The following is a 55188-nucleotide window of genomic DNA, read 5'->3' on the forward strand; positions in this document are numbered from 1 at the left end:
CCCGAAGAAGCCGAGCAACACGCCCAAGGACCAGGGTGGCACCACCGGCAACACCGGTGAGCGCGACAACGGTTCCGACTCGGAAGACGACACGAACACCTGGCACAGCCGCAGCCCGCAGAGCCCGGAGCCGTCGAACCAGGTCACGACCGGGCCGACGACGAACCCGCAGCCCTCGACCCAGCCGTCCACCGGCCCGACGGGCGGCGGTGGCGACAACAAGCCGAGCGCGAACCCGCCGACCCCCGACCCGGCCACCCAGGGCAACGCCGCCCAGGGCCCGACGGGCTGACCCCGGGCCGGGCCGTAGGGGCCCGGCTCAGTCGGTGAACGCGTCGCGTACGGACTCGTACGCGCGCGTCCACCACACCGACAGCGCGGCCGACGCCGGGAAGCCGGGGTCGGCGCGGTGGTCGCCGAGCTGGTAGCGCCAGCGCAGCATCCAGAAGTCGTTCAGCCGCTCCCACCACACCCGGTGCACGGCCGCGGCCAGCTCGGCCGCGTCCGCGCCCGTCGCCCGGCGGTAGGCGCGCGCGTACGGCCGTATCTTCGCCAGGTCCAGCGTGCCGTCGGGCTTCAGGAAGAAGATCACCGCGGCCCGTACGGCCTCCTCGGCGCGGGGCTGGACCCCGAGCCGGTCCCAGTCGACGATCGCGGCGGGCTCGCCGCCGCGGTAGAGCAGGTTCAGCGGGTGGAAGTCGCCGTGCACCCAGCCGCGGGCCGGTGTGGCGGCGGCGGGCGGCCTGCGGTGGGCGTGCCGCTCCAGCAGGGCGCGGCGCTCGACGAGGCGGTGTTCGGCCAGTTCGTCGAAGGAGTCGCGGGGGCGGACGCGGATCAGCCCCAGGAGCTCCTCGATGAGGGTGAAGGTCTCCTCCGGCCGGGCCGCGGTGTCCGAGGCCCCTGAGGGGCCCGCAGCGGCCTCCTCGGGGCCGTTCATGACCTGTTCCAGGCAGGTGTGCACATGACCCAGCAGCGCGCCCAGGCGGCGGGACTGGGCGGCGGTGAGCTCGCCGCCGTCGCGGTGGCGTCCCTCGATCCAGGGATGCAGGGCGTAGCAGCGGCCGCCCAGAACGGTGACGGTGTTGCCGTCGTCGTCCGCGACGGGCGGGGCGACGGGCAGGCCCAGGGCGTCCAGGCGGCGGGTCACCGCGTGCTGGCGGGCGATGGCCTCGCGGTCCCCGTCCAGGTGGTGTTTGAGGAAGAAGCGCCCACGGGTGGTGGAGAGGCGGTAGCCGCGGTTCAGCAGGCCCTCGGTGAGGGTCTCGCAGGCCACGGGCTCGCCGGCGCCGTCGTAGCGGCGCAGGAGCGTGCGCAGGGTGCCGGTGTCGGGGCCGGTGGCGGGTGGGGCATCGGTAACAAGTGAGCGCGGCACGCCCCAAATGTTAGTTCACGCTGAGTGCTCGACTCGTCGCGCGGGTACACCTTCGAGGTGGTGCAGGGAGATGAACTGGGGTTCTATGCACAGGTATTCGGGGATGAAGGGGGCGTCGTCCGCCGAGCGGGGGGCGCGGCCGAAGAGCCCGAGCTCCGTGGGGCCCGGGGTGAAGATCCGGGCGGTTCCGACGAACTGCACGGTCCAGACGGACTCGTCGCCCTCCTCGCGGCCGGCAAGGTTGTCGGCGCCGTAGGCCACCACGCTGCCGTCGCAGGCCTGCGCGTAGCCGAAGCCGCCGTGCAGCCGCAGCAACACCTGCTCGTCGACGACGACGTGCCGGGCGACGGTCACGAAGGGCAGTGCGCGCATGCTGACCGACACCCTGCCGTAGGGGGTGCGGGCGAGCAGCTCGAGTGCCCGGTAGTCGTCGGAAGGCCTGGAAGGCGCTGCAACCATGGGCACCACTGTGCACTGCCGCCACTCGGTCACCTAGAGCCACCCGCCCCTGCCCGGGAGGGACGTTGGTCCCGGAAATCCGCCCAGGACACGGAAATCCGCCCAGGACCCGTGCCGACCCGACGGAGCCGCCCCGGTGCTCAGCCCTAGCGCTTCTCCGCCTGCAGCCGGGCGACGTAGGCCGCCGCCTGGGAGCGGCGCTCCATGCCCAGCTTGGAGAGCAGGCTGGAGACGTAGTTCTTGATGGTCTTCTCGGCGAGGTGCAGCCGCTCGCCGATGACGCGGTTGGTTAGGCCCTCGCCGATCAGGTCCAGGATGCGGCGTTCCTGCTCGGTGAGGGAGGCGAGTCTCTCGTCGCCCCGCGAGGTCTTTCCGTCCCGGAGCCGCTCCAGGACCCGTGCGGTCGCCACCGGGTCGAGCAGGGATTTCCCGGCGGCCACGTCGCGTACGGCCGAGAGCAGTTCATTGCCCCGAATGGCCTTGAGGACATAGCCGGACGCGCCCGCCACGATGGCATCGAAGAGCGCTTCGTCATCGGCGTACGAGGTGAGCATCAGGCATTTGATGTTTTCGTCCTGCGAACGGATCTCACGACAAACTTCCACTCCGCTGCCATCCGGAAGGCGAACGTCCAGTACGGCCACGTCGGGCCGCGTGGCGGGAATGCGGACCAGGGCGTCGGCCGCGGTACCGGCCTCTCCCACCACTTCGATGTCCTCTTCACCGGAGAGCATCTCGTGGACGCCACGGCGTACGACCTCATGGTCGTCAAGCAGAAATACCGTGATTTTTCCTTGTTCGGGCACGCTGCCAGTCTCACACATCGACTCTTCCCCTGCTCTTGTCCTCCGGGATAACGTGCCCCCGTTCCGGCGGCTCGCAAGGCGCTGACCAGTGGATTGACCTCCGCTTTGGCCCGGCTTTCTCGATTTACTTGGAAATCCAAGCAAAATCGCAGGTCAGGTGGGGTTTCGCAGGAATGCCACACACTGGGTAACGTGCTTATTGCAGGCCATTGGCCGGGGCGACCTGTCACGCCCGGTTCCGGCCTCGGCACACCCACCCCGTGTGCCGTCGGGGATCGGGCGAGCCTCTCTCCGCCTCGCGGCGGAGGGACCCCCTCTGGCCGCCGGCGACCCCGGGGGCCGGACAGACGGAGGAGCACACGTGACCGTGGACAGCACTGCCGCGCGCAAGCCGCGACGCAGCAGCAAGCGCGCCGGCGCCAAGAAGGCGGCCGGCGAGCCCGAACTCGTCCAGCTGCTGACGCCGGAAGGCGAACGGGTCGAGCACCCGGACTACTCCATCGACCTGTCGCCCGAGGAACTGCGGGGTCTGTACCGCGACATGGTTCTGACCCGCCGCTTCGACGGCGAGGCGACGACACTCCAGCGCCAGGGCGAACTGGGTCTGTGGGCCTCGCTGCTCGGCCAGGAGGCCGCGCAGATCGGCTCCGGCCGGGCGACGCGCGACGACGACTACGTCTTCCCGACCTACCGCGAGCACGGCGTGGCCTGGTGCCGCGGGGTCGACCCCACGAACCTGCTGGGCATGTTCCGCGGCGTGAACCACGGCGGCTGGGACCCCAACGAGAACAACTTCCACCTCTACACGATCGTCATCGGCTCCCAGGCGCTGCACGCCACCGGCTACGCCATGGGCGTGGCCAAGGACGGCGCCGACTCGGCCGTCGTCGCCTACTTCGGCGACGGCGCCTCCAGCCAGGGCGACGTGGCCGAGGCCTTCACCTTCGCCGCCGTCTACAACGCCCCCGTCGTGTTCTTCTGCCAGAACAACCAGTGGGCGATCTCCGAGCCCACCGAGCGGCAGACCCGCGTCCCCCTCTACCAGCGCGCCCAGGGCTACGGCTTCCCCGGCGTCCGGGTGGACGGCAACGACGTGCTGGCCGTGCTGGCCGTGACCAAGGCCGCCCTGGACCGCGCCCGCACCGGCGAGGGCCCGATGCTGGTCGAGGCGTTCACCTACCGCATGGGCGCCCACACCACCTCCGACGACCCCACCCGCTACCGCCGCGACGAGGAGCGGGAGCTGTGGGAGGCGAAGGACCCGATCCTTCGCCTGCGGGCCTACCTGGAGAAGCAGGGGCTGGCGGACGAGGCGTTCTTCGCCGGGCTGGAGACGGAGAGCGACGCGCTCGCCAAGCGGGTACGGGAGACCGTGCGCTCCATGCCCGACCCCGACCACCTGGCGATGTTCGAGCACACCTATGCCGACGGGCACACCCTCGTCGACGAGGAGCGCGCGCAGTTCGCCGCGTACCAGGCTTCGTTCGCCGAGGAGAGCAAGTGACCATGAGCACCGAGAAGCTCACGATCGCCAAGGCGATCAACGCCTCCCTGCGCACCGCCCTGGAGACCGACCCCAAGGTCCTCGTCATGGGCGAGGACGTCGGCAAGCTGGGCGGCGTCTTCCGTGTCACCGACGGCCTGCAGAAGGACTTCGGCGAGGACCGTGTCATCGACACCCCGCTCGCCGAGTCCGGCATCGTCGGCACCGCCATCGGCCTGGCGCTGCGCGGCTACCGGCCGGTGGTGGAGATCCAGTTCGACGGGTTCGTCTTCCCCGCGTACGACCAGATCGTCACCCAGCTGGCGAAGATGCACGCCCGCGCGCTCGGCAAGATCAAGCTGCCGGTCGTCATCCGCATCCCCTACGGCGGCGCCATCGGCGCGGTCGAGCACCACAGCGAGTCGCCGGAGTCGCTGTTCGCGCACGTCGCGGGCCTGAAGGTGGTCTCGCCGTCGAACGCGGCCGACGCCTACTGGATGCTGCAGCAGGCCATCCAGAGCGACGACCCGGTCATCTACTTCGAGCCCAAGCGCCGCTACCACGACCGCTCCGAGGTCGACACGACCGCGATCCCGGGCCCGCTGCACGCCGCCCGCACGGTCCGCGAGGGCACGGACCTGACGCTCGCCGCGTACGGCCCGATGGTCAAGACCTGTCTGGAGGCCGCGGCGGCGGCCGCCGAGGAGGGCAAGTCGCTGGAGGTCCTGGACCTGCGGTCGATCTCGCCCATCGACTTCGACGCCATCCAGAAGTCCGTGGAGAAGACCGGCCGGCTGGTCGTCGTCCACGAGGCGCCCGTCTTCTTCGGCTCGGGCGCCGAGATCGCCGCCCGGATCACCGAGCGCTGCTTCTACCACCTCGAGGCCCCGGTCCTGCGGGTCGGCGGTTACCACGCGCCCTATCCGCCGTCCCGGCTCGAGGACGAGTACCTGCCCGGCCTGGACCGGGTTCTCGATTCCGTCGACCGCGCGCTCGCGTACCAGGGCTGAGGGAGGGCCGTGACCATGACTGCGAACAGCCAGCGTTTCCGTGAGTTCAAGATGCCGGACGTCGGTGAGGGACTCACCGAGGCCGAGATTCTCAAGTGGTACGTCGCCGTCGGCGACACCGTCACCGACGGGCAGGTCGTCTGCGAGGTCGAGACCGCCAAGGCGGCCGTCGAGCTGCCGATCCCCTTCGACGGCGTGGTGCACGAGCTGCGCTTCGGCGAGGGCACGACGGTGGACGTCGGCCAGGTGATCATCTCGGTGGACACCACGCCCGACGCGGGGCCCGCGGAGGAGGCCCCGGCCTCGACCGCCGCCCACGCGGAGCAGAGCGCCGCGGAGAGCCTGGAGGCCGAGCCGGAGCAGCCGCGCCGCCAGGCCGTGCTGGTCGGCTACGGTGCCGCCCCGTCGTCCACCAAGCGCCGCCCCCGCAAGGCGCGCCCCGGCGCCCCGGCGCGGCCGCCGGTCGCCGCCGCCGTCCAGGCGGAGCTCAACGGCCACGCGGCCGTACCCGCCCCGGCCCCGGCTCCGGTCGCCCCGGCTCCGGTCGCCCCGGCTCCGGTCGCGCCGGTGCCGGCCGTGGCCGCCGCCCCGGCCGTGCCCGTCGGCTCCCGGCCGCTGGCCAAGCCCCCGGTGCGCAAGCTCGCCAAGGACCTCGGCATCGACCTGACCGTGGTCGTCCCGACCGGGCGCGACGGCGTCGTCACCCGTGAGGACGTGCACGCGGCGGCGAGCGCCGCCGCCCTGGCCGCGACCCCCGAGGTTCCCGAGCAGGCCGTCGCCCCCGCGCCCGCGCCCGAGGGCGTGGCCGCCCTCGCCGCCCGCGAGACGCGGATCCCCGTCAAGGGCGTCCGCAAGGCCACCGCCCAGGCCATGGTGGCCAGCGCCTTCACCGCGCCGCACGTCACGGAGTTCGTCACCGTCGACGTCACCCGCACGATGAAGCTGGTGCAGAAGCTCAAGGACGACCCGGACATGGCGGGCCTGCGGGTCAACCCGCTGCTGCTCGTCGCCAAGGCGCTGCTGGTGGCGATCCGGCGCAACCCGGACGTCAACGCAGCCTGGGACGAGGAGAACCAGGAGATCGTCCGCAAGGACTACGTGAACCTGGGCATCGCCGCCGCCACCCCGCGCGGCCTGATCGTCCCGAACATCAAGGAGGCCCAGGCCAAGACGCTCCCCGAGCTGTCCCGGGCCCTGGGCGAGCTGGTCGCCACCGCGCGCGAGGGCAGGACCAGCCCCGCCGACATGTCCGGCGGCACCGTCACGATCACCAACGTGGGCGTCTTCGGCGTCGACACCGGCACGCCCATCATCAACCCGGGCGAGTCCGCGATCCTGGCGTTCGGCGCGATCAAGCTGCAGCCGTGGGTCCACAAGGGCAAGGTCAAGCCGCGCCACGTCACCACCCTGGCGCTGTCCTTCGACCACCGCCTCGTCGACGGTGAGCTGGGCTCCCGCTTCCTCGCGGACATCGCCGGCGTCCTGGAGAACCCCCAGCGTCTGATCACCTGGGGCTGACGGACGGCGGAAAAGGACACAGGGCCCGGACTCTCGCTCCTCACCCCCCTCCAGCGAGGAGAGAGCTGTGCGTCCGGGCCCTCTGTCTGCGTACGGAGCGGCCTCGGGCCATCCGTCGGCAACCGGGTGGAATGGCATCCCCCGGCAACCGGGTGGAATGGCCCGTGCTGGGCAATTTACTTAAGATTGACCGACACTTGCAGTGTCGGAATTGGAGGCTGCGGTGGACCGCGAGGACCGCGAGGACGGCGAATCCATCAGCCGCCTGCTCCGGGCCTGGCGCGGCCGGATCGACCCCAGGACCGTCCGCGAGCTGCGCGGAGTCCTGCCGCGTCCCGGCCGGCGGCTCTCCCAGAAGCATGTCGCCCGGATGACGGGCGTCAGCGAGGGCTGGTACCGGGCCCTGGAGGCGGGCCGCCGCCAGGACTTCTCCGAAAGCTTTCTGCTGAGGGTCGCCGAGGCGCTGCGGCTGAGCGAGGCGGAGACGCTCACGCTCTTCCTCGCGGTCTGCGGCCGACGGCCCCCCGAACGCGGCCATGCCGAGGAGGACTTGCCGCGCGGCGTGAAGTCCCTGCTCGAGCAGCAGGTCAGCTATCCGGCCTACCTCTCCGACGTGGCCTGGAACATCGTCGCGTCCAACGCCCTGATGGGCGAGTGGTTCCCCTGGGTCCACCGCCCCCGCCCCAACCTCATGCGCTGGGCCCTGCTGCACCCCGAGGCACGCGAACAGATGCTCGACTGGGAGGACAGCTGCGCCCGCGTCTACCTCGCCATGCTCCGCGTCGCCGCCAACAGCGACCCCGGCAACGAGGAACTGCGCGGCCTCGTCCACGAGATCCTCGACGCCGACGCCGACTGCCGCCGCATCTGGGCACAGGAGTACGACGTGGTCGAGCACCGCGACGGCCATGTCTTCCGGCTGCGCCTGCCGTACCACGGCAACGCCGAGATCCGGGTGACGAGCCATGTCCTGCTGCCCATACAGCGCACCGACCTGCGGTTCGTCTTCATCACCCCCGTCGACGGCTGGGCGGGCGTCTAGCGGGCGCGCCACGGCCCGTACGCCCAGGCCCTTCTGACGATCCGTCGATCGTCCGGATCGCGGACGCCCCCTCACCGGGCGTCCTTGTTGTATCTATGCTGTGCGCATGTCTCCCGCGCCCACCGTCCAGGACAGACAGCCCCCCGCCGCCGAGCGGGTGTACGCGCACGTCAAGGAGGCGGTACTGCAACGGCGCTACGAGGGCGGCACGCTGCTCACCGAAGGCGATCTGGCCGAGGCCGTGGGGGTCTCCCGCACGCCCGTCCGCGAGGCGCTGCTGCGGCTGGAGGGGGAAGGGCTGCTGAAGCTCTACCCCAAGAAGGGGGCGCTCGTGCTCGCGGTGTCCGCCCAGGAGATCGCGGACGTGGTGGAGACCCGGCTGCTGGTGGAGAAGCACGCCGTCGGCAAGGCCGTACCCGCCCCGCCCGCGCTCCTCCACCGGCTCGAGGAGCTCGTCGACGCCATGCGCCGGCAGGCGGCCGAGGGCGACCTGGCCGCCGTCTCGCTCAGCGACCGCGCCTTCCACGCCGAGATCGTCCGCAGCGGCGGCAACCGCATTCTCTCCGGGCTCTACGAACAGCTCCGCGACCGGCAGTTGCGCATGGGCGTGGCCGTGATGCACGCCCACCCCGACCGGATCGCCAAGAACATCGCCGAGCACACCGAGATCCTGGAGGCCCTGCGCTCCGGGGACGCCGCCGCGGCGACGGCCGTCGTCGACCGGCACATCAGCTGGGTCCGCAATCTCGCCCGGGGGGAGACCCGATGAGCTCAGGCCCGATAGCACTGCCCGGCGACCCACCCGGCGGCCGCCGGGCCGTGGCCGTATGGGGCATCGGCGTCGCCGTCTACTTCGTCGCGATCATCTTCCGCACCAGCCTGGGCGTCGCCGGCCTCGACGCCGCCGAACGCTTCCACATCAGCGCCTCCGCCCTGTCGACCTTCTCCATCCTCCAACTCCTCGTCTACGCCGGCATGCAGATACCCGTCGGCCTCATGGTCGACCGGCTGGGCACCCGCAAGGTGCTCGCCCTGGGCATCGTCCTGTTCACCGCCGGACAGCTCGGCTTCGCCCTCGCCCACTCCTACCCGGCGGCCCTGGCCTGCCGGGCGCTGCTGGGCTGCGGCGACGCCATGACGTTCATCAGCGTGCTGCGCCTGGGCGCCCGCTGGTTCCCCGCCCGCAACGGCCCGATGATCGCGCAGGTCGCGGCCCTCTTCGGGATGGCGGGCAACCTCGTCTCCACGCTCCTGCTGGCCCGGCTGCTGCACACCGCCGGCTGGACGGAGACCTTCGCCGGCAGCGCCGCCGCGGGCGTCGTCGTCCTCGTGCTGATGCTCGCCTTCCTCAAGGACCACCCCGAGGGCCACGAACCCGCCCCCGGCCCCCGCCCCGCCAAGGGCTACGTACGCCGGCAGATCCTGCGCGCCTGGCGCGAACCCGGCACCCGGCTGGGCCTGTGGGTGCACTTCAGCGCCCAGTTCCCCGCGATGGTCTTCCTGCTGCTGTGGGGCATGCCGTTCCTCATCGAGGCCCAGGGCCTGGACCGGGGCACGGCCGGCTCGCTGCTCACGCTGATCGTGCTGGTGAACATGGCGGTCGGGCTCGTCTACGGCCAGATCATCGGCCGCCACCACGCGGCCCGCCTGCCGCTGGTGCTGGGCACCCTGGCCGCCACCGCCCTGCTCTGGGCGGCCGTCGTCGGCTGGCCGGGGGAGCGCGCCCCGATGTGGTTGCTGATCACGCTGTGCGCCGTGCTCGGCGCCTGCGGCCCCGCCTCCATGATCGGCTTCGACTTCGCCCGCCCCGCCAACCCGCCCGAGCGCCAGGGCACCGCCTCCGGCATCGTCAACATGGGCGGCTTCGTCGCCTGCATGACCACGCTGCTGGCCGTGGGCGTCCTGCTGGACGCCACCGGCGGGAGCTACCGCGTGGCCTTCGCCTCCGTGTTCGTCCTCCAGGCCCTGGGGCTCTCCCAGATCCTGCGGCTGCGGGGCAGAGTCCGTCGGCGCGAACGGGAGCGGATCGTGGCCTCGCGCGTGACGACCGTCCACGTGCCCGTATGGGCGGACGGCGACGTCAGGGGGTGACCTGTCGGGGGGACCTGTGTCAGGGCGTGACCCGTCAGGGGGTGACCCATGTCAGGGGGTCACCGCGAACTCCCGCAGGATTGCCCCGGCCAGCCGCCGGTCCCCCTCGACCCCGATGCGGTCGGCCACCGCTTCCAGCCGCACCCGCCCGCACGCCAGCCGGACGTACGTCTCCCAGTCCAGCGAGAACGACACCGTCGGCCCCAGCGAGACGCTGCCGTCGATCGTCCCCTTGCCCTGCGGCCCCACCCGCACCGTCCGCAGGAACTCCAGCGGCCCGTGCACGTCGAACGCCGCCGTCACCCCCGGCCGCGCCCCCGCCTTCCGGGCGACCACGTCCGGCAGCGCCCGCAGCAGCATGTCCCGGGCGAGCTGCGCGGCCGGCGAGTCCAGGTTGCCCGGCACGCCCAGCGCCCGGCGCAGGTCCTGCTCATGGGCCCATACGTCGAAGGCCCGCACGTGCAGGGTGCGTTCGAGCGTGCGCTCGTCGCCGCCGCCCAGCGGCCAGCGGATCATCGTCTGCGGGGAGCGCGACTCGTTGCGCAGCTGCCGCGAGCGCCGGATGATCGTGTACTCCAGCTCGGAGGTCATCTCCAGCGCCGTGTGACAGCGCCGCACGTCGACCTGCACCTCGATGTAGCGCGAGAACTCGTCGGTGACATGGCGCAGATCGCGCGGCAGCGTATGGATCGGCCGCGGCTCGCCCAGCATTTCGCACTCGACCCCGATGACGTGCGAGACGACATCGCGCACCGACCACCCCGGGCACTCCGTGGCCCGGTTCCAGTCGCTCTCGGCGAGCGGTCTCACCAACTCGTTGACGGCTTCGACGGAGTGGGTCCAGGCGTCGATCGCGGGCTGAAGACTGGGATGGACTGTCACGGGCGGATCCCTCGGGCGGTGCTCGGCGATGGCTGCGTGCGCGCGGGTGGCAAGTGCGGTCTGGGTTCTACCCAGTTAAGTTACGCTGCGGACGGTCGCCCCGGCAGAGGTTTCGTGTGACGCATGCGGAGAGTGGTGGTACTGTGCGCGCTTCTTTGATCCAGCTCGGTGTCGATGACGACGAGCCCGTCGCCGCCCGCCGCGAGCGCGCCGCCGGCCTCGTCCGGGCGCAGAGCGGCAGCGACCTGGTGGTCCTCCCCGAGCTCTGGCCGGTCGGCGCCTTCGCCTACACGTCCTTCGCCGACGGGGCCGAGCCCCTGGACGGCCCCACGGCCGAGGCCATGTCGCGGGCCGCGCGCGACGCGCGGGTGTGGCTGCACGCCGGCTCGATCGTCGAGCGGACCGCCGACGGGCCGATGTACAACACCTCGCTCGTCTTCTCCCCCACCGGCGCCCTCGTCCGCACCTACCGCAAGATCCATCGCTTCGGCTTCGACCAGGGCGAGGCCGTCCTCATGGGCGCCGGCGACCGCCCCGTCACCGCCCGCCTCCCCGAGACCGTCGTCGGCCTGGCCACCTGCTACGACCTGCGCTTCCCCGAACTCTTCCGGGCCCTGACCGACGCCGGCGCCCAGACCTTCGTCATCCCCGCCGGCTGGCCCGAACGCCGCCGCGAGCACTGGAGCCTGCTCGCCCGCGCCCGCGCCGTGGAGAACCAGGCCTACGTCCTGGCCTGCGGCACCGCCGGCACCCACGCGGGCGTACGACAGGCGGGCCACAGCGTCGTCGTCGACCCCTGGGGCGAGGTCCTCGCCGAGGCGGGCCACGACGAGGAGGTGCTCACCGCCGACCTCGACACCGGCCGGGTGGCGAAGATCCGCGAGGAGTTCCCGGCACTGAAGGACCGGGTGCTCGGACGTTAAGTCCGTATGTCGTTCCGGGCCCGCGCCCGGCCGGTGGGAATGCGGACACCTCGCATGAGGTTGGATGTCCGCATGGCACATCGCGCACGCGTCCGCGCCCCCGAGCTCATCGGCAAGGGCGGCTGGCTCAACACCGGTGACACCGAACTCTCCCTCGCCGAGCTGCGCGGGAAGATCGTGATCTTGGATTTCTGGACGTTCTGCTGCGTGAACTGCCTGCACGTCCTCGACGAGCTGCGCGAGCTCGAGGAGGCGCACCGCGACACCGTGGTGATCATCGGCGTGCACTCGCCGAAGTTCGTCCACGAGGCCGAGCACCAGGCCGTCGTCGACGCCGTCGAGCGCTACGAGGTCCACCACCCCGTCCTCGACGATCCCGAGCTCGCCACCTGGAAGCAGTACGCCGTCCGCGCCTGGCCCACGCTGGTCGTCATCGACCCCGAGGGCTACATCGTGGCCCAGCACGCGGGCGAGGGCCATGCCCACGCGCTCGCGAAGCTGGTCGGCGAGCTGGAGGCCGCCCACGAGGCCAAGGGCACGCTGCGGCGCGGCGACGGGCCGTACGTCGCGCCCGAGGCCGTCGCCACCGACCTGCGCTTTCCCGGCAAGGCCGTGCTGCTGCCGAGCGGCAACTTCCTCGTGTCCGACTCCACCCGGCACCAGCTGGTGGAGCTGGAGGCCGACGGCGAGGGCGTCGTGCGGCGCGTCGGCACCGGCGAGCGCGGCTTCACCGACAGCCCCCCGAGCTTCAGCGAGCCCCAGGGCCTCGCCCTGCTCCCCGACGGCACGGTGATCGTCGCGGACACCGTCAACCACGCGCTGCGCACCTACGATCCCGGGACGCAGGCCGTCACGACCGTGGCGGGCACCGGGCGGCAGTGGTGGCAGGGTTCGGCCGCCTCGGGTGCGGCCCGCGAGGTGGACCTGTCGTCGCCGTGGGACGTGGCCTGGTTCGCGGACCGGGTGTGGATCGCCATGGCGGGCGTGCACCAGCTGTGGACGTACGACCCGGAGAAGGGGACCGTCGAGGTCGCGGCCGGCACGACCAACGAGGGCCTGGTCGACGGCCCGGCCGCCGAGGCGTGGTTCGCCCAGCCCTCCGGCCTCGCGGCGGCCGGGGAGCGGCTGTGGCTCGCCGACTCCGAGACGTCGGCGCTGCGCTATGTGGAGGCGGACGGCGAGGGCTTCGCGGTCCGTACGGCCGTGGGCGCGGGCCTGTTCGACTTCGGGCACCGCGACGGGGACGCCGGGCAGGCGCTGCTCCAGCACCCGCTCGGGGTGACCGCGCTGCCCGACGGCTCCGTCGCCGTCAGCGACACCTACAACCACGCGCTGCGCCGCTACGACCCGGCGACGGGCGAGGTGACGACGCTCGCCACCGATCTGCGGGAGCCCTCGGACGCGGTCCTCGTCGGGGAGGACATCGTGGTCGTGGAGTCGGCGCGGCACCGGCTGACGCGGCTGCGGCTGCCGGAGGAGGCGGTGCGGGTGGAGTCCGTGGCGCACCGGACGCGGCGGGAGGCGACGGAGGTCGCTCCCGGGAGGCTGGCGCTGGACGTGGTGTTCCAGGCGCCGGCCGGGCAGAAGCTCGACACCCGCTACGGTCCGTCGACGCGTCTGCTGGTCAGTTCGACCCCGCCCGGTCTGCTGGCGGAGGGTGCGGGCCAGGGCACGGACCTGAGCCGGGAGCTGGTGCTCGCGGACGGGGTGGGTGAAGGGGTGCTGCACGTCTCCGCGATGGCGGCGTCGTGCGACGACGACCCGGCCAACGAGTATCCGGCCTGCCATGTGCACCAGCAGGACTGGGGAGTTCCGGTGCGGGTCGTCGAGGGCGGTGCCGCGCGTCTGCCGCTGGTGCTGGCGGGTATGGACGGCTGAGCCGCCTGAGCCGCCTGAGCCGCCTGAGCCGCCCGGCCCGCCGGGTGGCCCGCCGGGTCGTTCGGCGGGCTCAGCGCGTGATCCGGTGGTCCTCCTCGATGACGCGGGCGGCCGGGGGCGGCGGCTGCATCCTGCGGCGCTTGAACACGCTCACGTAGGCGCTCAGCCCCAGCAGGCCGGCGGCCATGAGGATCAGGCCCACCAGCGTGATGTTCATGCCGTCGATCTGCCAGTCGACCGCGAAGGTGAGGATGCCGCCCGCCGCGATCAGACCAATGCACCATCCCATTCCCATGGGAAACGCCTCCAGACGTGGTCGGCCCCTACCGGCGTCGCCGGCCGGGCACAGGGCGGGTACCCCGGCCCGGCGGCGCGAACCACGTCCCGGTCACGCCGGGGCGGCCGTCGCCGGGGCTACCACTTCAGGGCGGTGGCCTCGTCGGACAGCCAGTACGAGGTACTGGCGGAGTCGTCGATGTGCAGCTTTCCGCCCGGCAGGGACGCCTGGGACGGGGTGCCCTCGACGGGGTCGCCCTTCGGCGTCTGGAAGGTGACGGAGATCTGCTGGGCGTCGCGGCCCTTGCCGCCCGAGCCGTCGGCCGCCGAGGCGCGGACCCCGGCGTAGGCGGATGCGCCGGGGGCGAGGCGGAGCGGGGTCTTCGGCTTGCTCTCCTCGACGACTCCGGCCGTGGCCTGGTCCTGGTCGAAGCGCAGGAACGGGAAGCCGTAGGCGGAGCAGGGCGACTTGGAGGTGTTCGTCACCACCAGCAGCACGTGGTTGACGGGCGACTTCACCGCCTTGACCTCGAGCTTGACGGCACCGGCGGCGCAGGCGTCGCCCTTGTCCTGGGGCTTGGCCGATTCGTCGCCCGAGCCGTCGTCGCCGCCGTCGCTGCCCTCGGCCCCGTCTCCCGGGGCCATGGAGGCCTGCTCCTCGCCCTGGGCCTTGTCCTCCTTGGCGGACGAGCCGCCGCAGGCGGTGAGGGTGAGGGCGGCCGCGGCCGTGAGCGCGGCGGCGGCGATCCGCAGGGTGCGAGTGGTCATGCTTCCCCCGGTGGGCTGTTCGAGTCGTCGGGCTGTGTATATCAGCCCTCGTGCGTCAGCCCTCGAGGAAGGCGGTGAGCGCGGCGGCGAGGAGGTACGGGTCGTCGGCACCGCACAGCTCGCGCGCGGAGTGCATCGACAGGATGGCCACGCCGATGTCGACCGTGGAGATGCCGTGGCGGGCGGCCGTGATGGGGCCGATGGTGGTGCCGCAGGGGACGGAGTTGTTCGACACGAAGTGCTGCATCGGCACGCCGGCCCGCTCGCAGGCGGCGGCGAAGACGGCCCGGCCGCTGCCGTCGGTGGCGTAGCGCTGGTTGACGTTGACCTTCAGCAGGGGGCCGCCGTTGGGCATGGGGTGGTGGCCCGGCTCGTGGCGCTCGGCGTAGTTGGGGTGGACGGCGTGGCCGGTGTCGGAGGACAGGCAGATGGTGCCGGCGAAGGCGCGGGCCTTGTCCTCGTAGCTGCCGCCGCGGGCGAAGACCGAGCGCTCCAGGACGTTGCCGAGCAGGGGGCCTTCGGCGCCGGTGTCGGACTGGCTGCCGTTCTCCTCGTGGTCGAACGCGGCCAGCACCGGGATGTACGGCAGTCCTTCGGAGCCGATGGCGGTGGTGAGCGCGGCCAGGCCGGCGTGCACGGACAGGAGGTTGTCCATGCGGGGGCCGGCCAGCAGCTCGTGGTCGCGGCCGAGGTAGGCGGGCGCCTCGACGCTGTGCGTCATCAGGTCCCAGCCGCTGATCTGCCCGGCCTCCAGGCCGGCTTCCTCGGCGACGAAGCGGATGAGGTCGCCCTCGGTGACGTGGCCCAGGCCCCAGATGGGCGTCATGTGGCGCTGCTTGTCGAGCTTGACGCCGTCCTGGTTGACGGTGCGGTCCAGGTGCACGGCGAGCTGGGGGACGCGCAGCAGGGGCCGGTCGATGTTGACGAGGTGGTCGCTGCCGTCGCGCAGTGTGACGCGGCCGGAGAGGCCGAGGTCGCGGTCGAGCCAGGTGTTGAGCAGCGTGCCGCCGTAGAGCTCGACGGCGACCTGTCGCCAGCCGTGGGTGCCGGTGTCCGGCAGCGGCTTGACGCGCAGGTTGGGGGAGTCGGTGTGGGCTCCGATGATGCGGAACGGGGTGGCGGCGGTGGCCCCTTCGGGGACGTACCAGGCGATGATGGCGCCGCCGCGTGTCACGTACTTGCCGCCGGCCTGTGCGTCCCAGGCGTCGGTCTCCGCGACCTGGCGGAAACCGGCCTTCTCCAGCCGCTCGGCGGTGTTGGCCACCGCGTGGTACGGCGACGGGCTGGCCGCGAGGAAGGTCATCAGGTCGTCGGTGTGGCCGCGGTCGAAGCGGTGCGCAGAGCTCATGGCCTCAGGATAGGGATCAGGGCAAGGGCCGGGCGCTCCTTTTGAGGCGCCCGGCCCTTGCCCTTCGTCACGGGATTCCGGTGGTCGGCAACCGCCTTAGAAGGCGGCCTCGTCCAGCTCCATCAGCGACTGGTCGACGGCCTCGGCGAGCGAGCGCTCGACGGCCACGGCCGGCAGGACCGTGTGGGCGAAGAACTTCGCCGCCGCGATCTTGCCCTCGTAGAAGGCCTTGTCCTTGGAGGAGGCGGTCGGCAGCTTCTCGGCGGCCACGGCCGCGCCCTTGAGGAGCAGGTAGCCGACGACGACGTCACCGGAGGCCATCAGCAGGCGGGTGGTGTTCAGGCCCACCTTGTAGATGGACTTGACGTCCTTCTCGGTGGCGGCGAGGTCGGTCAGCATGGCGCCGACGATGCCCTCGAGGTCCACGGCGGCCTTGGCGAGCTTCTCGCGGGCGTCGGCGAGGTCCTCGCCGCCGGCGGCCTCGGCGAGGAACTTCTTGATCTCCTCGGAGAGCGTGGTCAGGGCCTGGCCCTGGTCACGGACGATCTTCCGGAAGAAGAAGTCCTGGCCCTGGATGGCCGTGGTGCCCTCGTAGAGGGTGTCGATCTTCGAGTCGCGGATGTACTGCTCGATCGGGTACTCCTGCAGGTACCCGGAGCCGCCGAAGGTCTGCAGGGACTGCGCGAGCTGCTCGTAGGACTTCTCCGAGCCGTAGCCCTTGACGATCGGCAGGAGCAGGTCGTTCAGGCCGTGCAGGGCCTTGGCGTCCTCGCCCGCGGCCTCCTTGACCAGGATCTCGTCCTGGACCGAGGCGGTGTAGAGCACCAGGGCGCGCATGCCCTCCGCGTACGCCTTCTGCGTCATCAGCGAGCGGCGGACGTCGGGGTGGTGGGTGATGGTGACCTTGGGCGCGGCCTTGTCCATGAAGTTGGCCAGGTCCGGGCCCTGCACGCGCTCCTTGGCGTACTCCAGCGCGTTGAGGTAGCCGGTGGAGAGGGTGGCGATCGCCTTCGTGCCGACCATCATGCGGGCGAACTCGATGATCATGAACATCTGGCGGATGCCGTCGTGCTTCTCGCCGATGAGCCAGCCCTTGGCGGGGTGCTTGTCGCCGAAGGTCATCTCGCACGTGTTGGAGGCCTTGAGGCCCATCTTGTGCTCGACGTTGGTGGCGTAGACGCCGTTGCGGGCGCCCAGCTCGCCGGTCTCGAAGTCGAACTCGTACTTCGGGACGAGGAAGAGCGACAGGCCCTTGGTGCCCGGGCCGTGGCCCTCGGGGCGGGCGAGGACGTAGTGGAAGATGTTCTCCGCCATGTCGTGCTCACCGGAGGTGATGAAGCGCTTGACACCCTCGATGTGCCAGGTGCCGTCCTCCTGCTTGACGGCCTTGGTGCGGCCGGCGCCCACGTCCGAGCCGGCGTCCGGCTCGGTCAGCACCATGGTGGAGCCCCACTGCTTGTCCACCGAGAGCTTGGCGATCTTCTTCTGCTCCTCGGTGCCCTCGGCGTAGAGCACGCCGGCGAAGGCCGGGCCGGAGGAGTACATCCAGATCGCCGGGTTGGCGCCCAGGATCGTCTCGGCGAAGCCCCACAGCAGCGAGCGCGGCGTGGTCGTGCCGCCGATGCCCTCCGGGATGCCCAGGCGCCACCACTCGGCGTCCATGTAGGCCTGGTAGCTCTTCTTGAAGGACTCCGGGACCGGAGCGGTGTTGGTCTCCGGGTCGAAGACCGGCGGGTTGCGGTCGGCGTCGACGTAGGAGGCGGCCAGCTCGTTCTCCGAGAGGCGGGCGATCTCCGACAGCACGCTCTTCGCCGTCTCGACGTCCATTTCACCGAACGGGCCGGTGCCGTACAGCTTGTCGCGACCGAGAACCTCGAAGAGGTTGAACTCGATGTCGCGGAGATTCGACTTGTAGTGGCCCATGACAGACGGCTCCGTAAGGTGACGGGAGGGCGATCCTCTGTGCGTACCGGTCAGTAAGAAGCATGATGCTACCCAGCGGTAACAAGACGCAAGGCCTGATCGCCCAACTGTGACTCGTTACGCTTCGGTCCATGTACGGCTACGACCAGAACGCGGCACAGCAGGGCTACGCGCCTCCGCAGCAGCCCGGCGGCTACGGCGAACAGCCGCTCTACCCCGAGCCGTCGCCCCCGTCGCTCGCTGACGCGGTACGGGCCTTCACCACGGGTCAGATGTCCGCCGAGGACTTCCAGACGATCTTCTCCAACTCCAAGGTCTACTGCCCGCGCGGCGACAACCCCGGTTTCCTCGCGCTGCACAACACCCAGCAGCCGGTGATCCCGATGTTCACCTCGCTCAAGGAACTGCGCCGGTACGCGGGCAAGGAGTCCAAGTACTTCGTGATCACCGGCGCCGAGGTCCTGGACCTCCTGCCGACGGGCTACGGCTTCGTCCTGGACATGGAGGGCGACCACCGCATCGTCTTCGACGCGAAGTCGGTGGAGCAGATGGTCGACTTCGCCATGCGGCGGATGTACGGCTGATCGGCCCGAGGGCGCGGCGCCCGGGCGGCTACCGCGCGGCGCGCTCGTAGAGCTTCCTGGCCGCCTGGCCGAGGTAGGGGCTGTACGACGTCTCCTCGTCGCCGCCCTCGTCCTTGCCGCCCAGGACGCCGACGAGGGTGCCCAGGCCCGTCGAGGCGTCGACGTCGGTGAGGAAGGGGCTGCCGCTCGTGCCGTTCGGCAGCCGTTCGCAGTCGAAGCGCTGCTGTGTCCCGCTCTCGGCGGCCGTGGCGTTCTGGCAGGAGACGGGTCGCTCCGCCTCGTTGGGGTAGCCGAGAACGCGGGTGGGCCGCTCGCGGGGCGGATCGAAGCGGACGCGCTCGGCGCCGGTGACGCGCTCGAGGCGCGCGCTCCCCTCCACCGGTCGCATGCGCAGGAACGCCACGTCGTGGTCGGGGTCGCGGTCGTCGGCCCACTCGGGGGCGACGTCGACGGAGACGGGCACCCACACCCCGTAGGGCGCCGCCCCGTCCCGGTAGCCCGGCACGAAGGCGATGTCGGTGCGGAAGCCGCCGGTGTGCACGCAGTGCGCGGCGGTCGCGATCAGGTCGCCCCCGGGGCTGTGGACGACGCTCGCCGTGCAGCCGTGGGCGGGCACGCCTCCGGTGGTGTAGAACAGCGGGCCGATCGCGGGCGACGGCTCGGCCTCGGCGGCGGCCAGGGGGCTCGAGGCCGGCAGCGGGTCCTTGCGGCCGGCCGCGCCCCGGGCGGCGGGGGCGCTCAGCGGTGCGGGCGCCTGGTCGCGCACGGCGGCCTTCATGGCCCGGGCCGCCGCGTCCGCCTGGTCCCGGGGCTGCTCGAAGTGCCCGGTGGAGTCCCCCTCGGCCGTGGGTCCGCCCGTCGCGGGGACGCGGCCGGCCACGAGCAGGCCGACGGCGGCCAGGGCCGCGACGACGGCGGCGAGGAGGGCGAGCTGTCTCAGGCGCATTGATCAAGTGTCCCTCGCGGGAACGCACGTGTCCCTCGCCGGGAAGCCGACTGTCTTCCTCGCCGGGAATGAAGGCACCCTTGCCGATGGTTCACTATTCAACTAACTTGGAAGCGCAACCACCCGAGGAGGCCGAAATGCCCGCCGTGACCGTAGAGAATCTGCTGGTCCTGCCCCGTGTCGCCGCACCCGCGCGGACGGCGCCGCAGCGCCCCGTGCTGCACGTGGGCACCGCGCCGGGAGGGTTCGAGGGCGAGGGCTTCCCCGTGCGCAGGGCGTTCGCGGGGATCAACCACGCCTACCTCGACCCGTTCATCATGATGGACCAGATGGGCGAGGTGGAGTACGCGCCCGGTGAGCCCAAGGGCACCCCCTGGCACCCCCACCGCGGCTTCGAGACCGTCACCTATCTGATCGACGGCACCTTCGTGCACCGCGACTCCCACGGGGGCGGCGGCACGATCAACGGCGGCGACACCCAGTGGATGACCGCCGGCTCCGGGCTGCTGCACATCGAGGCCCCGCCGGAGGAGCTCGTCGTCAGCGGCGGACTGTTCCACGGCCTCCAGCTGTGGGTGAACCTGCCGAAGAAGGACAAGATGATGCCGCCCCGCTACCAGGACATCGGCGGCGGGAAGGTCGCGCTGCTCACGTCCCCGGACGGCGGCGCGCTCATCCGCCTCATCGCGGGCGAGCTCCAGGGAGAGGACGGCGGCCACCAGGGCCCCGGCATCACCCACACGCCCATCACGATGGCGCACGTGTCCCTGAGCCCGGGCGCCGAGCTCACCCTCCCCTGGCGCCCCGACTTCAACGCCCTCGCCTACGGCCTCGCCGGGCGCGGCACCGCGGGCACCGAGCGGCGCCCGTTCGGCACGGGACGCACCGTGGTCTTCGGCGACGGCGGCTCCCTCACCGTCACGGCCGACGCCACACAGGAGTCCCGCAGCCCGAACTTCGAGTTCGTCCTGCTGGGCGGGCTGCCGATCCGCGAGCCCATGCGGCACTACGGACCGTTCGTGATGAACACCGACGCCGAGCTCAAGCAGGCCTTCGAGGACTTCCAGGCCGGACGGCTCGGCACGATCCCGGTGGGCGAGGAGTGACGGCGGTCAATAGCCGTTGCCCGGGTTGTAATCGCTCCACCAGGAAGCCGTCAGCGCGGCGAAGACGATGAAGAGCACGATGCCGATCGCCGCGATGATCGTCGCGATCAGCGAGAACAGCCGTGCCTTCGACGACGAGTCCGCCGCTCCCGCGTAGTCGCCCATCTCGTACTTGCTGTTCACCTGCGCGGCGAAGATCACCGCCGCGATGCCGAGCGGCCAGAAGAGGATGATCGAGATGATCGCCCAGACCAGATGGCTGGCCGGTCGCGGGGGCGGCACGCCGTAGTACGGCTGCTGCTGGGGAGCGCCGTAGCCGGGAGGGTACGTGCCCGGCGGGGTGTACGGGCCCGGCTGCTGCCGGGCGCCCGGCGGAGGGGGCCAGGAGCCGGGCGGGGGCGCCGCGCCGGGTTGCGGGGCTCCGGAGGGCCGGCCCTGCGGCGGGGGCGGCGGATATCCGGAAACGCCGTCGGCACGGGTGGGTTCCTCGCTGCCGGGCGGAGGCCGGGAAGGGGGCCGGTCCTCCGGAGGGGGTTGGCGGTCCTGCCACGGGTTCTGGCTCATGAGCCCTCCTCGTCCGCGTGATGAACTCGGAGCCCTCTGACTCCAGGCTCACCCCGGCGGAGGACCGCCGCAACCAGCCGCGCCCGCCGGGCGGCAGCCCGGGGGACGGGTCAGGTGATCGCGTCGAAGTCCGTCTCCCGGGCGGGTTCGAAGAGCTCGAACCAGATGTTCTTGCCCTCGCCCCGGGGATCGACGCCCCACGCCTCGGCGAGCAGCTCCATCAGCACCAGCCCGCGGCCGGAGGAGGCCATCTCCCCCGGCTGCCGGCGGTGCGGCAGCTCGTCGCTGGAGTCCTCGACGTCGACCCGTATCCGCCGCTCGCCCGGCCGCCCCGATATCTCGGCGATCAGCAGCGCGTCCCCGTCCGTGTGGACCAGCACGTTGGTGACCATCTCGGAGACCATCAGCACCGCCGAGTCGGTCTGGTCCGGGTCGGGCCAGTCGTGCATGAGGTCGCGGATGTGCCGGCGGGCCTCGGCGATCCGCTCGGGCTCGGCCTGGGCGATGGTCACCACCGTGCGCCGGGGCGGCCGGGGCACGACGGGCGGCGCGCCCACCTCGGTGGGCGCCGGGAGCTCGCGGCGCAGGAGCAGCAGGGCGATGTCGTCCTCGCGGCGGTCGATGAGCGGTCCGGTGGTGTAGTGCGAGGGCGGCCCGTGGACGGCCTGGACGAGGGCGTCGGCGAGCTTCTCGAGATTGCCGCCGTCGCCGTCCACCGGATGTCCCTCGACGACCTCCCGCAGCCGGTTCCAGCCGGTCTCCAGGTCGTGGCCGCCCGTCTCGATCAGGCCGTCGGTGCAGACCAGCATCGTCTCGCCGGGCTCGAGGGCGATCCGGGTGATGGGGTAGTCGGTGTCGGGCACGATGCCCAGCGGCAGCCCGCCCGCCGTGGGGCGTACGAGCATGGTGCCGTCGCTGAGCCGGATCGCGGGGTCCGGGTGGCCGGCGCGGGCGATGACCAGCAGTCCGCTGTTGGGGCAGGCCTCGATGTAGAGGCAGGTGGCGAAGCGCTGGTCGGCGGACGGCTCGCCGGAGTCCACGTCGTCGTTGATGCCGGCCAGGAAGCGGGAGGCGCGCGAGAGCACGGCGTCGGGGTGGTGGCCCTCGGAGGCGTACGCGCGCAGGGCGATCCGCAGCTGCCCCATGAGCCCGGCGGCGCGCACGTCGTGTCCCTGGACGTCCCCGATGACCAGGGCGATCTTCCCGTTGGGCAGCGGGATCATGTCGTACCAGTCGCCGCCGACCTCCAGGCCGCCGCCGGTGGGCACGTAGCGCGCGGCGACGGACATGCCGGGGACGTCGGGCCGCAGCGTGGGCATCATCGAGCGCTGCAGGCCGACGGTCAGCTCGCGCTCGGACTCGTGGACGCTGGCCCGGCCGAGCGCCTGGGCGAGCATCCGGGCGACGGTGGTGAGCACCGAGCGCTCGTCGGGGGTGAAGGAGACCGGGACGCTGAAGCCGGCCATCCAGGCGCCGATGGTGCGGCCCGCGTTGATCAGCGGCAGAAAGGCCCAGGACCGCCGGCCGAAGCGCTCCACGAGGGGGTAGATGGCCGGGAAGCGGCGGTTGTAGTCCTCGGGGGAGGGCAGATAGACGGCGCGCCCGGTGCGGATCACCTCGGCGGCCGGGTCGCCGGTGTCCATGGGCTGGTCGAGGAACTCCTCCATGTCGCCCGGCGCGTAGCCGTGGTGCCCGATGAGCTTGACCCGGCCGCCCTCGCCGACGAAGACGGCCAGCCCCGACGGCTCGAAGCCGGGCATCGACAGCGTCGCCGCCACCCGCAGCACCTCGGCCGTCGAGCGCGCCTCGGCCAGCGCCCGGCCGGCGTCCAGCAGGAAGGCCTCGCGGTTGCGCCGCCAGTCGCCCGTGACCGGGGTGCGGGCGGCGGTGGTGCCCGGCTGCGGCTCGGGGACCTCCTCGATGGTGCCGACGAGGGTGTAGTCGCCGTCGCGCCCGACGGGCCTGGTGCGGCTCCGTACGGTCCGCAGCACCCGGCCCTCCTCGTCGACGACCCGGATCCGGGCCTCGGCGAGGGTGCCCTCGGCCACGGCGAGGTTGATGATGCCCTGGACCTCCACCCAGTCCACCGCGTGGAAGCGGGCGCGGGCGGCGGATTCGGTCAGCTCCACGCGGGTGGGGGGCATGCCCAGCAGCCGCGCGGCCTCGGCGTCGAAGGTGACCCTGCGCGAGGCGTTGTCCCAGTGCCACAGTCCGGTCGCGACGGCGGCCAGTACGTCCTCGGTGCGCATTGCCCCACTTTATGCAGGTATGCGCAGCAGAGACCACCGATGCCGGGTGGGGCGATACCCTTGCTGGGTGCTGTATGCACACTGCCCGCACGGTAACCCGGTGCGGGCGCCCTGTGCAGCTCGGCACGGCGCGCTATACGACCAACGCCCTCGACCCGACTTGGATGAACGATGCATCGGTACCGGTCCCACAACTGCGGCGAGCTCCGTGCGGCTGACGTCGACACCGACGTCCGTCTGAGTGGCTGGCTGCACAATCGGCGCGACCTGGGCGGCATCCTCTTCATCGACCTGCGGGACCACCACGGTCTGGTCCAGCTCGTGGCCCGCCCCGGCACCGCCGCCAACGAGGCCCTCAGCCACCTGACCAAGGAGACCGTCGTCCGCGTCGACGGCAAGGTCATGAGCCGTGGCGCCGAGAACGTCAACCCCGAGCTGCCCACCGGCGAGATCGAGATCGAGGTCACGGAGGTGGAGGTGCTCGGCGCGGCCGAGCAGATCCCCTTCACGATCAACGCCGAGGACGGGGTGAACGAGGAGCGCCGCCTGGAGTACCGCTTCCTCGACCTGCGCCGCGAGCGCATGCACAGCAACATCATGCTGCGCTCCGCCGTCATCGCCTCCATCCGCGAGAAGATGACCAACCTCGGCTTCAACGAGCTGGCCACCCCGATCCTGTCCGCCACCTCCCCCGAGGGCGCGCGCGACTTCCTGGTGCCCTCGCGTCTGCACGCCGGCAAGTTCTACGCGCTGCCGCAGGCCCCGCAGCAGTTCAAGCAGCTGCTGATGATCGCGGGCTTCGACCGCTACTTCCAGATCGCGCCCTGCTTCCGCGACGAGGACGCGCGCGCCGACCGCTCGCCGGGCGAGTTCTACCAGCTCGACATGGAGATGTCCTTCGTCGAGCAGGAGGACGTCTTCCAGGTCATCGAGAAGGTCATGACCGACCTCTTCGAGGAGTTCGGCAACGGCCGCCACGTCACCTCGCCGTTCCCGCGGATCCCCTTCCGCGAGGCGATGCTCAAGTACGGCTCCGACAAGCCGGACCTGCGCGCCAAGCTGGAGCTCGTCGACGTCACCGACGTCTTCGCCGGCTCGGAGTTCAAGGCCTTCGCCGGCAAGCACGTCCGTGCGCTGGCCGTGCCGGACCTCCAGGACCAGTCGCGCAAGTTCTTCGACGGCCTCGGCGAGTTCGCCGTCGAGCACGGTGCCAAGGGCCTGGCGTGGGTCCGCGTCGGTGAGGGCAACGCCCTGACCGGCCCGATCGCCAAGTTCCTCACCGAGGAGAACGTCAAGGCCCTCGCCGAGCGCCTGGGCCTCGAGCCCGGCCACGCGATCTTCTTCGGCGCCGGCGAGTTCGACGAGGTCTCCAAGATCATGGGCGCCGTGCGCGTCGAGGCCGCCAAGCGCGCCGGCCAGTTCGAGGAGAACGTCTTCCGCTTCTGCTGGATCGTCGACTTCCCGATGTTCGAGAAGGACGAGGAGACCGGCAAGATCGAGTTCTCCCACAACCCCTTCTCCATGCCCCAGGGCGGCCTGACGGCCCTGGAGACGATGGACCCGCTGGACATCCTGGCCTGGCAGTACGACATCGTCTGCAACGGCACCGAGCTGTCCTCCGGCGCCATCCGTAACCACGAGCCCGAGGTCATGTACAAGGCCTTCGAGATCGCCGGTTACTCGAAGGAGGAGGTCGAGAAGGAGTTCGGCGGCATGCTGCGCGCCTTCAAGTTCGGCGCCCCGCCGCACGGCGGCATCGCCCCGGGTGTCGACCGCATCGTGATGCTGCTGGCCGACGAGCCGAACATCCGCGAGACCATCGCGTTCCCGCTCAACGGCAACGCGCAGGACCTGCTGATGGGCGCCCCGAGCGAGGTCGACGAGGCCCGCCTGAAGGAGCTCCACCTCTCGCTCCGCAAGCCGCAGGCGAAGTAACACCCGTACCGCGTGAACGCCGCCGGGCGGGCTCGACACCGAGCCCGCCCGGCGGCGTTCGCACGTTCGGGGGCGGTCAGACCAGGGCGGCGGTCATGGGCACTCTCGGGCAGCAGCCCGCCGCCTGGTGGACCGCCCGCGACAGCCGGCCCGGCGTCAGCCTCTCGCCCCACAGCACGGACCGCACGCCGTACTCCGCCACGGCCATCAGCTCCGTCTCGCCCAGCTCCTCGGCGACCACCACCAGCGGCGCGCGGCCCGCGCGCGCCAGCCGGCGCAGCTCGCCGGGGGCGGCGTCGTCGTGCCGTCCCATGATCAGGATGTCCACGGTGGCGTCCTCGTCCCCCCGGACGACGCCGACCCCGGGCAGGGTCCGCAGCTGCCTGATGATGCGATGACGGCCCAGTTCGTCGGCGGCCCGGACGTTCACGGTGATGCGTTTCTCGAACACTGCTCTTCCTCGTCTTCCCCCGAGTATCGACTCCCTCATGGTCACCGGGCGGGCTGAACGATCGATTGCCGAACGATCAACGGGTGCGCGAAGGGCCCGGAACCGCGTCGGTTCCGGGCCCTTCGTCCGTGTGGAAGGCGGCGCCTACGCCTCGCCGTCACCGCCGCCGAAGCGCTCGACGTACGAGGCCAGGTCGTCCTCGGTGATCTTCGCGAAGAGCACCGGCGGCACGGTGAAGGGCGTACCCGCCGGGACGAACGTCAGGGAGCGGGCCTCGTCCTGGGTCACCCAGGTCGCGGTGTCGCCCTCGAGCTGGAAGGCCGAGCGCATGGCCGCGGCCGAGGCCGGGATGAAGGGCTCGGAGACGACCGCGTAGAGGTGGATGAGGTTCATCGCCGTGCGCAGCGTGAGCGCGGCGCCCTCGGGGTCGGTCTTGATCTCCAGCCAGGGGGCCTTGGTCTCCAGGTAGGAGTTGCCCGCGCTCCACAGGGCGCGCAGAGCCTGCGCGGCCTTGCGGAACTGCAGCTCCTCCATGTGCCGCTCGTACTCCGCGAGCAGCTCCGCGATCTGGTGGCCCAGCTGCGCCTCGGCCTCGCCCTCCTCGTTGCCCGCGGGGACGTTGTCGCCGAAGCGCTTGCGCGAGAACGACAGCACGCGGTTGACGAAGTTGCCGAGGGTGTCGGCGAGGTCCTTGTTCACCGAGGCGGCGAAGTGCTCCCAGGTGAAGGAGGTGTCGTCCGACTCCGGCGCGTTGGCGATGAGGAAGTAGCGCCAGTAGTCGGCCGGCAGGATCTCCAGGGCGGCGTCGGTGAAGATGCCGCGCTTCTGCGAGGTGGAGAATTTGCCGCCGTAGTACGTCAGCCAGTTGAAGGCCTTGACGTAGTCGACCTTCTTCCAGGGCTCACGGGTGCCGAGCTCGGTGGCCGGGAACATCACCGTGTGGAAGGGGACGTTGTCCTTGGCCATGAACTGCGTGTAGCGCACGTCGTCGGCCTCGTACCACCACGACTTCCAGTCGCGGTTCGCCTCGTCCTGGCCCGCCCACTCCTTGGTGGCACCGATGTACTCGATCGGCGCGTCGAACCAGACGTAGAAGACCTTGCCCTCGGCCGCCAGCTCCGGCCAGGTGTCGGCCGGGACGGGCACGCCCCAGTCCAGGTCGCGGGTGATGGCGCGGTCGTTCAGACCCTCGGTCAGCCACTTGCGGGCGATCGAGGAGGCCAGGATGGGCCAGTCCTTGCCGTGCTCGTCGATCCAGGCCTCGACCTCGCCCTGCAGCTTCGACTGCAGGAGGAAGAGGTGCTTGGTCTCGCGGACCTCCAGCTCGCCGCTGCCGCTGATCGCCGAACGGGCGTCGATCAGGTCGGTCGGGTCCAGGACGCGGGTGCAGTTCTCGCACTGGTCGCCGCGGGCCTTGTCGTAGCCGCAGTGCGGGCAGGTGCCGACGATGTAGCGGTCGGGCAGGAAGCGGCCGTCGGCCAGGGAGTACACCTGGCGGATCGAGCGCTCCTCGATGAACCCGTTCTTCTGCAGCTGACGGGCGAAGTGCTGGGTGATCTCGCGGTTCTCCGGCGAGGAGCTGCGGCCGAAGTAGTCGAAGGACAGCGCGAAGCCGTCGTAGATCGCCTTCTGCGCCTCGTGCTGCTGGGCGCAGAACTCGGCGACGGGCAGCGCGGCTTCCTTGGCGGCCAGCTCGGCAGGCGTGCCGTGCTCGTCGGTCGCGCAGATGTACAGCGCCTCGCGGCCGGTCTGGCGCAGGAAGCGGGTGTAGACGTCCGCCGGGAGCATGGACCCCACCATGTTGCCCAGGTGCTTGATCCCGTTGATGTACGGAAGGGCGCTGGTGATGAGGTGTCGAGCCATTGCGGCTGCTCCCTGGTCGGTGTGTGTTCAGGTTGAGGTGCACCTTTAGCGTATCCGAGGGCCGGTGGGGCGACGGGCGGTGTTTGTGACGGCTGTGTCAACGCATCCAGGCCCGCCAGGGCCGGGTGATCAGCTCTCTGTACGTGTGGTGCGCGGGGTTGCGCCCGGCGTGCTTGAACGTCCAGCTCTGGGCCACCGCCGCGTCCTCGCTCGGCTCCGAGGCGGCACCGCACACCGCGCACTCCATGGCGTAGGTGAGCGGCTCCGCGTCCGGCTCCTGGTCGGGCTGCAGTGTCCAGGTCCCGAAGAGGAAAACCGTTCGTGCGGTCACGGGCGCCACCTCCGCTCGCCGTCGCCCGTCTCCTCCTCGGCCACGGGACGCGCGTGCTCGGGCGGGCAGTTCCACTCGAGCCCGCCGCGCGGCGGCCGTAGCTGTACGTAACCGGCGTGGTGGTCCATGACCTGTCCGAGCCGGCCGGTCCTGGTATCGACGGCATAGGCGCCGGCGGGAATTTCTTTGCTCACGCCTTATGCATGCCCACTGGGGCGGAACCTGATCAGCCGGAGGGTCGCCACGGAGAGTGATATTTCGGCGGTCGCTCCGTACGACGAGGGCCGCCCGCCGGCCATGGCGGGCGGCCCTCGTACGGCCCGGAGCGCTCGCTAGCGCACGATCCCGGCGGCTCGCGCCTCGGACAACCACTCGGGGAACTCGACCATCAGTTCCCGGTAGAGCTCGTCGTCCGACACCAGCCGCGGGTCGCGGCCCGCGTGGAAGAAGCCGGCGTTGTCGACCACGCGCTTGTCCGGCACCGGCAGGTCGTCCAGCTTGCGCAGGAAGTCGAAGCCCTTGCCCTCGGGGTCGCCGAAGCCCACGAACTGCCAGAAGATCGGCAGCTTCGCCGCCTCGCACAGCGCCCGCTCGGCGGCCGGCTTGCTGTACGGGGCGCCGTCGGTCTGGAAGATGACGAAGGCCGGGTCGGTCGCGCCCGACTTCGTGTAGTGGTCGACGACGGCCTCGATGGCCCAGTGGTAGTTGGTGCGGCCCATGTGCCCGTAGGACTCGTGCAGCTCCTGGATCCGGCCGTCGTAGTCGCTCAGGTCGAGCTCGGCGGTGCCGTCGACGTCGGTGGAGAAGAAGACGACCGGCACGACGCCGTCGTCGTCCAGGTTGGCCGCGAGCCCCAGCGCCTGCTCGGCGAGGTGCTGGACGGTGCCGTCCTTGTAGTAGCCGCGCATGGAGCCCGACCGGTCGAGGACCAGGTAGACGGCCGCGCGCTGTCCGGCCAGGCCCTGCTTGCGCAGCGAGACGCCGGCGGACTTGTAGAGGCTCACCAGGCCGGGCGCGGTCTGCCGGACCTTCTCCAGGCTGACGGCCGGGGCGCCGTCACCGGCGGCCGTCATCGCGGGGGAGGGCTCGGGGTCCGGGCCGGGGGTGGGGTCGGGGAAGGGGCCCGGTGCGGGCCTCGGGGCCGGCTCCGGCTCGGGGACGGGCTTCGGGGACGGCATGGGGTGCGGCTGGGGCTCGGGCTCGGGGACCGGCTCGGGGACCGGCTGGGGCCGGGGCGGGCCGGGCGTGGGGATCGGGCCGAGCGGGCCGGGGTCGGGGACGGTGGGGCGGGTGCGGTCGGCGGTCTCGGCGGTCGGCTGGGCCGGGACGGACACGGCGGCGGCGGCGCTGTCGTCGGGCCCCGCACTCTGCTGAGGCAGGCTCGGTTCGTCGCGCCCGGCTGTTCTGGACCGGCCGAACGCGTTCCGCAGCAGACTCCGAATGCCCATGGGGAGATGTCCTTCATGTGTCTCGGGTGCGAGTGAATTGTCCGTAGTGCGGGGATAAATCCCCTGGCTGGCGACTACGTAAGGCTAGCCGTCAAGTCCGGTCCCGTCCCTTCACGCCCGACACGCCGTCAGTACGTGTCATCCCGGGGCATTGCGGTCTTCAGCGGTGCGTATCCGGTCATTCGTGATCGGGAATCCAGTTGCCGTGAAAGCCCAGCGGCACCCGCACCGGCAGATGGACGCGCGCCACGGGCCCGGCGGCGAAGTCCTGGGCGGCCAGCACCACCAGGTCCGTGGCGGCGCGCTCCGGCGCGTAGGCGTACGCCAGCACCCAGCCGTCGTCCTCGGCCGCGTGCGGCGCCGCGGGGACGAACACCCCCTCGCCCACGTCGCCGCCCGCCGGAACCTCGAACTCCACGCAGCCGCCGCGCTCCAGGTCGTACTTGAGCAGGGCGGTGTCCGCCTCCGCCGTCCGCTCGCGCATGGCGTAGCCGTAGCGGTGCCGCCGGCTCAGCCGGCGCGGGTCGACACGGGGGTACTCCACCGGGCGGTCGTCCACCCGCTGCCGGCGCACGGTCCCCGCGGCCAGGTCGACGGTCCAGCGCTCCAGGTGCGCCGTCCGCTCGCCGGGCCGGGGGCGGCCGGTGTCGAAGAAACGGTCGTAGCGGACGAGGTGCACGGTGATGAAGTGGCCGTCGTGCTCGAAGGCGTTCATGGGGTGGAAGACGAAGCAGGGGTCCGTCTCCAGCCAGCGCACCTCGTGCGCGGCCCCCTCGCGCGGCAGCACCCCCAGGCGGGCCGGCCGCCCGGGCACCCAGACCGGATGCGGGCCGTCCGCGCGGCCGTTCCCGGCGAAGACGACCGGGAGGTCGTACAGCAGCACGTACCGCTCGGTGAGCGAGAAGGCGTGCATCATCGGATGCCCCGGGACGGGGATCTCCACGTGCCGGCGGATCCGTCCGTCGACGCCGGCGACGACGTACTGCACATACGGCCAGGCCAGGCAGTAGGACACCGCGTGCAGCTCGCCGTCGCGCGGGTCGACGACGGGGTGCGCGGACAGCCCGCCCGGCAGCGTGCCGTGGAAGTCGAACGGCCCGATCGTGTAGAGCTCCGGGTCGAGCTCGTAGGGCAGGGTGCCGCCCTCGACCAGCGCCAGGCAGTGCCCGGCGAAGAACTGCACATGGGTGTTGGGCGCGAAGTCCATGTCCAGGTGGCGCGGGCCGTGCAGCAGCTTCTCGCCGAGCCGCCCGGCCACCGCGTCCGAGCGCACCCAGCGGTTGCGGTACCACTCGGCGCGGCCGTCGCGCAGCCGCACGCCGTGGATCATTCCCTCGCCGCCGAACCAGTGGTAGCCGGCCGGGTCGTCCACGTGCAGCGGGTTGGGGCCGTTGCGCAGGTAACGGCCGCGCAGGGACTCGGGAAGCGTGCCGGTCACCGGCAGGTCGACCGCCGTCGTCTCGTCCCGCACCGGCGCGTAGAGGCCGCTCAGATAGGGATTGGCCGCGCCGTGCCCGGGGCCGTGTGTCGTGCCGGTCATCTCGCCCACCTCCACCGGCCCTTCCCCGGCTGTCACCGGGCGGTGCCCCCACCGCGGAGCCGTCTTTTCACCATCCAGCGGAAGGCAGGGTTCGGCCAGCCTCCATCTGCGCGTCGGCTCGCCGTCATCCACCGCGGGTAACCGGCCCGAGCCGGGATTCGTTGCCGGGAACGCCGGGAGAAGAACAGGACACCGGCAGGACAAGAGCGGGGCAATAAACGGTCATAGGGCAACCCTGTCCGCCCGTTCCCGCCTCTTTATCGGTGACTATTGCCGGGACCGAACATGAGTACCCACCACGGGGGCAGGGAGTTGAGGGGCGCATGGGCCTGACCAGCCGGTCACTCTTGTACACGGTGGCGTTCGTCGCCATCGTGTGTGTGGGGCTCACGATATGGCTCTGGCCGAGGCTCGCCGGGCGGGGTCCGCTGCCCGTCCTGGGACGCCTCGGCGCGATCCTGGTGACCCAGTTGACGATCATGTCCACGGTGCTGCTCGCGGTGAATTCCGCCAACAGCTTCTTCGGCACCTGGGGCGAGCTGATCGGCAGGTACGACCGGTCGCAGGGACAGGTCACCCAGGGTGCCGCCGAGGCCGGCGGCAACGCCCGGGTCGACGCGGGCAAGGGCGGCCTGGTGCGCCCGGCGGGCTCGGAGGGCCTCGACCGGGCCGCGCTGCCCAAGGGCCCCCGGGACCGGGTCGGCGCGCTGGAGTCGGTGCGCCTGGTCGCCCGCCGGGCCAACGTGATCGAGCCCGCCTTCGTCTATCTTCCGCCGCAGTATTTCCAGAAGCAGTACGAGCGGGCCCGCTTCCCCGTCATCGTGGCCATCAGCGGCTATCCGGGCGGCATCAACAACCTTTCCCAGTATCTGCAGGTTCCGAAGACCGCGAGCGCCCTCATCTCCGAGCGCCGGATGCAGCCCACCATCGTGGTGATGGTCCGGCCGACCATCGCCCCGCCGCGCGACACCGAATGCGTGGACGTCCCCGACGGCCCGCAGGCCGAAACGTATTTCACCAAGGACCTTCCCGAAGCCCTCAGGAGCGCCTACCGGGTCGGCCACGAGGCGAGCGCCTGGGGCGTCATGGGCTATTCCTCGGGCGGCACCTGCGCCCTCGAACTGGCCATGCGACAGCCTGGGATCTATCCCGTCGCGGGCGCCCTGTCCGCCGATTACAAGATCAAGAATGATCTCACCACCGGAAAGCTCTTCGGCGACGACGAGGCGGGCCGCAAGCGGCAGCGCGAGCACGACCTGATCTGGCGGCTGAAGAATCTCCCTGTCCCGCATGTGTCGGTGCTCGTCACCAGCAGCGAAAAGGGCGAGAAGAACTACGAGGAGACGAAGAAGTTCCTCGCCGCGGTCAAGGAACCCATGACGGCCGCGAAGATCATCCTTCCGTCGGGCAGCCACAACTTCACCACATGGCGGCGGGAGATCTCCCCGACGCTGGAATGGATGGGAAAGCAGCTCACCTTCCCGCAGGACACGGCGGACAAGCAGAAGCCGGGCGACAAGCGACGCGAAGAGGAAAAGAAGAAGGAAGAGCAGAAGAAGGAGGAGGAGAAGAAGCGCGCGGAGGAGGAGAAGAAGAAGAGCGCCGAGGACGGGGCGTCCAAGGACGAGGCGGAGCAGGACGGCGACCGGCCGGTCGGCGAATGACCCGGCCGACCCGGCTGACCCGGCCGACCCGGCGGTCTCACACCGCCGCGGGACCGGCGGGCGGGGGTGCCGCCGAGATCGTGCAGGAGAAGAGCAGCTCGTCGTCCTGATGCCCGCTGACGCGGGTGACGAAGGACCCCGACGCGTCCGGGTCGTCGCGGTCGGCGGCTATCCGTACGGGGCTGTCCAGCTCCGCGTAGCGGTGGAAGGCGCCGGTCAGGGACGCGGGGAAGACCACCGGGTGCGGGGCCAGGGCGGTGGCGGCCTGCCGGGCGGCCTCCAGCAGCACCATGCCGGGGATGTGGTCGACGGGGTGGTCGAAGAGTATGGGGTGCCGGCCGTCGGCCCGCAGCAGCCAGCGCCCCGGGCGGTCCCGGTCGTCGCCGCCCAGGACCACGTCGAAGACCGATGCGCGCCCCACGTGTTCGGGCGCCACGGGCGGTGAGCCCGCCTCGGTGGGGGTGCCCGGCAGTCGGGGGCCGCGGATCCTGCGGTAGACCTCCGGTGAGGTGCAGGTGAAGGACGCGCTGCCGGTCGCGGCGACCGCGCCGTCGCGGTGGACGACGACGTCGTAGCGCATGCCGGTCAGGACCCGCCCCCGCCGCCGTACCTCCGAGCAGCGGACGTCCAGCACCAGCTCGGCGGGCGCCGCCCCGATCGCCAGATGCTCGGTGTGGACCGTGTAGTCCAGGTGCCACATCAGGAACTGGTAGCCGAGGGGCACGTCGAACTCCGCGTGGGCCAGGAGCGAGCCGACCTGGCGGACCGTCTCGGCGACCATCATGGGGTCGTGCCACCCGCCGCTCACCGGCGTGAAGAAGCTGTGCCCGCGTGGCCATTGGGCGCGGACGCGAAAGCGCTCGTCGTCCACTCGGCTCCACCCGGTGAGCAGCACCTCGGCCACGGCCGCGCGATGGACGAACTCGCGGGGCACCGTCGTCGTCAGCCGGGGCAGATCGGGCGCGAAGGACCCCGGCACGGTCGTGGACGGGTACATGTTTCCCCCTCAGTGGATAAGAAGAGCGGGCCGGATGGCCGCCAATGTCAAGGTGCGCGCCATCGGGTTTTCTTTTAAAGTGCTACGGTTTCCCCGGCCAACGCCCTCCGGGGGGCCAAGATACAAGGCGGTTGACGGCCGATCAGCCCCGATGTGAGTTACCTCTCGCGTGCGGAACATCCGGACGGGACGGTTTAATTTCGAGGCTCTTCCCCCAACAATGGAGGTTGATTGTGGCCGCTCCGCTGAGCCGGATACGACTGGCCGCCGTCAATATCGACGGCGTGCTTCTCAATGACACGTTCAGTCCGATGATCCACCGCTTCGTCACCCGTCGCGGCGGGCGCTACACCGCCGATGTCGAGCGGGCCGTCTTCTCCCAGCCGCAGCTGGTGGCCGCCCGCGCCATGGGCGAGGCGGCCGGCCTGGACTGGGCCCCCGAACGCGTTCTCGAGGCCTATTTCGAGGAGCGCGCCGACTACCTCGCCGGCGACCCGATCCGCCTCCTCGACGGAGCCCTGGACCTGCTGCACCGGCTGCGCGCCCTCGGGCTGCGCACGGTCTGTTACGGCGGACTCGACGCCTCCCACTTCACCCGGTACCTCGGAGCGCACGCCGCGCTCTTCGACGGCCCGGGGTATGTGTGCACCAACGATTTCCGGCCAGGCATCACCGAGATCGCCGAGGGCGTCTTCGGACTGCGCCCCGACGAGGCGCTGTTCATCGACGACGTCGCCCGCGTCGCGGAGACGGCGCGCACCCTCGGCACCGCCTTCATCGGCCACCCCTCCGGTTTCCCGCACGGCTTCCAGGGCGAGCTGATGCGCGCGGCGGGCGTGCGGCACGTGGTCGGTTCACTGTCCGCGATCGACGAGCCGCTGCTGCGCGCGGTCGACGCGGAGGCCGAGGCCGGAACCCTGTGGTCGGGGTCCGGCGCAGACGAGGAAGAAAAAGGGTACGCATGATGGCCGGTGAGCACGGGCTGCTCCGGGGCAGGGTCGCACTGATCACGGGAGCCAGCAGCGGCATCGGCGCCGCGTCCGCGCGGGTGTTCGCGCGCGAGGGGGCCACGGTGGTGCTGGCCGCCCGGCGCGAGGACCGGCTGCGCGAGCTGGTGGAGGAGCTGCGGGGCACGGGCGCCGAGGCCGCGTACGTGGTCACGGACGTCTCCCGGCGCGAGGACACCCGGCGCGCCGTGGGCTTCGTCCTCGAGCGGTACGGACGGCTGGACTCGGCGTTCAACAACGCCGGCTGGGGCATGGGGCGCACCCCGCTGCACCTGATGGACGACGCCGCGTACGACAGCATCATGGACGTCAACGCCCGCGGCGTGTGGAACTGCCTGCGCGACGAGATCGCCGCGATGCTGGCCAACGGCGGCGGCACGATCGTCAACAACAGCAGCGTCGGCGGCCTGTTGGCGACGCCGGTCGCGGCCCCGTACGTGGCGGCCAAGCACGCGGTCATCGGCTTCACTAAGGCGGCCGCCGCGGAGTACGCCGCCCAGGGGATCCGGGTCAACGCCGTGGCCCCGGGCACCACCCGCAGCGAGGTCGTCGCGGACTGGTTCGCCCAGAACCCGGGCATCGAGGAGGCGCTGCACGCGGCGACGCCGCAGCCCCGCACGGCGGAGCCCGAGGAGATCGCCGAGGCCGCCGCCTGGCTGCTCAGCGACCGGGCGTCCTTTGTCACCGGCGCCACCGTGCCGGTGGACGGCGGATTCACCATGGTGTGATTCGGCCACTGTGATTCGACCTGGCGGAAGACATTCCCCAGGGTGAGAATTGCGCCAGATTGCGAGGCCGGGCTTGATAGGATACGGACTCGCCGGTTTGATTTCGGGGGCGACAACCGCACCAGGGGGGTGCACCCGTCGTCCTCGCCGCCGACTTGCGGCGAAGAGACCCAATTGATCCGGAGGCAACCGTGGCAAAGCAGGACCGTGCGATCAGGACTCGCCAGTCCATTCTGGAAGCGGCCGCGGTGGTGTTCGACGAGCGGGGCTACGACGCCGCCACCATTACGGAGATCCTGGCGCGGGCCGAGGTGACCAAGGGGGCGTTGTATTTCCACTTCGCCTCCAAGGAGGAACTGGCGCTCGCGGTGATAGACGCCCAGATGTCGACCGTCCCCGATCCGTCCGACCTGGCCGGCACCTGCAAGATGCAGCAGCTGGTCGACATGGGAATGATCTTCGCCTGTCGAATGGTCGAGGACCCGCTGCTGCGCGGCAGCGTCCGGCTGACGCTCGAGCACGGCTCGTCGAACCTCAACCGCGCCAGCCCCTTCAACGGCTGGACCGAGGTGCACACCCGGGTCCTGGTGGAGGGCAAGGAGCGCGGCGAGGTGCTGCCCCATGTGGTGCCGGGCGACACCGCCGAGCTGATCGTCGGCGCGTACGCGGGCATCAACACCATGTCCCAGGCGGTCACCAACCGCGCCGACCTCGAGCGCCGGGCCATCGTGCTCTATGAGCACCTGATGCCCAGCGTGGCGGTGCCCTCGGTGCTGGCCCGGCTCGACATGAGCCCCGGCCGCGGTCCCCGCGCGCTGGCGCTGGCCGAGGCCGAGCGAACCGCGGGCCGGGCGGAGGACGGGCAGCTGATCGCCGCCGGCTGACGGGGCGGATCCGTTCCGGGAAGCGGCCCGGACCCGCCGGCGGCCCTGCGGCGAGCCATCAAACCGACTCGACGGTATGGAGTGCTCGCGGGGGCCGTGCGGGGTCACCGGACCGCGGCCGGCTCCGCCTCCGCGCGGCCGGCCGAGTCCAGGATCTCCAGGGCGACCCGCAGGAGGGCGGCACGCTTGTCCTCGGGGTCGCCCTTCACGCCGTCCAGGGCGAAGGTTCCGAAATGGACCGTCAGCAGGGCGCTGGAGGACCGTACGGAGCTCTCCAACGCCCCGTCACCCGACTGGATGAGCGTGGAGACGGCGGTCACCCGCCGGCGCAGCGTCTCGCCGATGGTCAGCTCGCGCAGCGTCGCCTGGTTCTCCTGCAGGATGCGGTAGATCGGGGCGGCGTCCCGCAGGGCCGCGCTGTAGCGGCGCAGTAGTTCGCGCTTGGTCTCCAGGGTGGGGGGCTGGGCCTCGCCCCAGGCGATGAGCTCGTCGACGGGCCGCCCGAGCTGCTCGGAGAGGGCGCCGAGGATGTCCTCCTTGGTCTTGAAGTGGTAGTACAGCGCGGCCTTGGTGACCCCGAGCTCCTCGGCGATCTCGCGCAGCGACGTCTTCTCGTAGCCCCGTGACACGAACAGGTCCAGTGCCGTCTTCTGGATGCGCTCGCGGGTGTCGCTCTTGCGGGGCTGTGGCGTGCTGCCCATGGGCTCACTCTCCTGCTGTCCGTCGTCCGTCGCACATGTACTCAACTAACCCGCTGGCAAGTAAGTACAGGTGGGCCTCCCGCACACGTTAGGGGAGAAAGATCGTCCTCCAGGACCTGATCGGCACGGGGTTACCGCCCGACACCGGTACTCCAGGGGGCGTAGGGGCGGTGGTCGCGGCGCCCGCCGTCCTCCTGCCGGGCACTCGGGGCGATGCCGCCCCCGCGGCGGCGCCGGACGGGCGTGAACAAAACTCTCCGCTGGTCACCGTGTTCGCGGTCAACCGATCGACGTGATGCGGCGTCACCCGGCCGCCGCTGGCCGGTTCCTTGTGGCCGGGATTTTTCGTTGAGCGGTCTCTTACCTGTCGACAAGTAAGTAAAAAGCATACTTGACGCCCGGTTAGGGGCTGCATACTCTTCCGGCGGAGCTGGCTGGCCTGGCGGCAAGTACGAAAAACGCGACTGGACCGAGGGGATGGTGGCGTCGGGATGGCACGAGTCATTGCTGCCGCGATCGACTACTACGCCGTACACGACTACGACGCGGTGGGCCACGAGGTGGACGGCGGTGCGGCCGAGGAGCCCGTCCCCGCGGTCTTCGAGGGGCTGAGCGTCCCGGTGCGGACCGCGGCCTCGTTGCTCGGGCTGACGCCGTGGACCGTCGCCCACCTCATAGAACGCGGCGAATTGCGCAGCGAACGTGGCGGGCAGTATCGCTACGTCACGCTGACCAGCATTTTTTCCTATCGAAGGCTTGCCCGTTGATTCCGATTTCGCGGTAGCGGCGCCCACTGGCTCGAATGAGTGAAAGCCTGAGTAATGCCCGGAACTTCCCGAATGGGCCGGAGTTATTCAGAACGCTTTCTCAGTGGGGGCGCTACTCGATCGAAAGGCAATTGACGTGCTCAAGAAGGTACTCGCGACGACCGCCCTGACGGCTTCCGCGGTCGGCGCCATCGCCTCCCCCGCGATGGCCATCGGCAACGACCAGGATGTCTTCAACGCCAACGGTGCGAAGACCGGCTACGGCAACACGCACACCGGCGGCAAGGAAAGTCCGCAGATGAGCCTGATCCAGGGCACGCTGAACAAGCCGTGCCTGGGCATCGGGAAGATCAACGCGCAGGGCCTGCTCGGTGCGGTTCCGATCAACCTCCAGGACATCCCGATCCTGACGTCCCAGCAGCAGCAGCAGTGCACCGACAACTCCACGATCAACGACGGCGACGACCCGCTGTCGCACATCCTGGACGAGATCCCGATCATCTCGGGCAACGGCTCGGGTAACGCCGGCCCGCTCTTCGGCGAGTACGGTCACGGTCACTGACCGGAGTCCGGACCACTGGGAATTCCCCCTGCGGCGGGTGTGCGGGACCCGCCGCAGGGGGTTTCCCTATGGTGTGGAAAAAAGAATAGGGCCGGGTATTACCGTGGGCCGAATGAATGAAGCCCGATAACCTTTGCGGACCGCTTCGGGTTAGACATGGTGTTCTCTGTCATTCGTCGGCCCGGTCGGCTCGGAGCGAAGGAACAACTGTGATCAAAAAGGTAATGGCCGCGGCCGCGCTCGCCGTCTCCGCCGTCGGTGGGGCCGCCGCTCCGGCCATGGCGGCCGGCGGAGGCGGTGACTCCAATGACACCTACAACGCCAACGGCGCCACCCAGATGTACGGCAACACCTGGACCGGCGGCTATATGAGCCCTCAGATGGGCCTGATCAACGGCTCGTTCAACAAGCCCTGCATCGCCATCGGCAAGGTGGGTCTCCAAGGGGTCCTCGGGGCGGTCAGCCTCCAGGACATTCCGATCCTGTCCTCGCAGCAGCAGCAGCAGTGCACAGAGAACTCCGTCATCAACGACGGCGACGACCCGCTCTCGCACATCCTGGACGACGTCGCGATCATCTCCGGCAACGGTTCCGGCAACGCGGGCGGACTGTTCGGCCGGCTCGGCGGGCACGGCAAGCACCGCCGCCACTGACCGGGGCGCGCCCCGCACACGAGAGCCGCCCCCCGGCGATCCCGGGGGGCGGCTCTCCGTGTCACCGGCGGCCGGCGCGTCCGTCGCGGACGGCGGCGGCGCGGTCAGCCCTCGTAGTAGGCGGTCAGCCCTCGTAGTAGACCGTGAGCACGGCGCCGCCCACGTCCACCCGTCGCCGGCCCAGCCGTTCGCCGCGGCGCAGCGCTCCCAGGCATGTGCGGAACATGCCCATCTCCTCGTCGGTCAGCACCGCGGCCGCCAGGTCGAGGAGTTCGTCGACGCTCCGGTCGGTGAGCACTTCGGGCAGGTCGCCGGAGAGCAGGACGACGGATTCCCCGGTGCGTCCCCGGACGACGGCATTGGACGTCGAGCCACCACTGACAACGAGCACGCATTCCCCCTGGCCTCGGCAGATCGAGACGATAGCCGGGAGCGGGCATGATCCTCGGCCGGACGGGAATATTCGCTGGATTCAACCATCCCGGGAACCGGGGGAGTTGAGGGCGGCGTCCGTGACGCCGGGATGCCGGGGAAACGGCCGGTTCAGTCCTGTGAGGGTGACTCCTTGGGCGCGCGTTCGAGCAACGACTCGACCAGCGCCGCCACATGCCGGCGGTCGTCGGAGGACAGCCGCTGGACACTCGCGATCAGCAGGTCGACCTCGGGGTCCGGCGGGGACTGCGGGGCGTCCTGGCTCGCGGGGTAGAGGTGGATGCCGCAGGCCTCGGCGGCGGCCCGGCGCACGGTGTCCAGGGGCAGGTCGAGCCCCCGCGACAGCCCCTCGAGCGTGGCGGGCTGCGGCATGCGCACCAGGCGTTCGGCGGTGGCCAGATGGTGCACGGTCGAGCGGGGGATGCCGCCCCTGCGGGCGACCTCTCCGTAGGACCACCCCTGCCGGTCCAGGCGCTGTCTCATCAACTGCTGCAGTGCGTTGGCCACTGACGGTCGCTTCCTGCTCTCGGCGGTTCGGCTCTCGGCTGGCCCGTCCCTCGGGTGGAACCGATTCTACGGGCGGCGTCCAGACGAACCGCTTGCGCGGGGCGGACGCCCGCCGCTAGTGTCCAATCTCGTTGGACAAGCCGTCCGACCGCATCGGACGCGAGGCCGGGGGGTCCTGCCCGTGCCCGAGAGCGCAGTACGTGACACACCATCCCGGAGGGGGACGACCATGCTCGACGCGCATGAGCTCGAGGCCGAGTCCGCTGAGCTGCTGCCGGGCCGTGAGGCCCTGGGCAAGCTGAAGTTCAGCTTCACCCGCACCACGAACGTCACCAAGCACGTCGCCAATGTCTCGGCGCACAACTCCTCGACGGCGCTCAACGTCTGCTCGCCGGACGCCGTGGCCCAGTCCGCGGCCGGTCAGTCGATCGCCATCCAGCAGTAGCACCCCGCGGCGGTAGTACACCGCGGCCGCACGCCGTCGTAGGCGACAGGCGTGCAACAGAACGTCATCAGAGGTGTCCGCGGGCCGCACCGGTCGCACGGCACGTCGTTGCACACGTCGTTGGTACAGAAAGGCACAGCCATGAGCATGAACCCGATCGAGCTCGAAGCCGAGTCCGCCGAGCTGCTGCCGGGCCGTGAGGCCCTGGGCAAGCTGAAGTTCAGCTTCACCCGCACCACGAACGTCACCAAGCACGTGGCCACCGTCCACGCGCACAACGAGTCCCTGGCCGTGAACGACAGCTCGCCCTGGGCGGTCGCGCAGTCCGAGGCGAGCCAGGCCATCTCGATCAAGCAGTAGCCCGGCCCACGCACTCGGCGGGCCGCGTCCAGGGGAAGGCGCGGTCCGTCGACAGGGGGGACAACAGGCGGTTTCGCCGAGGGGGAGGACGTGGATGACGGTGGTCGGGGACCACGAGGCCGGCCGCAGTCGCCATCACGCCATCGGCGAGACCGCGACGCTCCAGATCGACACCGGGATGTCCGGCGTCCGGACAGGGGACGCCGGAGCCCCGGTGCCGGGGCCCGGCGGCTTTCCGTACACCGCCGCCCCGGAGGCGTACGGGGCCGGGGAGCCCGAGGACGTCACCCGCCGGCTGCCGCTCGCGCGGCCGCCGGAGCCCGAGCCGCGGTCCGAGGCCGAAGCCGTCGTCCCGCGGCTCGGCGCCGGGCTGCGGCTGCACGGCGAATACCAGGGCTCGGGCTTCAACGAACCCAAGTACATCGCCCGGCGCGGCGACGGCCAGGTCGTACAGCTCTCCAGGCTGCTGCACCTGGTCGCGTCGGCCATCGACGGCGTGCGCGACATGCGGGCGGTCGCGGCCGAGGTCAGCGCCGGATACGGACGCGAGGTCAGCGGCGAGAACATCGCCTACCTGGTGGAGAAGAAGCTCGAGCCGCTCGGCATCACCGTGCCGCAGGGCCAGGAGAGCGACGAGGTCCACGGCCCCCGCTCGGACCTGCTGCTGAGCCTCAAGGGCCATCGGGTGATCTTCAACGAGAAGCGGGTCGCCGTCATCGCCCGCTCGCTCGCCTGGCTGCACCGCCCGCCCGTCGTCGCGACCGTGCTGTCCCTGGCCGTCGCCATGGACGTGTGGCTCTTCGGCTTCCACGGCGCGATGGAACCCGTACTCAGCGTCCTCGACCAGCCGTTGCTGCTGCTCGTGGTCTTCGTGCTCACCGTCGCCTCGCTCGTGTTCCATGAGTTCGGGCACGCCTCGGCGTGCAGATACGACGGCGCGCATCCCGGCTGCATCGGCTGCGGCATCTTCCTGATCTGGCCGTCCATGTACACCGACGTCACCGACGTCTACCGCATCGGGCGCGCCGGGCGGATCCGTACCGACCTCGGCGGCGTCTACTTCAACGTCGTCTTCATGCTGCTGCTGACCGGGGCGTACTTCGTCACCGGCCAGCCGTTCCTGCTCTGCGCCGTCTACCTCGGGCACTTCGAGGTGCTCGAACAACTGATGCCGGCCGTACGGCTCGACGGCTACTTCATCCTCGGCGACCTCGCCGGCGTCCCGGACCTCTACGGCAAGATCAAGCCGATCCTGCTCAGCATGATCCCGGGCCGCAAGCCCGATCCCGCCGTCGCCGACCTCAAACGCAAGACGCGCGTCATCGTCACCACCTGGGTGTTCACCATGGTGCCCTTCCTGCTCGGCGAGCTCTGCTACGCCCTGTGGAACCTGCCCCGCCTGGTCGCCACCGGCATCCGCTCGCTCACCCAGCAACTCACCGGCACCTACGAGGCGTTCGCGGCCGGCGAGCTGCCGGCCGGGCTGGCCGGAGTGCTCGGCAGCCTCATGCTGATCGTTCCGCTGGCCGGCATGACGTACCTGTCCATCCGCCTCTCGGGACGGCTGGGCCGCAACGCCCTGCGCTACACGGCCGACCGCCCCCGCCTGAGGGTCGGGCTCGTCCTGGGCGTGGGGGCCGTCGCCACGACCCTCGCCTACGCCTGGACCAGCGGCGTCACGCCCAAGCCGCTGCCGCCCGCGCCGCCGATCGCCCCGATCCTGCAGCCCCACGTGCCCACCGCCCCGGCCTCCCCGAGCCCCACCCTGCCGGGTCACGACCCGTCCAAGGAGAACGAGCCGGGTGTCTGGGCGCCGGACGGCGCGGCCCCGGTCGTGACGCCGCTGCCCTGGCGCACCCCGCCGGCCGCCCCCGGACTGCCGACGCCGGTGCCCGCCGCGGTCCCCGCCCCGCCGGGCGCCCCGGCCGCCGCACCCGCCCCGGCCGCACAGCCCACGCAGGCCCCCGTGCCCGTCGTCCTCCCGCCCACCATGCCCCCCGCGCTCCCGCCCGCCCTGCCGCCGAGCGCCCCGCCCAAGCCCGCACCGGCGCCCACTGCCACGGCCGCGCCCTCCCCGGCCGCGTCCCCGACGCCCGCCCCGGCCCCGGAGCCGTCGGCGAGCCCGTCCGCGGCGGCCACCACCCCGGCGCCACCCGCGCCGGCCACGTCGCCGCCATCGTCACCGTGAACCGCGGTGAGTCACCGTGAACCGTTCCAGGAGAAGACCGTGAAGCCTGCGAAGTCCCGTACCTCCCGTCACTTCCTGCGCCTCGGCCTGCTGGCCGCCGGCCTCGCCGCGGTCGCCACCGCGGGCCCGGCCCAGGCCGCCGAGGCGGTCGCCATCGCGCACGACGGCGTCCGCACCACCGCCGACCACCGCCACCACACGCAGTTCCGCGACAGCTTCTCCGTCCGCCAGCTCGGCACGGTGGCCGCCGCCCGCGTGGACAACCGGGCCGTCGCCCGCTCGGCGGGCTGCACCGCCGACGACGCCTGCCGGTCGGTGGCCCTGTCCTTCCAGATCGTCACGCTCTCGGGCGAGCACGTCCGGCTCGCCGCCGTGAACAACGGCCGCGCCGTCAACGACCACTGCACGGGCTGCCAGACCCTCGCGGGCGCCTACCAGTTCGTCCTCTCCACCCCGAAGGCCACCCGCCTCACCCCGGCCGCCCAGCGCCGCCTCGCCGACATCCACCGCCGCCTGGACGCCCTGGGCGCCTCCCGCCTCCCGGCGGCCGACCTCAGGAAGAAGACCGACGCCCTGGCCGCCGAGGTCGCCTCCGTCCTCGCCGCCCCGTCCTCGACGACCGCCGACCGCTCGGCCCGGCCCACCGTCAAGGTCCACCGCCAGCTGGACGGCTGGCCCGGCCGCTGACGGCACGCGGGCCCCGCCTGCGCGATAATCCCGATCATGAGGCTCACCGGGTCGCACCAGCGGCTGCTCGCCGATCTGGCCGCCGTCGGGGCGTCGTACCCGCTCGCCCTGTCCGGCGGCCACGCCATGGGGGCGCACGACCTGGTGGACCGCCCGTGCCGGGAGGTGGAGCTGGCCACCGACAGCCCGGTGCCGATGGAGGACATCGCGGCGGTCGTCCGCTCCGGGCTGACCGAGCGCGGCTGGCGGGTGAGCGGGGCCGACACCGCCCCGCTCGGGGCCCGGCTCCTGCTGACCGACGCCACGACCGGGGAGGAGCACACGGTGGTCCTCCTCAAGGAGACGGTGTGGCGGCCGCCCGTCCGTACGGAGTACGGGCTCGTCCTCGCCGCCGAGGACGTCGTCGGCACCCGTGTGCGCGCCCTGGCCGACCGGGGCCTGGCCCCGGACCTCGTCGACGTCCGGGCCGCCTCGGCCCGCTGGTCCCTCCCCGAGCTGGAGGAGTTCGGCCGCCGGCACGCCTCCGACACGTTCGATCCGGCCGATCTCCAGGCCCGCCTGGAGGCGGCCGACTGGATCGACGACGGCGAGTTCGCCGCCTACGGTCTGGACGCCGCCGCCACCGAGGGGCTGCGCCGCTGGGCCCACGGCTGGGCCACCGAGATCGCGGAGCGGATCGCCGAGGAGACGCCGTACGAGGACGAGGACGAGGACGGCAGCGGAGACGGGGACGACGGCGGGGACGACCGCGGAAACGGCTGACCGGCGGCCCGCTCAGGGGCCGGCGGGCCGCTCAGGGCGATCCGGGCGGTTCTCGCGGCGGCGCAGTTCCTCGTTGAGCCGCAGGGCCTCCTCGAGCTGGTCCTCGAGGATGATGATGCGGCAGGCGGCCTCGACCGGGGTGCCCTGGTCGACGAGCTCGCGGGCGCGTGCGGCGATGCGCAGCTGGTAGCGGGAGTAGCGGCGGTGGCCGCCGCCGGATCTCAGCGGGGTGATGAGCCGGGCCTCGCCCAGGGCCCGCAGGAAGGCGGGCGTGGTACCGATCATCTCGGCGGCGCGGCCCATGGTGTAGGCGGGGTAATCGTCGTCGTCGAGATTGCCCGCGGCGTTCTTTCGGGCCTCTGGAGCCATGCGGGGACCCTATCGGCTGGCGGAGAACGATGTCTATCGCGGCCGTTGCAGGTTTGGGCCGGTGAGGGCCTTGTGCCGCGTGGTCCCCGTCCCCGGACGGGTGCGGCCGCGCCGTCGGGCGGGGCGGGGGCGAAGGATTTTCGAGCGATGAATATCTCTTGCGGCGGCGACAGAAATTACGTGTTCGCCGGCGCCGGTATTTCCGGCGCGAACCCGCCGGTCCGGGAAATCTCTATACGGCGGCGGATGGCGCGTGCTACTGTCGATTTCAGTTGCAGTTGTGGTTCCCATAGCCTCGGATGTCTGTCTGCCGTCTTTTTGTCGGTGGCGGCTTCTAGTACCCCGGAGTTCTCCGGATGGGGCGATCGCGGCGACGCGAGGCTCACGAGGTGTGAGTCCAAGGCATTTCCCCGAAGGAGAAAAACATGGCCACCGGTACCGTGAAGTGGTTCAACGCGGAAAAGGGCTTCGGCTTCATCGAGCAGGACGGCGGCGGCGCCGACGTGTTCGCCCACTACTCGAACATCGCCACCCAGGGCTTCCGTGAGCTGCAGGAGGGCCAGAAGGTGAGCTTCGACGTCACGCAGGGCCAGAAGGGCCCGCAGGCGGAGAACATCGTCCCCGCCTGATCCCTTCAGGCGTTGCAACGCCGGGGCCCGCATCTTGGGTGCGGTCCCCGGCGTTTGCTGTTTGTACAGAAATTCCTCGGCGTACGCGTGTCGGGACGTCGCGACGGCCGAATGCGCTCGATATTTTAATTCGACCCGTTCGTGTGATTTCCTGCACGGCCTGTAGCGGGGAATTTCCCGTGACGCCGACTCTTCCTCCCATCCTGATGAGGCACCATGCGATGCGTGATCGCTCGTTTTCCCTTCGACTTCATCAAGAGTGAGGTGCAGACGCTGATGTCCGGCGTCGAGCCCGAGGACGCCACCGGCCCCTGCGCCGTCATCGACGACCGCACCTATCCCGTCAAGCAGGTCGGCCAGGTGATCACCGGCCTGGACCGGCGGGACTTCACGGCGCTCGAGCTCACCCGGGCGCTGAGCCGTCTGGGGTTCACCTGTGTCACCGCTCCCGTCGCCGGCCGGCTGGGCCCCGTCACCGACTTCTGACGGCCCCGGGCGTCACGGCGTCCGCCCCGCGAGCGGCACGGAGCATCGCGACCGCCATGACCAGGGCCCACGCGTCCACCGCGAAGGCGGCGACGCGTTCCAGGCCGCCCAGCCCGGTCCCCGGGTCGGCCTGGGCGAAGAACATCCCCGCCGCGGCCACCGCGACGGCGGCCAGGGCGAGCGAGACGCCGCGCAGCCTGCCGAACAGGGACCGGCCGGGGACGAGCCCCGTGCAGAGGAGCCCGAGGTTCCCCAGGCCCATGATGAGCAGCGCCCCCAGCACGTGGACGTTCTCGTCGGCGTCCGCGGGCACCAGGCCGACCAGGACCCAGCCCCCGGCGTTGACGGCCATGAGTATTCGGGCGGTCACCGCCGCCCCGCCGCGTCCCCAGCAGGCGCCGGCCAGCAGGGTGCCGGCGAGCAGCAGGACGCCGTGCAGCACGAACGAGGCGTTCATGGCGTCGTGCCAGGGTGAGCAGACGTACCGGGGCCGGGACGCGTCCCAGGTCCCGCAGTGGATGTTGCCCAGGTCGCTGATGTTGTTGGCCGCCCAGCTGTAGGGCGTGCGCCAGCCGGCCTCCACGACGAGCTGGACGACGAAGAACTGCGCGATGGCGACGATCCATACGACCGCACCGGCCTTCGCTGCCGGTGGGACGAGGTCGCCGGAGCGCGGCGCGGGTCTCGGTTTCACGATGTGCCTTTCAGGGCCGCCGACTTGAGCCACGTGCGTTACGTGAGTCGTTTGCGTCCCGTCAACGCTCTCAGCCGGCGCCACCCCGGCACATCGCTGCGCGGAGGGAACCCGGAATCCCCCTGTCGAGCGAGCCGGGACCGGCTCGCGCGGGGGACCGGGCGCCTCAGCGCGGTGACCTCGGCCCCGGCAGCGGCAGTTTGCTCGTCACCGCGTCCATGCGCGCGGTCGTCGCGCCGGCGGAGGCGGCCGCCCCGACGAGTTGCCGCACCGAGGCCATGAGGAGCTCGCCGTCCGACCGGGCCGTGGCCTGTTCGCAGGTGTGGCCGACGCCCTCCAGCTGGGTGGTGAACCTCTTCCAGTGCGACTGGGCCTGCGGATCGGGCACCCGGAAGTAGTCCCCGGCGTCCCGTGAGATCCGGAGGAACGAGGCGCAGTAGGGGCGGACCCGGGATTCCTCGATCGTGCCCTTCCCCTGGACGAGAAGCGCCGTGAACGCGCGGGAGGTGGTCATGAAGCGGCCGACCAGGTCCTCTCCGCCGTAGGCGTACCAGATGATCACCTGGATCTGCCGGGTCCGGTCGGACACGGGCACGTCCGGCGTTCGTGCGAGCGAGGTCGTGCCCGGCCGTGAGGTCTGCCGCGGCGTGTCCGCCATCGCCGTCGCGGTGACGCCCAGCGCGGCGGCGCACAACGCACCCACCCAGACGCGGCGGGCGGCGGTCCCGCGCCCCCGCCCACCGGGCGGCCGCGCGGGGGCCGCGCTCCACGCCGACGGCCACCGTGCGCTCCGTACCGCCGCCACGGCCGCCACCGCCATGGCCGCGACGACGGCGGTGAGCGCGCCGAGCAGGAGGGCCGGGCCCAGGAGGTAGTGGAAGACCGGCCAGGACATGTCGGGTCGCCAGCCGCAGGTCCGTACGAGCGTGTTCAGCGGCTGGACGCATCCGTCGGAGGAGGCGAGGACGAACGTCCCGGCGAAGGCCACCGCCGTCGCGGCCTGGGCCGCGATGAGCGCCGTGAGCAGCCGGAAGCGGCGCGCCCGCGCGCTCGCGACGAGGGCGGCCGTGGCCGCCGCCGCGCCCAGGGCCACCAGCGCCCACGCGTAGTAGCCGACCGCGAAGTGCCGCGTCAGCTGCCCGGGCGCCGGCTGCCGGGTGTGCAGGACGGCCATCACGGCGACGAGGGCGGACCAGCCCGAGGCGCCGCCGAGGACGCCGGCGAGCAGTACCCCGCGCAGCGACGGCACCGCGTCCTCCGGCCGGTCCGGCGCCTCCTCGTCGCCGCCCTGCACGGCGCCGCGTACCCAGGCGGGCGTGGTGGCGGCGGGGCGGATCACCCAGGCGAGCAGCGGGACGATCCACAGGGCCGCGACCGCCGGGAGGGTGAGGGGGCCGCCGGCCACCTGGCCCAGGTTCACCATGGCCGCGACGGGTGTGGTCCGGTACGCCTCGGGGATGGACTCCAGTGCCGAGGCCTCGTACAGCCTGGTGAGGTCGAGGGGCGTTCCCATGGCGAAGAACGTGCCGCTGCGCTGCCACCACGCGAACCACGCCGACAGCACCAGGCACATGGCGGCCAGGCCGAGCAGCATCGCCGGGCGGATCGTCCGCCCCCGCCACACCCGGACCCACAGGTGGGCGCACTGCGTGGTCCACCAGACGATCACCCCTCCGGCGAGCACCACCAGGGCGAGCACCTCGGGCCGGGCGGGCAGCCAGCGGAAGAGGGTGACGTCGTCCACGACCAGTTCGCCGACGGCCATCCCGGCCCCCAGCCACAGCCCCGCGCGCACGCCGGAGGGCACGCGGCGGGCGGTGAGCACGGCGTGGGCCACGCTCCGCCACAGGGCGATCCCGACCACCGCGGTGATCAGACCGGCCGAGAGGAGCACCCTCACATGCTCCGCCCACAGGCCGTTCCACCGGGATGTCGCGCTCTGGGCCTGGTAGTTGATCAGTGTGGCGGCGGCTCCGGTGAGGAACAGCGGCAGCGCCCGTATGCCGAACAGCGCCGCCGAGTCGGTGAGGGAGTCCCGGCGCAGGTCCCACCGCGGGTGCGTGCGCCAGAGCTCGGCGAAGGCCGCGAGCGCCCGCCGCGCCGCGCCCCGCGGCGGCGGGGGCGTCGCGACGGCCCAGCCACGGGGGTCCGCGCCCCAGCGCATGGCGGCGCGGTCCGCGTAGATCTCCCGGTGGCGCAGCACGTCCGCGCGCGCCAGGTGGACCAGCACGACCATGAACGCCATGAGCGCGACGCCACGGGTCAGGGCCGGGAGCTCGGCGGGGCGGAGCATGGGCGACATCCGCACGGCGGACCGGACGAAGTACGCCACGGCGGGCACGAGCACCACGACGACGAACGCCCGCCACACCGCGACGGTGACGTAGGTGACGGTCACGTCGCCATGGCGGATGTGGGCCATCTCGTGCAGCAGCACCGCCCGGAAGCCCTCCGGGGCGGTGCGCCGGCGGGCGAGCAGGCCACCGTGCAGGCACACGGTCGGGCGGCGGTTGCTGCCGAACACCACGGCGCCGGTCGAGGCCGCCGCCGGATCGACGACGACACGCGGTACGCGGGCCAGCCCCGCCACCGCCGCGAACTCCTCCAGCAGACGGCCGATCGCGCCGTCGTGGTCGATCGCCGCCAGCGGCACGACCCGGCCGCGCCGCGCCTTCCAGGCGGGCAGGCCCCAGAACAGCAGACAGGCCACGGCCAGCAGCAGGGCCGGCCAGGCGAGGCTCACCCACCAGGGCAGCTGCGGTTCGTAGCGAGCCCTGCAGGCGTCGTAGGCCTTGCTCTGGCTGGACGCGCTGAGCAGGCTGTCCAGGGCGGTGCCGTGGAAGGGGTCTCCCCCGGAGGCGAGGAGACAGCCCATGCGGCCGAAGCCGGCCGGGTGGGAGAACGCCCGGGTGATGCCTCCCATCACATAGCCGCAGCTCACCAGCAGCAGGACCACCAGCAGCGCGAAACGCACCGTGGTGCCCGCGCCCATCGACCGCTCGTCGACGACCCGTGTCCGGGGCAGCGTCGTGGTCATCCCGTGCTAGCCCTGGGCCGGAGTTCCGCTTCCCGCCGCGCTCTCGGGGCCCGGAGGCCCCTGGGCCTCCTCGCCGGGCCCGGCCAGCGCGAGTCTGGCCACCACCGCGTCGGCGATCGTCGCGGCGCGTTCGTCGCCCAGCCCCCGCTGTACGGCCGACTCGACCACGCGCCGGTGGATCTCGGCGAGCTGCTCCCGGGTCAGCTCGGGGACGGTGACGGGCGCGTCCGGCCGGCGCAGGAGTCTGCGTATGACGGTCCTCGTCCCGGTGGTGGCGCTGGTCGCGACGGCGGCCGCGATCTGGCGTGCCGTCTCGTCCACCACCAGCCACACCACGGGAGCCGCCATCGCCGCGATCTCTCCCAGCCCGAACCCCAGGGGCTCACGCCGTCCGCCCCGCCGGCCCAGCCGTCGCACGACCGTGGCGTCGTCGAACCGGGCCAGTGCCTCCACCAGAGGCAGTTCCTCGGGCGCGACCCGGGCCACGACATCACGGACCACGTCGCGCACCCTGGTCCCTTCCGTCAAGAAGTGCTCGCCGGCCGAAGCTGCTCCAGAGCCCATCGTGCCCTCCTGTGGCCCGTGTTCCGCCAGAGCACGCTACTGCGGAAGCTCAGACTCCGTCCTGGATTGCGCCCATCCGGTCGGCCGGCCGGTCAGGAGCGTCCATCAACAGCGAGGAGGCTGGCCGCTCTGGCGGGTCAGATTGTCGCCGGACATCCAGCCCGAGGTGCTCGTGCCGTCCACACGGACGTAAATCCATTTGTTGCCATAGGCGTTGACGACGGAGCACTGGTACAAGAGCTTCGTGCCGCTCTTGGCCCGGGACACGGAGGGGCATGTCTGGTACGGCCCCGTCACCACGTGATAGTCGCCGGACAGGTAGCCGTACGAGCCGGGCTTGGGGTCCTTGTGGGTCCAGCCGCCGCAGCTCTTCGACACCGAACTGGGCTTGGCCGTCGGCGTGCCGGCCTTGGCCGTGGGAGAGGCCGGGCGCGAGGCCGCGCCGGACGGCTTCGCCGGGGGGTGCGTGGACGACGAGGGGTTCGGAGCGGCGGATGTTCCGCCCCCGCCCGGGCCGCCGCCGGCCGCCGGGGAGGCGCTCCCGGGCGCCGCCTGGGCCCCGCCGCCCTTGCCGGTCAGGGCGTACGTGACGCCGCCCCCGGCGAGCAGGACGGCGGCGACGCCCGCCGCGATGAGGGTGCGACTGCGGCGCCGTCCCCGGTCGGCCGTGGAGCTCCCGGCGCCGGGAACGTGGCCCGCGACCGGTCCTCCGGCCTGCCCGAGCGCGTGCGGCGGCCCGGGCGGCGGGTAGCCGGTGTGCGGAGGCCGGGGGGACGGCGGGGGGAACGGCGCCGCCGGGCCGAACCCGGGCGGCGGCGGGGCGACGGCCGGCGCGGGCGCGGGCATGGGCGCCGGTACGGGCATGGGCGCGGGGCCCGGAGTGGGCGCGGGGGCCGGAGTGGGCGTGGGTATGGGCGGCGCGGGGTGCGTCGTCCCGCCCGCGGCCACCCGCTCCAGCATCTCGCGCGCCTGGTCGGCGGTCGGCCGGCTCTCCGGCTCCTTCGCCATCAGTGCCCGCAGTACGGGCGTGAGCGGCCCGGCCCGGCGGGGCTCCGGCAGCGGCTCGTTGACGATGGCCGTCATCGTGGACCACACGGACGTGCGGCGGAACGGTGCGGCGCCCTCCACGGCCGCGTACAGCGTCATGCCGAGCGACCAGATGTCGGACGCGGGCCCGGGCTCCTTGCCCTGCGCCCGCTCCGGCGGCAGGTAGTCGATGGAGCCGATGATCTGGCCGCTCTGGGTCAGCTTGGTCACGGCGTCGTCGTCGGCGTCCATGGTGGCGATGCCGAAGTCGGTCAGCACCACCCTGCCGCCGCGCTCCAGGAGCACGTTCGCCGGCTTGACGTCGCGGTGCAGTACGCCGACGCGGTGCGCGGCGTCGAGCGCGTCCATCAGCTTGGCGCCGATGGCCGCGGCCTCGTGGGGCTCCAGCGTGCCGCGCTCCGCCAGCACGTCGTCGAGCGAGGGCCCGTCGACGAGCTCCATCACGATGACCGGCAGGCCCTGCTCCTCGGTCACGTCGTGCACGGTGACCACGCCGCCGTGCCGGATGCGGGCGGCGGCCTGCGCCTCCCGCTGCATCCGGGCCCGCAGGTCGGCCAGTTCGGGTGCGGAGGCGTCGGTGAAGGCGCGCAGGAGCTTGACGGCGACCTCGCGGTTCAGCAGTTCGTCGACCGCCCGGGCGACCACTCCCATGCCGCCGCGCCCGATCGTCGACGTGACCCGGTAACGCCCTCCGAGCAGCTTGCCCGCCAGTTCTTCGCCGTTCGCTTCCCCCGAGGTCACCGCACGCTCCGTCCCGTCACCGTTCGTCGTTCGTATGGGCGGCCCAAGAGTAAGGGGAAGGGCGGGGGGAGCAGCCGGACCGCTGGGCGCAGCAAAGAACCCCCAGGTCGGTGACCTGGGGGTTCTTCATGAAGAGCGGGCGACGAGAATCGAACTCGCGCTCTGAGCTTGGGAAGCTCATGTTCTACCATTAAACTACGCCCGCGCGAGGCGCCCATCGGGGCGTCGCATCGTCGCACACTGTACCCCATCGAAGGCCCCCGGCGCACTTGCCGTGGTGGCCTTCTCGTCGTGTGTGGGGGGTGTGGCGGGGGTGGGGATGAGGGCGTGGGGCGCGGGAGTTGGGGCGTACCGTGGGGCACGGCAAGAGGCGCGGGGGGCGACGGGGTGCCGCCTTAAGGTCGGCTGGATAGATCCCCTAATGTGGCTTTTGTCTTTCATGTCGTGCCGGAGGCGCGCATTCAGTAACGCCATGGGGAAAGGGAGCTCGATGGAGCGCACCGTCGTTCGTTGTGCCGAAGGGCACGTGTTCAGCACCGCTTCGTTCCCGATGCAGAACCTCGGTACCGGCCGGATCGGCCCCGGGCGGCTCCTGCGCTGCCCACGCTGCGCGCGACTGCGCCGGTCCGTGCCGGTGGGGAGCGAGAAGAGGTGATCGGGCGCGGGCCCGGGCCGGGGCGGCCCGGGCCCGCGTTGTCAGGTTGTCCGTCTTCTTTGCGTATCCTCGAGGCGTGCTTCTCTCAGACAAGGACATCCGGGCCGAGATCGACGCCGGCCGAGTGCGGATCGACCCGTTCGACGAATCGATGGTGCAGCCGTCGAGCATCGATGTGCGGCTCGACCGCTACTTCCGGGTGTTCGAGAACCACCGGTACCCGCACATCGACCCCGCGGTCGAGCAGGCGGACCTCACGCGCGAGGTGGTGCCGGAGGGCGACGAGGCGTTCATCCTGCACCCCGGCGAGTTCGTGCTGGCCTCCACCTACGAGGTGATCACGCTCCCGGACGACGTCGCCTCGCGCCTGGAGGGCAAGTCCAGCCTCGGCCGGCTCGGCCTGCTGACGCACTCCACGGCCGGCTTCATCGACCCGGGCTTCTCCGGGCACGTGACGCTGGAGCTGTCGAACATGGCCACGCTGCCGATCAAGCTGTGGCCCGGGATGAAGATCGGGCAGCTGTGCATGTTCCGGCTGACGTCGCCCGTCGAACATCCCTACGGGTCCGCGAAGCACGGTTCCCGGTACCAGGGCCAGCGCGGGCCGACGCCCTCGCGGTCCTTCCAGAATTTCCACCGCACGCAGGTCTGAGCGACCAGGGAACAAGGCGAAGAGCAACAGTGAGCGATATCCGCGAGAACCTGACCTACCCGATCTTCGGGCAGGCCGTCCGTGAGCTGGCGCAGACCATCGCGGACGACGGCTACGAGCCGGACATCATCCTGTCCATCGCGCGCGGCGGCGTCTTCGTCGCGGGCGGCCTCGCCTACGCGCTGGACTGCAAGAACATCCACCTGGTGAACGTCGAGTTCTACACGGGCGTCGGTACGACGCTGGAGATGCCGGTCATGCTCTCCCCCGTCCCGAACGCGATCGACTTCTCCAACAAGAAGGTCCTGATCGCCGACGACGTCGCCGACACCGGCAAGACGCTCAAGCTCGTGCACGACTTCTGCCTCGACCACGTCGCCGAGGTGCGCAGCGCGGTCATCTACGAGAAGAGCCACTCCCTCGTGAAGTGCGAGTACGTCTGGAAGAAGACGGACGAGTGGATCAACTTCCCGTGGTCCGTCGAGCCGCCGGTGGTGCGCCGCGAGGGCCAGATCCTCGACGCCTGAGCGCGCTGAACGCCGACGGGGAAGGGCCCGTCGTGATCTCGGAGACGAGATCGCGACGGGCCCTTCCCCGTGGCTGCCGTACGGCTACGGCTACAGCGTGCCCAGCTTCATCAGCGACAGCAGCGCGACCAGCTGGATCGCCGAGGCGCCCAGCGCCCGCGGCCAGGGCAGGTCGTGCGACTTGGCGACCATCGAGGTCAGCAGCGCGCCGCCGGCCACCCAGGTGGCCCAGCCCAGCACCTGTACGAGCGTGCTGTCGCCGCCCAGGAACATCGCGAAGAGCAGCCGGGGCGCGTCCGAGATCGACATGATCAGCATCGACAGGCCGACCGTCGGCTGCCAGAGGCCGTCGCCGCCGAGCTGCCGGGCGAGGGTGTGGGTGACCGCGCCCAGGATCAGCCCGGCGATCACCACCACGACGCCGGTGATCAGCACCGCCGGCAGGCTGTTGGCGAGCGAGGCGTTCAGGACGTCCTGGCGGGCCTTGTCGAAGCCGAAGACGGCGAGCAGGCCGTAGACGAACGTGACGATCAGCGCCGGGCCCCACATGGCGTGGTCGCGCATCTGCCAGAACGTCGCCTGCGGGCGCAGCACGATGCCGCTCAGCAGGTCCTTCCAGTGCAGCCGCGGCCCGGGGGGCGGGGCGGGCACCCCGGCGTCGCCGTACGGGGCGTCGCCGCCGTACCCGCCGTACGCGTCCGGCGCCTCGCCGAGGCTGAACTGCTGCGTGCGGCCCGCGTCGTCGGGGGTCCGGCCGTAGTACGGGTCGTGGGCCGCCGGCCCGCCGTACTGCTGCCCGTACCCGGACTGCGGCGGCGCCTGGTGCCCGCCGTTGCCGAAGTACTCCGGCTCGTCGTACCCGCCGGGCTGCTGCTGCCACTGCTGCTGGCCGCCGCCGCCGTAACCGGGTATGCCGGGCTGCCCCGGCGCGCCCTGGCCGCCGTAGGGAGCCTGCTGTCCTTGCCGCGCGGGTCCGGGGTCGTGCGAGTCCCGTCCGCGTCCCATCCTGAATCCAGCCACGCTTTGAACGTACCCGGTCCCGGAGCGTCCGGGAGCCGGGCCCGGGGCAACAAGCCCGGCATTGCGGCCGACCTGTGACATCCCTTAGGGGAAAGGTCCGGGACCGGTGCGGCCGAAAGTACGTTTGGAGGCGCGATCGCGGCCAAGAGGCGCGCGGTCAGGGCGTGGTCAGGGCGCGGTCAGCGCGTGCTCAGCGCGCGTTCAGGAAGAGAGCGCCTCGATGCCCCCGGTGTTCTCGACCATCCGCTGCAGCACCCTGACCACGGTCGCGTACTCCTCGTCGCTGACGCCGTCGTGGATCTCCCCGCGCACCCGCACGACGACCTCCTTGGTCCGCTTCTTGGCCGCCCGGCCGGCGTCGGTCAGCAGGAAGCGGCCGGCGTCGTCCGGGCCCGTCACCCAGGAGCGGGCGACGAGGGAGTCGAGCGCCAGGTCGATCGAATCGCGCCCCTCGTCGAGGAACGTGGTCAGCAGCCCGTGCAGCTCCTCGCGCGTCAGCCCGTCCGTGGCGGCTTCGACGCGGTTGAGGATCCACCACTGCGGCTGGGTGATGTCCACCTGGGCCATGGCCGCGCGGATGTGCCGGATCACGGCCTTGTTGGCGACCCAGCTCCAGTAGCCGATGGG

General features: G+C 71.5%; 56 protein-coding genes and 1 tRNA gene (2 of these 57 only partly in view). 28 read left to right on the top strand and 29 right to left on the bottom strand.

From position 1 onward, the window contains the following. Positions 1-292, top strand: partial view of a protein kinase gene (locus AB4K12_RS15595; RefSeq protein ID WP_368434770.1) — the 3' portion only. 1307 nt of this gene lie to the left of the window's left edge; only the last 292 of its 1599 coding nucleotides appear in the window; its start codon lies off the left edge, out of view; the stop codon is at positions 290-292. A gap of 27 nt (positions 293-319) precedes the next feature. On the opposite strand, the gene AB4K12_RS15600 is transcribed toward AB4K12_RS15595, so the two are convergent. The 3 genes from AB4K12_RS15600 to AB4K12_RS15610 form a co-directional block, all read right to left on the bottom strand. Beyond that, the gene (locus AB4K12_RS15600) at positions 320-1372 is read right to left on the bottom strand and encodes a phosphotransferase (protein ID WP_368434771.1); all 1053 of its coding nucleotides are present in this window, start codon (positions 1370-1372) and stop codon (positions 320-322) included. Positions 1373-1387: 15 nt separating this feature from the next. After that, positions 1388-1831 carry a pyridoxamine 5'-phosphate oxidase family protein gene (locus AB4K12_RS15605; protein WP_368434772.1) on the bottom strand — a complete coding sequence of 148 codons (444 nt, stop codon included), beginning with the start codon at positions 1829-1831 and terminating at the stop codon, positions 1388-1390. A 146-nt stretch (positions 1832-1977) separates the two neighbouring features. Beyond that, the gene (locus AB4K12_RS15610; protein WP_086566207.1) at positions 1978-2637 is read right to left on the bottom strand and encodes a response regulator transcription factor; all 660 of its coding nucleotides are present in this window, start codon (positions 2635-2637) and stop codon (positions 1978-1980) included. A gap of 361 nt (positions 2638-2998) precedes the next feature. Here AB4K12_RS15610 and pdhA point away from each other — a divergent pair, with 361 nt between their 5' ends. From pdhA to AB4K12_RS15640, 6 genes are all read left to right on the top strand, one after another. Beyond that, positions 2999-4141: a pyruvate dehydrogenase (acetyl-transferring) E1 component subunit alpha gene (gene pdhA, locus AB4K12_RS15615; protein WP_362256217.1), complete on the top strand. Its 1143-nt coding sequence runs from the start codon at positions 2999-3001 to the stop codon at positions 4139-4141. Between the two features lie 2 nt (positions 4142-4143). Continuing rightward, positions 4144-5130 (top strand): alpha-ketoacid dehydrogenase subunit beta, encoded by a 987-nt coding sequence (locus AB4K12_RS15620; protein ID WP_362256220.1) that lies wholly within the window; start codon positions 4144-4146, stop codon positions 5128-5130. Between the two features lie 15 nt (positions 5131-5145). Continuing rightward, a complete protein-coding gene (locus AB4K12_RS15625; RefSeq protein WP_368434773.1) occupies positions 5146-6648 on the top strand; it encodes a dihydrolipoamide acetyltransferase family protein in 1503 nt (500 codons plus the stop codon). Between the two features lie 223 nt (positions 6649-6871). Further along, positions 6872-7690, top strand: a complete 819-nt coding sequence (locus AB4K12_RS15630) for a helix-turn-helix transcriptional regulator (protein ID WP_368434774.1) — start codon at positions 6872-6874, stop codon at positions 7688-7690. A gap of 106 nt (positions 7691-7796) precedes the next feature. Next, a complete protein-coding gene (locus AB4K12_RS15635; protein WP_207246738.1) occupies positions 7797-8459 on the top strand; it encodes a GntR family transcriptional regulator in 663 nt (220 codons plus the stop codon). Then, positions 8456-9781 (top strand): nitrate/nitrite transporter, encoded by a 1326-nt coding sequence (locus tag AB4K12_RS15640; protein ID WP_368434775.1) that lies wholly within the window; start codon positions 8456-8458, stop codon positions 9779-9781. Before AB4K12_RS15635 ends, AB4K12_RS15640 begins: the two co-directional genes overlap by 4 nt. A gap of 51 nt (positions 9782-9832) precedes the next feature. On the opposite strand, the gene AB4K12_RS15645 is transcribed toward AB4K12_RS15640, so the two are convergent. Beyond that, complete coding sequence (locus AB4K12_RS15645) at positions 9833-10663, bottom strand: maleylpyruvate isomerase family mycothiol-dependent enzyme (RefSeq protein WP_368434776.1); 831 nt, start codon at positions 10661-10663, stop codon at positions 9833-9835. Positions 10664-10806: 143 nt separating this feature from the next. On the opposite strand from AB4K12_RS15645, the gene AB4K12_RS15650 reads away from it, so the two are divergent. Continuing rightward, entirely contained in the window at positions 10807-11586 is a 780-nt protein-coding gene (locus tag AB4K12_RS15650; RefSeq protein ID WP_368434777.1) for a carbon-nitrogen family hydrolase, read from the top strand. A gap of 72 nt (positions 11587-11658) precedes the next feature. Further along, the gene (locus tag AB4K12_RS15655; RefSeq protein ID WP_368434778.1) at positions 11659-13464 is read left to right on the top strand and encodes an NHL domain-containing thioredoxin family protein; all 1806 of its coding nucleotides are present in this window, start codon (positions 11659-11661) and stop codon (positions 13462-13464) included. Between the two features lie 70 nt (positions 13465-13534). Here the strand turns inward: AB4K12_RS15655 and AB4K12_RS15660 are convergent, their stop codons facing one another. From AB4K12_RS15660 to AB4K12_RS15675, 4 genes are all read right to left on the bottom strand, one after another. Beyond that, entirely contained in the window at positions 13535-13759 is a 225-nt protein-coding gene (locus tag AB4K12_RS15660; protein ID WP_362256240.1) for a hypothetical protein, read from the bottom strand. Between the two features lie 119 nt (positions 13760-13878). After that, positions 13879-14508 carry a DUF4232 domain-containing protein gene (locus AB4K12_RS15665; protein WP_368434779.1) on the bottom strand — a complete coding sequence of 210 codons (630 nt, stop codon included), beginning with the start codon at positions 14506-14508 and terminating at the stop codon, positions 13879-13881. Positions 14509-14563: 55 nt separating this feature from the next. Continuing rightward, a complete protein-coding gene (locus tag AB4K12_RS15670) occupies positions 14564-15856 on the bottom strand; it encodes a M18 family aminopeptidase (protein ID WP_086567909.1) in 1293 nt (430 codons plus the stop codon). A gap of 96 nt (positions 15857-15952) precedes the next feature. Continuing rightward, the gene (locus AB4K12_RS15675) at positions 15953-17779 is read right to left on the bottom strand and encodes an acyl-CoA dehydrogenase (protein WP_368434780.1); all 1827 of its coding nucleotides are present in this window, start codon (positions 17777-17779) and stop codon (positions 15953-15955) included. 131 nt (positions 17780-17910) lie between these two features. Between AB4K12_RS15675 and AB4K12_RS15680 the strand changes: the two genes are divergently transcribed. After that, a complete protein-coding gene (locus tag AB4K12_RS15680) occupies positions 17911-18363 on the top strand; it encodes an SseB family protein (protein WP_086567906.1) in 453 nt (150 codons plus the stop codon). Between the two features lie 28 nt (positions 18364-18391). On the opposite strand, the gene AB4K12_RS15685 is transcribed toward AB4K12_RS15680, so the two are convergent. After that, a complete protein-coding gene (locus AB4K12_RS15685; protein ID WP_368434781.1) occupies positions 18392-19309 on the bottom strand; it encodes a serine protease in 918 nt (305 codons plus the stop codon). 137 nt (positions 19310-19446) lie between these two features. Here AB4K12_RS15685 and AB4K12_RS15690 point away from each other — a divergent pair, with 137 nt between their 5' ends. Beyond that, positions 19447-20415 (top strand): pirin family protein, encoded by a 969-nt coding sequence (locus AB4K12_RS15690; RefSeq protein ID WP_368434782.1) that lies wholly within the window; start codon positions 19447-19449, stop codon positions 20413-20415. A gap of 6 nt (positions 20416-20421) precedes the next feature. Here AB4K12_RS15690 and AB4K12_RS15695 read toward each other — a convergent pair whose 3' ends face one another. After that, positions 20422-20979, bottom strand: a complete 558-nt coding sequence (locus tag AB4K12_RS15695) for a CD225/dispanin family protein (protein WP_368434783.1) — start codon at positions 20977-20979, stop codon at positions 20422-20424. 110 nt (positions 20980-21089) lie between these two features. Further along, a complete protein-coding gene (locus tag AB4K12_RS15700; RefSeq protein WP_368434784.1) occupies positions 21090-23228 on the bottom strand; it encodes a SpoIIE family protein phosphatase in 2139 nt (712 codons plus the stop codon). A gap of 171 nt (positions 23229-23399) precedes the next feature. Between AB4K12_RS15700 and aspS the strand changes: the two genes are divergently transcribed. Then, positions 23400-25163, top strand: coding sequence for an aspartate--tRNA ligase (gene aspS, locus AB4K12_RS15705; RefSeq protein WP_368434785.1), 1764 nt, complete (start codon positions 23400-23402; stop codon positions 25161-25163). Positions 25164-25239: 76 nt separating this feature from the next. Here aspS and AB4K12_RS15710 read toward each other — a convergent pair whose 3' ends face one another. From AB4K12_RS15710 to AB4K12_RS15735, 6 genes are all read right to left on the bottom strand, one after another. Continuing rightward, positions 25240-25614 carry a DNA-binding response regulator gene (locus AB4K12_RS15710; RefSeq protein ID WP_368434786.1) on the bottom strand — a complete coding sequence of 125 codons (375 nt, stop codon included), beginning with the start codon at positions 25612-25614 and terminating at the stop codon, positions 25240-25242. Between the two features lie 144 nt (positions 25615-25758). After that, the gene (gene metG / locus AB4K12_RS15715; RefSeq protein WP_368434787.1) at positions 25759-27477 is read right to left on the bottom strand and encodes a methionine--tRNA ligase; all 1719 of its coding nucleotides are present in this window, start codon (positions 27475-27477) and stop codon (positions 25759-25761) included. Between the two features lie 97 nt (positions 27478-27574). Continuing rightward, the gene (locus AB4K12_RS15720) at positions 27575-27817 is read right to left on the bottom strand and encodes a hypothetical protein (protein ID WP_368434788.1); all 243 of its coding nucleotides are present in this window, start codon (positions 27815-27817) and stop codon (positions 27575-27577) included. Beyond that, positions 27805-28002, bottom strand: coding sequence for a hypothetical protein (locus tag AB4K12_RS15725; protein WP_368434789.1), 198 nt, complete (start codon positions 28000-28002; stop codon positions 27805-27807). The genes AB4K12_RS15720 and AB4K12_RS15725 overlap by 13 nt, the downstream gene beginning before the upstream one ends. Positions 28003-28140: 138 nt before the next feature. After that, positions 28141-29256 (bottom strand): VWA domain-containing protein, encoded by a 1116-nt coding sequence (locus AB4K12_RS15730; protein ID WP_368434790.1) that lies wholly within the window; start codon positions 29254-29256, stop codon positions 28141-28143. 178 nt (positions 29257-29434) lie between these two features. Next, complete coding sequence (locus AB4K12_RS15735) at positions 29435-30796, bottom strand: carotenoid oxygenase family protein (RefSeq protein ID WP_368434791.1); 1362 nt, start codon at positions 30794-30796, stop codon at positions 29435-29437. Positions 30797-31176: 380 nt separating this feature from the next. Here AB4K12_RS15735 and AB4K12_RS15740 point away from each other — a divergent pair, with 380 nt between their 5' ends. Then, positions 31177-32460 (top strand): alpha/beta hydrolase, encoded by a 1284-nt coding sequence (locus AB4K12_RS15740; RefSeq protein ID WP_368434792.1) that lies wholly within the window; start codon positions 31177-31179, stop codon positions 32458-32460. Between the two features lie 37 nt (positions 32461-32497). Here AB4K12_RS15740 and AB4K12_RS15745 read toward each other — a convergent pair whose 3' ends face one another. Continuing rightward, positions 32498-33457: a ScbA/BarX family gamma-butyrolactone biosynthesis protein gene (locus AB4K12_RS15745; protein WP_368434793.1), complete on the bottom strand. Its 960-nt coding sequence runs from the start codon at positions 33455-33457 to the stop codon at positions 32498-32500. A 233-nt stretch (positions 33458-33690) separates the two neighbouring features. Between AB4K12_RS15745 and AB4K12_RS15750 the strand changes: the two genes are divergently transcribed. The 3 genes from AB4K12_RS15750 (at position 33691) to AB4K12_RS15760 (ending at position 36076) form a co-directional block, all read left to right on the top strand. Beyond that, positions 33691-34422 carry an HAD family phosphatase gene (locus AB4K12_RS15750; RefSeq protein ID WP_368434794.1) on the top strand — a complete coding sequence of 244 codons (732 nt, stop codon included), beginning with the start codon at positions 33691-33693 and terminating at the stop codon, positions 34420-34422. Beyond that, a complete protein-coding gene (locus AB4K12_RS15755; RefSeq protein ID WP_086573514.1) occupies positions 34422-35192 on the top strand; it encodes an SDR family NAD(P)-dependent oxidoreductase in 771 nt (256 codons plus the stop codon). The genes AB4K12_RS15750 and AB4K12_RS15755 overlap by 1 nt, the downstream gene beginning before the upstream one ends. Before the next feature lie 191 nt (positions 35193-35383). Beyond that, complete coding sequence (locus tag AB4K12_RS15760) at positions 35384-36076, top strand: ScbR family autoregulator-binding transcription factor (protein ID WP_368434795.1); 693 nt, start codon at positions 35384-35386, stop codon at positions 36074-36076. A 104-nt stretch (positions 36077-36180) separates the two neighbouring features. On the opposite strand, the gene AB4K12_RS15765 is transcribed toward AB4K12_RS15760, so the two are convergent. Then, positions 36181-36777 carry a TetR/AcrR family transcriptional regulator gene (locus AB4K12_RS15765; RefSeq protein WP_368434796.1) on the bottom strand — a complete coding sequence of 199 codons (597 nt, stop codon included), beginning with the start codon at positions 36775-36777 and terminating at the stop codon, positions 36181-36183. A gap of 491 nt (positions 36778-37268) precedes the next feature. Here AB4K12_RS15765 and AB4K12_RS15770 point away from each other — a divergent pair, with 491 nt between their 5' ends. The 3 genes from AB4K12_RS15770 (at position 37269) to AB4K12_RS15780 (ending at position 38759) form a co-directional block, all read left to right on the top strand. Continuing rightward, entirely contained in the window at positions 37269-37544 is a 276-nt protein-coding gene (locus tag AB4K12_RS15770; protein WP_368434797.1) for a hypothetical protein, read from the top strand. Between the two features lie 136 nt (positions 37545-37680). Next, complete coding sequence (locus AB4K12_RS15775; RefSeq protein WP_368434798.1) at positions 37681-38106, top strand: rodlin; 426 nt, start codon at positions 37681-37683, stop codon at positions 38104-38106. Positions 38107-38315: 209 nt separating this feature from the next. Next, entirely contained in the window at positions 38316-38759 is a 444-nt protein-coding gene (locus AB4K12_RS15780; protein ID WP_368434799.1) for a rodlin, read from the top strand. Between the two features lie 124 nt (positions 38760-38883). Here AB4K12_RS15780 and AB4K12_RS15785 read toward each other — a convergent pair whose 3' ends face one another. Together AB4K12_RS15785 and AB4K12_RS15790 are read right to left on the bottom strand one after the other, a co-directional pair. Then, a complete protein-coding gene (locus AB4K12_RS15785) occupies positions 38884-39150 on the bottom strand; it encodes a hypothetical protein (protein ID WP_086573506.1) in 267 nt (88 codons plus the stop codon). A 152-nt stretch (positions 39151-39302) separates the two neighbouring features. Then, complete coding sequence (locus tag AB4K12_RS15790; protein ID WP_086573508.1) at positions 39303-39698, bottom strand: helix-turn-helix transcriptional regulator; 396 nt, start codon at positions 39696-39698, stop codon at positions 39303-39305. Between the two features lie 229 nt (positions 39699-39927). Here AB4K12_RS15790 and AB4K12_RS15795 point away from each other — a divergent pair, with 229 nt between their 5' ends. The 5 genes from AB4K12_RS15795 (at position 39928) to AB4K12_RS15815 (ending at position 44140) form a co-directional block, all read left to right on the top strand. Then, a complete protein-coding gene (locus AB4K12_RS15795) occupies positions 39928-40143 on the top strand; it encodes a hypothetical protein (RefSeq protein WP_190063589.1) in 216 nt (71 codons plus the stop codon). A 141-nt stretch (positions 40144-40284) separates the two neighbouring features. Continuing rightward, positions 40285-40503, top strand: a complete 219-nt coding sequence (locus tag AB4K12_RS15800) for a hypothetical protein (RefSeq protein ID WP_086573511.1) — start codon at positions 40285-40287, stop codon at positions 40501-40503. 94 nt (positions 40504-40597) lie between these two features. Then, positions 40598-42691 (top strand): hypothetical protein, encoded by a 2094-nt coding sequence (locus AB4K12_RS15805; protein ID WP_368434800.1) that lies wholly within the window; start codon positions 40598-40600, stop codon positions 42689-42691. A gap of 39 nt (positions 42692-42730) precedes the next feature. Beyond that, entirely contained in the window at positions 42731-43378 is a 648-nt protein-coding gene (locus tag AB4K12_RS15810; RefSeq protein ID WP_368434801.1) for a hypothetical protein, read from the top strand. Positions 43379-43414: 36 nt separating this feature from the next. Then, the gene (locus tag AB4K12_RS15815; RefSeq protein WP_368434802.1) at positions 43415-44140 is read left to right on the top strand and encodes a hypothetical protein; all 726 of its coding nucleotides are present in this window, start codon (positions 43415-43417) and stop codon (positions 44138-44140) included. 12 nt (positions 44141-44152) lie between these two features. Here AB4K12_RS15815 and AB4K12_RS15820 read toward each other — a convergent pair whose 3' ends face one another. Next, positions 44153-44509, bottom strand: coding sequence for a MerR family transcriptional regulator (locus AB4K12_RS15820; RefSeq protein ID WP_368434803.1), 357 nt, complete (start codon positions 44507-44509; stop codon positions 44153-44155). Positions 44510-44934: 425 nt separating this feature from the next. On the opposite strand from AB4K12_RS15820, the gene AB4K12_RS15825 reads away from it, so the two are divergent. Then, positions 44935-45138, top strand: a complete 204-nt coding sequence (locus AB4K12_RS15825) for a cold-shock protein (protein WP_037915390.1) — start codon at positions 44935-44937, stop codon at positions 45136-45138. A gap of 216 nt (positions 45139-45354) precedes the next feature. Next, on the top strand, positions 45355-45624 hold the full coding sequence (locus AB4K12_RS15830; RefSeq protein ID WP_362256311.1) for an SCO5918 family protein: 270 nt from the start codon (positions 45355-45357) through the stop codon (positions 45622-45624). Here AB4K12_RS15830 and AB4K12_RS15835 read toward each other — a convergent pair. The 5 genes from AB4K12_RS15835 to AB4K12_RS15855 all read right to left on the bottom strand — a co-directional run bounded on the left by AB4K12_RS15835 (position 45611) and on the right by AB4K12_RS15855 (position 51912). Next, positions 45611-46318 (bottom strand): DUF998 domain-containing protein, encoded by a 708-nt coding sequence (locus AB4K12_RS15835; protein WP_368434804.1) that lies wholly within the window; start codon positions 46316-46318, stop codon positions 45611-45613. The two genes, AB4K12_RS15830 and AB4K12_RS15835, sit on opposite strands and share 14 nt — an antisense overlap. A 166-nt stretch (positions 46319-46484) precedes the next feature. Beyond that, complete coding sequence (locus AB4K12_RS15840) at positions 46485-49355, bottom strand: M48 family metalloprotease (RefSeq protein WP_368434805.1); 2871 nt, start codon at positions 49353-49355, stop codon at positions 46485-46487. Positions 49356-49361: 6 nt separating this feature from the next. Further along, complete coding sequence (locus AB4K12_RS15845; RefSeq protein WP_368434806.1) at positions 49362-49919, bottom strand: hypothetical protein; 558 nt, start codon at positions 49917-49919, stop codon at positions 49362-49364. A gap of 105 nt (positions 49920-50024) precedes the next feature. Next, a complete protein-coding gene (locus AB4K12_RS15850) occupies positions 50025-51707 on the bottom strand; it encodes a serine/threonine-protein kinase (RefSeq protein ID WP_368434807.1) in 1683 nt (560 codons plus the stop codon). A 134-nt stretch (positions 51708-51841) separates the two neighbouring features. Beyond that, positions 51842-51912 (bottom strand) — tRNA-Gly (locus tag AB4K12_RS15855). A gap of 526 nt (positions 51913-52438) precedes the next feature. On the opposite strand from AB4K12_RS15855, the gene dcd reads away from it, so the two are divergent. Both dcd and AB4K12_RS15865 read left to right on the top strand, forming a co-directional pair. Then, entirely contained in the window at positions 52439-53014 is a 576-nt protein-coding gene (gene dcd, locus AB4K12_RS15860) for a dCTP deaminase (protein WP_071962992.1), read from the top strand. Between the two features lie 29 nt (positions 53015-53043). Further along, positions 53044-53541, top strand: a complete 498-nt coding sequence (locus AB4K12_RS15865) for a phosphoribosyltransferase (RefSeq protein WP_086573381.1) — start codon at positions 53044-53046, stop codon at positions 53539-53541. 90 nt (positions 53542-53631) lie between these two features. Here the strand turns inward: AB4K12_RS15865 and AB4K12_RS15870 are convergent, their stop codons facing one another. After that, entirely contained in the window at positions 53632-54642 is a 1011-nt protein-coding gene (locus AB4K12_RS15870) for a Yip1 family protein (protein WP_368434808.1), read from the bottom strand. 120 nt (positions 54643-54762) lie between these two features. Continuing rightward, positions 54763-55188 carry the 3' portion of a MarR family winged helix-turn-helix transcriptional regulator gene (locus AB4K12_RS15875; RefSeq protein ID WP_368434809.1) on the bottom strand. The gene runs 57 nt beyond the window's last position, so the window shows 426 of its 483 coding nt (coding positions 58-483); the start codon falls outside the window, past its right edge; it ends in the stop codon at positions 54763-54765.

The sequence above is a fragment of the Streptomyces sp. C36 genome, assembly GCF_040932295.1.
In the GTDB taxonomy this organism is placed as follows: Bacteria; Actinomycetota; Actinomycetes; order Streptomycetales; family Streptomycetaceae; genus Streptomyces; species Streptomyces triculaminicus.

What these genes read in the sequence shown, in the direction of transcription:
- AB4K12_RS15825 (WP_037915390.1), top strand. Translation starts at nt 44,935, where the DNA reads ATGGCCACCGGTACCGTGAAGTGGTTCAACGCGGAAAAGGGCTTCGGC.
- AB4K12_RS15840 (WP_368434805.1), bottom strand. Translation starts at nt 49,355, where the DNA reads ATGACCACGACGCTGCCCCGGACACGGGTCGTCGACGAGCGGTCGATG.
- AB4K12_RS15805 (WP_368434800.1), top strand. Translation starts at nt 40,598, where the DNA reads ATGACGGTGGTCGGGGACCACGAGGCCGGCCGCAGTCGCCATCACGCC.
- AB4K12_RS15730 (WP_368434790.1), bottom strand. Translation starts at nt 29,256, where the DNA reads ATGGGCATTCGGAGTCTGCTGCGGAACGCGTTCGGCCGGTCCAGAACA.
- AB4K12_RS15795 (WP_190063589.1), top strand. Translation starts at nt 39,928, where the DNA reads ATGCTCGACGCGCATGAGCTCGAGGCCGAGTCCGCTGAGCTGCTGCCG.
- AB4K12_RS15845 (WP_368434806.1), bottom strand. Translation starts at nt 49,919, where the DNA reads ATGGGCTCTGGAGCAGCTTCGGCCGGCGAGCACTTCTTGACGGAAGGG.
- AB4K12_RS15870 (WP_368434808.1), bottom strand. Translation starts at nt 54,642, where the DNA reads ATGTCACAGGTCGGCCGCAATGCCGGGCTTGTTGCCCCGGGCCCGGCT.
- AB4K12_RS15625 (WP_368434773.1), top strand. Translation starts at nt 5,146, where the DNA reads ATGACTGCGAACAGCCAGCGTTTCCGTGAGTTCAAGATGCCGGACGTC.
- AB4K12_RS15690 (WP_368434782.1), top strand. Translation starts at nt 19,447, where the DNA reads ATGCCCGCCGTGACCGTAGAGAATCTGCTGGTCCTGCCCCGTGTCGCC.
- AB4K12_RS15685 (WP_368434781.1), bottom strand. Translation starts at nt 19,309, where the DNA reads ATGCGCCTGAGACAGCTCGCCCTCCTCGCCGCCGTCGTCGCGGCCCTG.
- AB4K12_RS15695 (WP_368434783.1), bottom strand. Translation starts at nt 20,979, where the DNA reads ATGAGCCAGAACCCGTGGCAGGACCGCCAACCCCCTCCGGAGGACCGG.
- AB4K12_RS15700 (WP_368434784.1), bottom strand. Translation starts at nt 23,228, where the DNA reads ATGCGCACCGAGGACGTACTGGCCGCCGTCGCGACCGGACTGTGGCAC.
- AB4K12_RS15735 (WP_368434791.1), bottom strand. Translation starts at nt 30,796, where the DNA reads ATGACCGGCACGACACACGGCCCCGGGCACGGCGCGGCCAATCCCTAT.
- AB4K12_RS15675 (WP_368434780.1), bottom strand. Translation starts at nt 17,779, where the DNA reads ATGGGCCACTACAAGTCGAATCTCCGCGACATCGAGTTCAACCTCTTC.
- AB4K12_RS15745 (WP_368434793.1), bottom strand. Translation starts at nt 33,457, where the DNA reads ATGTACCCGTCCACGACCGTGCCGGGGTCCTTCGCGCCCGATCTGCCC.
- AB4K12_RS15680 (WP_086567906.1), top strand. Translation starts at nt 17,911, where the DNA reads ATGTACGGCTACGACCAGAACGCGGCACAGCAGGGCTACGCGCCTCCG.
- AB4K12_RS15830 (WP_362256311.1), top strand. Translation starts at nt 45,355, where the DNA reads ATGCGATGCGTGATCGCTCGTTTTCCCTTCGACTTCATCAAGAGTGAG.
- AB4K12_RS15660 (WP_362256240.1), bottom strand. Translation starts at nt 13,759, where the DNA reads ATGGGAATGGGATGGTGCATTGGTCTGATCGCGGCGGGCGGCATCCTC.
- AB4K12_RS15635 (WP_207246738.1), top strand. Translation starts at nt 7,797, where the DNA reads ATGTCTCCCGCGCCCACCGTCCAGGACAGACAGCCCCCCGCCGCCGAG.
- AB4K12_RS15670 (WP_086567909.1), bottom strand. Translation starts at nt 15,856, where the DNA reads ATGAGCTCTGCGCACCGCTTCGACCGCGGCCACACCGACGACCTGATG.
- AB4K12_RS15755 (WP_086573514.1), top strand. Translation starts at nt 34,422, where the DNA reads ATGGCCGGTGAGCACGGGCTGCTCCGGGGCAGGGTCGCACTGATCACG.
- metG (WP_368434787.1), bottom strand. Translation starts at nt 27,477, where the DNA reads ATGGCTCGACACCTCATCACCAGCGCCCTTCCGTACATCAACGGGATC.
- AB4K12_RS15605 (WP_368434772.1), bottom strand. Translation starts at nt 1,831, where the DNA reads ATGGTTGCAGCGCCTTCCAGGCCTTCCGACGACTACCGGGCACTCGAG.
- AB4K12_RS15655 (WP_368434778.1), top strand. Translation starts at nt 11,659, where the DNA reads ATGGCACATCGCGCACGCGTCCGCGCCCCCGAGCTCATCGGCAAGGGC.
- AB4K12_RS15665 (WP_368434779.1), bottom strand. Translation starts at nt 14,508, where the DNA reads ATGACCACTCGCACCCTGCGGATCGCCGCCGCCGCGCTCACGGCCGCG.
- aspS (WP_368434785.1), top strand. Translation starts at nt 23,400, where the DNA reads ATGCATCGGTACCGGTCCCACAACTGCGGCGAGCTCCGTGCGGCTGAC.
- AB4K12_RS15815 (WP_368434802.1), top strand. Translation starts at nt 43,415, where the DNA reads ATGAGGCTCACCGGGTCGCACCAGCGGCTGCTCGCCGATCTGGCCGCC.
- AB4K12_RS15620 (WP_362256220.1), top strand. Translation starts at nt 4,144, where the DNA reads ATGAGCACCGAGAAGCTCACGATCGCCAAGGCGATCAACGCCTCCCTG.
- AB4K12_RS15770 (WP_368434797.1), top strand. Translation starts at nt 37,269, where the DNA reads ATGGCACGAGTCATTGCTGCCGCGATCGACTACTACGCCGTACACGAC.
- AB4K12_RS15820 (WP_368434803.1), bottom strand. Translation starts at nt 44,509, where the DNA reads ATGGCTCCAGAGGCCCGAAAGAACGCCGCGGGCAATCTCGACGACGAC.
- AB4K12_RS15640 (WP_368434775.1), top strand. Translation starts at nt 8,456, where the DNA reads ATGAGCTCAGGCCCGATAGCACTGCCCGGCGACCCACCCGGCGGCCGC.
- AB4K12_RS15800 (WP_086573511.1), top strand. Translation starts at nt 40,285, where the DNA reads ATGAGCATGAACCCGATCGAGCTCGAAGCCGAGTCCGCCGAGCTGCTG.
- AB4K12_RS15765 (WP_368434796.1), bottom strand. Translation starts at nt 36,777, where the DNA reads ATGGGCAGCACGCCACAGCCCCGCAAGAGCGACACCCGCGAGCGCATC.